Consider the following 56676-nt stretch of genomic DNA (forward strand, 5'->3'; position numbering starts at 1 on the left):
CCATCAACTGGTTGTCCTCGACGCTGACATCGAGGTCTGCGCGGGCGAAACCGGCTACGGCAATGGAGATCAGGAACCTTTCGGCTCCGTCGTCGCCGCTCGAGCGCTCGATGTTGTAAGGAGGATAGCCTTCCGCCGACCGCGCCAAGCGATCGATACGCTCTTCGAAGCTATCGAAACCCAGCAGGAAGGGCGCGGAAAACACGGAAATGCGCGACATCGTCTTCATCGTCCTTGATCATCAAGCAACGTCAGGCAGGAGACCCAATTCTGTGGCATCCACCGCCTGACGCAGATATGGGTCAGGAGCCGAGCAGGTTCAAGCCATCAGGTGCCCCATGTCCCAGACTGTCGCGATCATCACCCCCGCCTACAAGGCACAGGGCACACTGGCGGCCACCGTCCGCAGCGTTCTTGAGCAGACCCATGCCGACTGGCAGCACTGGATCATCGCCGACGACGGCTTCGATTATGAAGGGTTCCTCGAGGAACTGGGATTGAGAGACAGCAGACAGGTGTTTCTCGGAAGCGGCGGCATCGGCCGTGGGGCGTCGGTGACGCGAAACGTGGCGCTCGACAGGATCGATACGCCTTATGCAGCGATCCTGGATGCTGACGACCGCCTAAAACCGTCAAAGCTCGAAAAGGCGGTGGCAGCGCTGGGCGAGCACGGCATCGTGACCACGGCCCTCGACGTGATGACGGAGGATTTTCGGCATTTGCGGTTGGTGGGCGCGGGAGCGGACCGAGTGCTGAGCCCCGGCGAGCACAAATGGGTGAGCATCTCGATGGATGCGATGGTGGTCTGGGATCGAAACCGGGGCGATGGCCGGTTCGACCCTCACATGAGCAACATGACCGATCTTGAGTTTCTTCTTCAGCTCTACCGGACCATTCCCAATAGCTACCACTCAGGCAAGCCGCTCCACGATTACATCAAGCGTGACGGATCCATGAGCAATGGCAAGGATGTCGCGGCGGGCATGATCGCCTCCAAGCGGGAAATCCTGCGACGTCTCGAAACCGGGCATTATCAACTGGCGGCATCAGATGTGGCCGGGCTGCGCGACTTCCTGCGGGTTTCGATCGAAGCTGAAGCGGCTTATGGCTCGGCACTGGCGGCCCGCCCCGGACTACTGTTCGAAGACCATCTCGAGCCCATGCTGGCAGCGGCTGGCGCCTGATCAGTCCAGGAGGATCGCCTGAATGTCGTCGTGGATGGCCTTCCAGTCCTCGGCGCTGATGGGATGAAAATCAAAACCCCGCAGCAGCATGGCGCCTTCACAGGCCAGCAGCGCCAGCCGGGCCTTGCGCCCGGATAGCGTCGTGAGATCAAGCCTGCCCAGAATGCCAGCATAATATTCGCGGGCGCCTTTGCGATATTCGGGAGACCGCATAAAATTGGCGATCAGCGCCACGCTGCGCTCTGTGATCAGCGTTTCTGCGTCACGGCTGGCCAGCACATGGGCTTTGGCCCAGTTCTCACCGCTGTCGCCCATGCGAGCAATGAATTCTTCGGCGATGGCGTCCATCGAGGCGAAGACCCGGCTGAACAGGGCGTCGATCAACGCATCCTTGCTCGGGAAGGCGTAGAGTACGCCGCCTTTGCTGACCCCTGCCTCGGCAGCCACGGCCTCCATGGTCAGTTGGCCGGCCCCTTCACGCAGCACGACGCGCTCGGCTGCATCGAGCAAAGCACCCCGGTCGATCGTCTGCTTGCGCCCCATCATTTCCTCTTTTCAATCCGTCCGGACGGATATATATGCCTCAGCCTTGGCATTTCAAATGAAATTGTCGCTGAAGCAAAGAGGTATTCCCATGTCTGCCCATCGCAACCGCTGGCTGGTTCTGATCGCGGTGATGCTCGCATTCACCCCGATCGTCATCGACATGACCATCCTGCACATTGCGGTGCCGTCGCTGACTATGGCGCTGAATGCCAGCGGTACGGAAATCCTCTGGATCATCGATATCTATCCGCTGATCATGGCGGGATTGCTGGTGCCGATGGGTACCCTGGCCGACCGGATCGGCAACCGGCGCATGTTGCTGACGGGCCTCGCGGTTTTTCTTGTTGCATCGGTCATTGCCGCATCTGCGCCGTCTGCGACTACCCTCATTGGCGCCCGCATCCTGCTTGCCGTCGGCGCTTCCATGGTCATACCCAATGTCCTGGCTCTCATTCGCCTCAGCTTCGAAAACCCCAGGGAGCGCGGCATTGCGCTCGGGTTCTGGGGCACGGTGGGTGCTGCGGGCTCGGCATTCGGCCCGCTTGTCGGTGGCTTTCTGCTCGAACATTTCTGGTGGGGCTCGGTATTCCTGATCAATGTTCCGGTGATGCTTCTCGTCTGGCCATTCGCCTTCGCCGTCCTGCCCCGGACCAAGCCTGCGGAAACGGGGCCTTGGAGCATAGGCCAGGCGCTGCTGCTGATCGCCGGCCTCATCGCCACGGTGTATGCGGCCAAGTCAGGGTTCAAGCCAGGGGCGTCCCTGCCCTTGACGATGGCAGCATTAGTGGCTGGATTGGCGCTCATCGTCATCTTCGTGCGCAAACAATTGCACGCGCACCAGCCCATGCTCGACATCGCGCTGTTCTCGCGGCCGGCCATCACCGTTGGGGTGATCATGGCACTGGCAGTAACTGGTGCGTTGGCCGGAGCCGAGCTCACAATCGCCCAGGAATTGCAGTTCGTCGTGGGCAGGACGCCGCTCGAGGCGGGGCTGTTCATGATGCCGCTGGTGATCGCCTCGGCGATCGGCGGACCGCTTGCCGGTTACGCGGTGAGCCTTGTGGGCCTGCGCATCGTGGCATCGAGCGCGCTTCTCGTGGCGGCGGCCAGTCTTGCCGGACTCGGCCTCAGCAATTTCCACGAACCCGGAGTGGGTGTGGTTGCCATGATGGCCGCGTTGGGATTGGCGCTCAGCATCGGGCTCACGGCGTCCTCGATCGCCATTATGTCGAGCGCCCCTGCGGATAAGGCCGGCGCCGCCGGGTCGCTCGAAGGGACTGGCTATGAGCTTGGGGCCGGGCTCGGCATCACCTTTTTCGGGGTGCTGCTCTCAGCCAGTTACGGGGGCGCTTTGCGTGTTCCCGCCGATCTCGCTGCAGAGGTGCCCGATGCGGCATCCCATTCCATAGGTGAAACCATGCTGGCTGCACGCGACCTCGGCGCGGCAGGAGACAGCCTGGCGGATGCGGCACGCCATGCCTTCACCGCAGCGCATTCCACCGTGCTGCTCAGTGCTGCGGCGCTGATAGCAGTAATGGCCGTCGCCGTGCTGGTGGCGCTGCGGCACTACCGCGATGCGGAAGCAGTGGCGGCGCACTAGCTATCAATGTCGTAAGCCGCCTCTCGATAGCACGCACCACCCGGCCAAGCTGGGTGGTCACGGTTGCGAAGGGGATAGTGCTCGGTGGATTGACCGGCCGGATTCAACCCTTGCCTCTGCCGACAATTCCCCCTATAGAGCCGCATCTCCGGATCGCCCGGCCAAAAGGCATGCCGTGGCGGTCTTTGAAAGCGAAGGCTCGCAAGAGCTGGATCAAGACCAATAAGGACCCGCAAAATGCCCAAGATGAAGACCAAGTCCGGCGCCAAGAAGCGTTTCAGCTTCACTGCCACCGGCAAGGTGAAGGCCGGCGTTGCCGGCAAGCGCCACCGCCTGATCAGCCACAACGCCAAGTACATCCGCACCAACCGCGGCACCAAGATCCTGTCGAAGGGCGACGAGGGTCTGGTGAAGTGGTACATGCCGTACAACCGCTAAGCTGGAAGGACACTAACACATGGCACGCGTAAAACGTGGCGTAACCGCCCACGCTCGTCACAAGAAGGTCTTGAAGGCCGCCGAGGGCTATTATGGCCGTCGCAAGTCCACGATCCGTATCGCCAAGCAGGCCGTCGAAAAGGCCGGCCAGTACGCGTATCGCGATCGTCGCGTCAAGAAGCGCAATTTCCGCGCTCTCTGGATCCAGCGCATCAATGCTGCTGTCCGTGACCACGGCCTGACCTACAACCGATTTATCGACGGCCTCAGCAAGGCTGAGGTTGCCGTCGACCGCAAGGTGCTGTCCGATCTCGCGATCACCCAGCCCGAAGCGTTTGCGGCACTGGTCGTCAAGGCCAAGGCAGCACTGGCGTATCTCGCCGACGTGGACTCCGTTACCCACGCTCGCGTTACCGCCTAAGCTCACCCCTCCTCGCTGAGGTCAAAAATCGCGCCTTGCGCCGCCCGAAAGGGCTGGCGCGGGGCGTTTTGTTTTGGTCTAACACCGCCCGCAGCCGTCCGAATTCGAGAGCTTTCATGTCCCTAGACACCCAGATCGAAACATTGCGCACCGAGCTTTCCGCTGCAATTGCCGCGGCTGACACCGAAGCCGCGCTCGATGCTGTCCGCGTTGCGGCGCTGGGCAAGAAGGGCAGCGTTTCCGCCCTGCTCGCGACCCTTGGCGCGATGGCTCCGGAAGATCGCAAATCGGCCGGCCCGGCCATCAACGGTCTCAAGAGCGACATTGCCGCCCTGATCGAAACGCGTGGCCAGGCGCTCAAGGGTGCGGCGCTCGAAGCCCGGCTCAAGGACGAGACCGTTGACGTGACCCTCCCGCTGCGCCCGGCGCCGACGGCACGGGGTCGCATTCACCCGATTTCGCAGACGATCGACGAAATCACCGCGATCTTCTCGGATATGGGTTTTTCCATCGCCGAAGGGCCCGATATCGAGACCGACTATTTCAACTTCACTGCGCTGAACTTTCCCGAAGGCCATCCCGCGCGTGAAATGCACGATACCTTCTTCATGAAGCCAGGCCCGGACGGTGTGAAGAAGGTGCTGCGCACCCACACTTCGCCCGTGCAAGTGCGGGTCATGCAGAAGACCAACGAGAAGCCGGCTGCCGGCTACATGACCCCTGCAATGGATCCGCCGATCCGCGTGGTCATGCCCGGCCGCACCTATCGCAATGACTCGGACCAGACGCACACGCCGATGTTCCATCAGGTGGAGGGCCTTGTCATCGACAAGTCGAGCCACATCGGACAGTTGCGCTGGGTGCTGGAAGAATTCCTCAAGGCCTTCTTCGAAGTGCCAAGTGTCACCCTGCGCTTCCGTCCGAGCTTTTTCCCCTTCACCGAGCCGTCAATGGAAGTGGACGTCCAGTGCGACCGCTCCGGCTCCGAGGTGAAGATCGGCGAGGGCAATGACTGGCTCGAGATTCTGGGCTGCGGCATGGTGCATCCCAACGTCATCCGTAATGCGGGCCTTGACCCCGATGTCTACCAGGGTTTTGCCTGGGGCATCGGCATCGACCGCATTGCCATGCTGAAATATGGCATGCCTGATCTGCGCGCCTTCTTCGACGCCGACCAGCGCTGGATCGAGCATTACGGCTTCAGGCCTTTGGACCTGCCGACGCTGTTCGGGGGGCTTTCGAGCTAACCCGCTATGTCCGACGCCACGAGCAGCGACAAGCAGATTCGCTTCAGCTTCGGAGATTCTCCGGAGCTGGCCGATCGTCTGCTCGCGCTGGTGCTGGCGGGGAAGAAGACCGCGACCTGCGGGGCGTTGCGCGATCATAGCAATGGCGGGGACCCGATGCCCGAGGTGGGGCGCCGGGACATCGTGCTCAACGGCGCAGGCGAACAGGCCTGCGTAATCGAGACGCTGTCTGTCGAGACGCGGCGCTTTGACGACATCGGAGCCAATTTCACCGATCGCGAGGGCGAAGGCCCCTATGCCGAATGGCGCGCGGGGCACGAGGCTTACTTCGCCCGCAACGGCGGCTTCGCACCGGACATGGAGATCGTCTGCGAAACGTTCCGGCTCGTGTCGGTGCTGCCTGCGGGCCGTGAGGTCTATGATCGCGTCGCCACCCCGATCTTCATTGTCACCGACATCGAGTCGGACGGACCGACGCCGCTCCATAATTCCATGCTGAGCTTTGCCTCCGTCGCCATAGAAGCCGACGGGACGCGACATGGCGAATTCGAAGCCGTGCTGACGCAGCGCCCGGACCGCACGACCAATGAGACCACAATGGCGTGGTGGGCGACCCAGCCCGATGCCTGGAAGGCCGCGAACGAGGGCGCCGAGGATCCGGCGGTGGTCATGCCGCGTTTTGCAGACTGGGTTGAAAGCCTGCCCGGCCCAAAAGTCTTTGTGGCCGCGCCGATGATCTTCGATGGTCTCTGGATGGACCATTATCTCGACGCCTATGCCGGCACGCGCGCCCTTTCCGGGCCGTTCAAGGGTCGCCAGATCTTCCGGGGTGGCGGCATTTGCCTCTACACCATGGCCGGAACATTGCGCGGCGCATCCTATCTGGACTGGGGCATGAGCAAGCTGCCGGCCGAGTTCTATGGCCATATCGCCCACACCCATCGCGCCATCGACGACGCTCGCGGCTTCGCAAATGTGCTCGTCGAACTGTTCAAAATATCATCTGCGCTGCCGCCGATTACAGGCAGCAAGAGCGACTTCCGCTAAGGACCAAAGACATGAAATTCACCCTCGACTGGCTCAAGGAGCACCTCGACACATCCGCTTCGGTCGATGAGATCGGCAAGGCGCTGACCATGATCGGTCTCGAAGTCGAAGGCATCGAGTCGCAGGGTAAGGCGCTGGAAAAGTTCGTGGTTGCCCATGTGGTCTCGGCGACGCCGCATCCCAATTCAGACCATCTCAATGTCTGCAAGGTCGACGCCGGTACCGGCGAGATGATCGATGTGGTCTGTGGCGCTCCCAACTGCCGGACCGGGTTGAAATCGGTGTTCGCGTTCCCCGGCACCTATATTCCGGGCAAGGATTTCGAGCTCAAGGCCGGGGTCGTCATTCGCGGCACGCCCTCAAATGGCATGCTCTGCTCGGCGGCCGAACTGGAACTTTCCGAAGACCATGACGGCATCATCGAACTGCCTGCGGATGCGCCGGTGGGCGAAAAATATGTCGATTATGCCGGGATAAACGGCGTCGTTTTCGATATCTCAATCACCCCGAATCGCGGCGATGCGACCGGCGTCTATGGCGTCGCGCGTGACCTTGCAGCGTTTGGTCTCGGCACCCTGAAGACGACAGATTTTTCATCGGTACCGTCAGTCGGCCCGAGCCCGATCGCGCCGCTGCCGCAGCAGTTCGCGGCCGGTGAGCCCAAGGCAGTGCGCAAGTTTGCCGGACGCTATCTCCGCGGCATCAAGAACGGTCCGTCCCCCGATTGGCTGCAGACGCGTCTGCGCGCCGTGGGCCTGCGTCCGATCAATACCGTCGTCGACATCACCAATCTCGTCTCGCTCGGCTGGGGCCGGCCGCTGCATGCCTATGACGCCGACAAGGTCGAAGGCACGATCCATCTCCGCAATGCGCGCGGCGAAAGCTTCGACGCGCTCGACAACAAGATCTATACGCTCGACGAAACCATGACCGTCATAGCGGACGACAGAGGTCCGCTCTGCCTCGGTGGCATTATGGGCGGCATCCGCACGGGCGTGACCGACGAGACGACCAATGTGTTCATGGAATGCGCGAGCTGGGATCCCGATCTCATCGCCCAGACCGGTCGCAAGACCGGCATCGTCTCGGATGCCCGCTATCGGCTGGAGCGCAATGTCGACCCTGCGCTGACCGAACCAGGCATGGAGCTGGCCACACGCCTCGTGTTGGAATTGTGTGGCGGCGAGGCGATGGAGCCGGCCATTTCGGGCGAGGACGTGTTCCCTAATACCGTCGTCGAATTCCCGCTCTCGGAGGTCAAGCGCCTGACCGGCCTGACTGTCGAAGCTGCCGAAATCGCAACCATCCTCTCCCGCCTCGGCTTCGTGGTCGACGGCAGCGGCGAGGTCCGTAGCGTCAAGGTGCCGAGCTGGCGCCCCGACGTGACGCAGAAGGCCGACCTCGTTGAGGAAGTGATGCGCATGGTCGGCGTCGACAACGTTCCAGTCGAGCCGCTGGTACGGCTCAACCATGTTGCCCCGCAGATGCTGACGACGATCCAGAACCGCCGGCGCATCGTTCGTCGGGCGCTGGCGGCGCGCGGCCTTGACGAGGCGGTGACCTGGAGCTTCATCTCCAATGCCGACGCCACCCGCTTCGGCGGCGGCACGGAAGACCGCCAGCTGGCCAATGCCATCGCCTCCGACATGACCGACATGCGTCCCTCGCTCCTGCCGGGTCTGCTGGCCGGTTCGCGCCGCAACGCCAATCGCGGCTTTGACGATGTGGCCCTGTTCGAAGTGGGGCAGATCTTCCTCTCCGACAAGCCAGAGGGCCAGCACACCTATGCGTCGGGCGTCCGCACCGGCACGGCAGGAATAGAGGGCGCCGGCCGCCATTGGTCGAGCAAGGCAGATGCGGTCTCGGTATGGGATGCAAAGGCAGATATCGCAGCGGCGCTGGACGCGCTGGGGGTCGATATCGACAAGGTACAGGTCCTGCCAGAGGCCGCTGCCTGGAGCCATCCCGGGCGTGGTGGGCGCATCGCACTGGGCCCCAAGGTGACGCTGGGCTGGTTTGGCGAGTTGCATCCGGCACTGGCCGCCGAGCTCGACATTGAGGGACCTGTCGCGGCCTTCGAAATCGACCTCGACGCGCTGCCCGAGCCCCGCAAGAAGGCCACCAAGACAAAGCCGGCCATTTCCCTCTCACCCCTGCAGCCAGTTTCGCGCGACTTCGCCTTCATCATGGATCGCGCGGTCTCTGCCGCCTCCATCCTCAAGGCCGCCCGCGGCGCCGACAAGACGCTGATTGCCGACGTCGGTATTTTCGACGTGTTCGAGGGTGCTCATGTTGGAGAGGGCAAGAAGAGTGTCGCCATCGAGGTGACGTTGCAGCCCAAGGACAAGACGCTGACCGACGAGGAGATCGAAAAGATCTCGGCAGCCGTGGTCGCGGCAGTCACCAAGACCACGGGCGGCGAGCTGCGGAAATAAGGCACGCCTTCTGTCCTTCGTCATTGCCGGGCTTGTCCCGGCAATCCATCTCGCCCCAGGCATGGACCACCGGGACAAGCCCGGTGGTGACGCTGTACTGTTAGCGGTATGAGCCGCCCTTCGGAGACCAAAAGTGTCCCGCACCGACGCCATTCTTGCCCGGCTTTCGCAGCTGCACCCCAAGCTGATCGACCTCAGCCTCGATCGAATGCTTCCGCTGCTCGACAAATTTGGCAATCCGCAGGATCGGCTGCCGCCGACCATCCATGTCGCGGGCACCAATGCGAAGGGTTCCACCATTGCTTACCTGCGCGCCTTCCTGGAGGCGGCCGGCAAGAGGGTTCACGTCTACAATTCGCCCCATCTTGTGCGCTTCAACGAGCGCATTCGTCTGGCAGGCACGCTGGTCGACACGCCCCGGCTCGACGCGGCGCTGGAAGAAACAGAGGCGGTCAATGACGGCGCCGGCATCACCTTCTTCGAGGTGACGACGGTCACGGCATTCAAGCTCTTTGCGGACACGCCAGCGGATTACCTTCTGCTCGAAACCGGCATGGGCGGCACCTACGACACGACAAACGTCGTCAAGCAGCCGCTGGGCACGATCATCACACCGGTTGACTACGATCATCAGGGTTTTCTGGGCAACACGCTGGCCGAAATCGCGTCCAACAAGGCCGGGATCCTGAAGCGCGGTTCAAAGGCCGTCATGGGGCTGCAACGCGATGAGGCGCGCGCCGTGCTCGACCGCGCCGCGCGACGGCTGGGTATCGCGCCGCTCTGGCAGGGCGAGGACTTCCATGGCTCGGACGAGGACGGACGCCTGGTGTTCCAGGACAGCGACGGCCTTCTCGACCTGCCGCCGCCCGCCCTTCCAGGCCCGCATCAGTTTGACAATGCCGCGCTCGCCATCGCTGCATCGCGGCATTTCGGCCTGCCGGTGGATGAGCCGAGCTTCGCCGACGGCCTTCGTCGCGTCAGTTGGCCGGCCCGCATGCAACCGATCCGCGAGGGGACGCTGCGCGCCCTGCTGCCCGAAAGCCATGAACTCTGGCTCGATGGCGGCCACAACCCCCATGGCGCGGCGGCCCTGGCACGCACCATCGCGTCGATGCAGCCGAAGCCACTGGTTCTGATCATGGGCATGATGAACACGCGTGCCCCGGAAGATTTCCTGGCGCCGTTCCGCGACCTCCATCCGACGCAGATCCTTGCCCTCACCATTCCGGGTGAACAGAACGCCCACAATGCCGAAGAGATTGCGGTGCGCGCCCGTGCCATGGGATTGCCGGCCAAGGCCACAACATCGATCGAGACGGCGCTGGAAACGGCGTCCGGCATAGCCAATGCCCGCGTCCTGATCTGTGGTTCGCTTTATCTGGCGGGCGATGTTCTGGCGAGGAACGGGACCGTGCCGGACTAGGCCCTGTTCCGCACACCACCACGGCGCCGTGCTCGGGCTCAACCCGAGGACCACTCGCAACATCTCCGGCTCGGCGACAGGCCCTCGGATCAAGTCCGAGCGCGGCTCCGCGGAGTTGAGAGTGAGCCTGTCTAGTACTTCGCCTGATCACTGCCGCAGAACGCGTCTACCGGGCTCTTGCCCTCGAAGGGCTTGCGGCCCATCAGGCATTCGACCACGGCCGCCTGCATGTCCTCGTTGGAGCCATAGGCGTTGACATAGGTGGGCACCCGCGGCGCGTCGTGCAGGTAATAGGGATAGCCCAGCGACACTATTAGGGTCGGCACATCGTGCCAGTAGCGCTTCATGGCGCCAAAGACCGAGCCGGTCAGCGCCTTCCAGTTGAGGAAGATGCGCTGACGGGTCAGCAAGGTTTCTTCGGCCAGAAGGTAAAGGACGAGATCGTAGTCCTTCGCGCTTACATCGAGATCGGCAGTGTATTCGGTGATCTCAAAACCTTCCTGACGGAGCAGGTCAGGCAGCGACAAGGGCAGCGGCACAGGCGCAAAGGGCTGGATGGCCCCGGTCGAGAAGATCAGCACGCGCTTGTGGCGGGAGGGGGAGAGCGGCAGGAGATTGGCGACGTCCTTGACAAGGGTTGGGACGCGCGCAGTGACCGAGGCGGATGTCAGCTTGCTTTCGGACCGGGCCATGATGACTTCGGCCGTCATCTGCACCGGTTCGGGCCGATCGGCCTTGTGAAGACCGAGCGCGGCCTTGAGGGCGAGCACGCGCGTGACGGCTTCGTCGACGCGGTCCTGGCTGAGACGGCCGTCGGCGACGGCCTTGACCAGATACATGAGGTCGGCGGTCGGATCGTCCGAGAAGAGGATGACATCGCAACCCGACACGATGGTCTGCGGCACCGTATCCTCGCGGCGCCCCCAATCACCGAAGCCGGCCATGGGCGTAGCATCGGAAACGATGAGGCCGTTGAAACCCAGCCTCTCGCGCAGCAGCGTCTGGTTGAGGACAGCACTCTGGGTGGCCGGTCTATAGGCCTCCGCGCCGGCATCGGGATCGAGTTCGCGGACGAAGGCCGGGAAGGCAATGTGGGCCGACATGACGCTCATGACGCCGGCATCGATGGCCGAGCGATAGAGCCGGCCGAATGTCTTTTCCCATTCGGCAAGCGTCAGCGGGTTTACGGTGGTCACCAGGTGCTGGTCACGGTCGTCATAGCCCTCGCCGGGCCAGTGCTTGACCGTGGCGGCAACACCATGGGTCTGGAAAGCACGAATCTGCGCCAGCGCATGCCGTTCGATCCGCTCGACGTCATCGCCATAGGAACGCGTGCCGACAATGGCGCTCTGGAACGCCTTGTTGATGTCTATGACCGGTGTAAAGCTCCAGTTGAGCCCGACTGCGCGCGCTTCCTGAGCCATCAGCGTGGAAATGGCTGTGGTCGCCTCGACATCGTCGACCGCTGCAAGGCCCAGCGGGTTGGGCACTTCGGTGCCGAAAGGCAGGCTCATGCGGCTGCCTTCGAGGTCGGCGCTGACCGTCATCGGTACAGGGCCGACCGTGTCGATCTGACGCATCAGGGCAATTTCTGCCGCCAGGTCTGGGGTGTAGATGCGGGTTATGCCGCCCGGCTTGAAACTGCGGATGGCGTCCATAGCGTCTTCCGGCGCCTCGCGCGACAGCAGCACGAATAGTTGGGCCAGCTTGTCGCGCGGCGTGAGCTTGTCGCGCGTTTCATGCACCCAGGCCACCGCATCGTCATCGAGATTGAAAGGGGCGGCAGAAAGATCGATGGCAGCCAAGGACGGGCTCCCCACAGTGTTCTCGTTATCGTTGCCCTGGCATAGCAGACCGCTTGGCCGCCAACCAGAATGAACACCGCCGAAATGCTTCGGCGGTGTGGCAAAACTGAGGATGATCCCAGGTCGTCAGGCGGCGTGCTGTTCGAGCCACTTGATCAGTTGCACGCGGCTCTGGCCGGCGCCGACCTTGAGATCGACCGGTTGCCCGTTCTTGAAGATGATGAGCGTAGGCATGGCGCGGACGTTATATTGAACCGTAATGCCGGGATTGGCGTCGACATCGAGTTTGACGATCTTGACGCTGTCGGAGAGCTCATCGGCCAAGGCTTCGATCGTGGGCGACATCGCCTTGCAGGGCGGGCACCACTCGGCCCAGAAATCCACCAGCACGGGCTTGTCGGCGCCCAGCACCTCATCGGCAAAATTCGCGTCCGTCACGTTGAGCGCCACAGCATCCTCCATCGGCATCAGGCGATGAAGTTAGGCCGAGTCGCGGGCGGGTGGAAAGAGATGGATTTGCCCCGGAGCACGCATGGAAAACAAAAACACCGCCGCAGAGCTCCGGCGGTGTTGGTAACCTCGAAGATGTGCAACAGGCTCAGGCAGCGTGGCCTTCGAGCCACTTGGTGAGACCCGCCTTGGGCGTACCGGCACCGATCTTCATGTCGGCAGCGGCGCCACCCTTGAACAGGATCATCGTCGGGATCGAGCGCACGCCGTACTGGGCGGCAATGCCCGGGTTCTCATCGACGTTGAGCTTGACGATCTTCACCTTGCCCTGGAGTTCGGTGGAGAGTTCGTCGAGCACCGGCGCGATCGCGCGGCACGGGCCACACCACTCGGCCCAGAAATCTACCAGGACGGGTTCGTTGGAATTGAGAACTTCCTGGCCGAACGTGGCTTCGGAAACGGCTTTGGTCATGGTTTTCATGCCTTTTTTGACTGTTGCGCCGATGTAAGGCCCCTCGGCCTCAGGCATACGGCACGACCGAAAATTCCAGAATCCGCTGCGAGCCGAAGCGCGCAGGGAAAACGGCGGTTTCTTTGCTCCCAAAGCTGGTGAGAGTCCAGCCTCGCGACAAGTCCGATCACCGCAGGGTGAAATCCGAACGCGCTGCCTCGAGCAGATCGTCCGGCAGAATCATCAATGATTCCAACTCTGTCCAGAGAATCGCGGCCCTTACGGACCGCCCCGGGAAAAGCTGGTGTGCAACCAGTGCATATAATCCAAGCTGGGTCAGGTAGTTCCGCGCCACCGCTTCGGGCGCTGCCGGTACCGCTGCGTCGGATTTGTAGTCGACCACCAGCACACCTGAGTCGTCAACCACGACCCTGTCCATGCGCCCGCTGACCCAAACCAGTTCCTGCTGCTGCTTGAGAGGAACCCGGAAACCGAGTTCGGCCCGGCTGCCGGTGTCGAAAAGCGCGGTCAGTTCGGGCCGCGACAGGATGGATATGGCCTTGGTAGCGAGGCGACCATGGAGGTCGGCATGCTCTGGCAGCAGCGCCTCAAGCGCCCTTGGGGCCACGCGCTCCCAGTCCTCGCGCGGTACGCGGCCCAGATGCTGCAGCAGAGCATGAAGAGCGATGCCCTCACGACGCGCCGAATCGGCGTCGCGCACGGCTTCAGCGCGGGTCTGCAGGGCCGGCGGCCGCGCCGCGCCCTTGCCTGCGTGGGAGGGATTTACGAACTTTGGCCGTTGCGGTGCAACCACGCCACCGAATGCCCAGTCGTCACGCTCGACGGTCCGTGCGGCCGGCTCCGGCAGAAACCGGGACGCGGTAAGCGCGGGATAGACGAGGCCGACTTCCGCGCCTTCCGCATTGACCAGCGGCTGCGCGGCATCACGCAGTCCGGCTTCTATGGCCTCATACCATGTCGACGCCAGCTGGGTTTCCGGCTTTTGGCCAGCGCCGAGCGGGCCGGTGACATAGAGCTCGTCCTCGGCCCGGGTCATGGCTACGTAGAGGCGTCGCCAGTATTCCTCGGCGAGCACGGCGTCGATGCCCTGGCGCAACTGAGCTGTCGCCTGGACGTGCTGGCTCTTCGAGGCAGCATGGATCAGCAACGGGCCGACTGGCTCCTCGATGGCATAGACCGCCTTCCCGGTCTGGCGTCCGGACGGCTTGGCGGTGGCATCGGCGAGAATGACGATGGGCGCCTCGAGACCCTTGGCGCCGTGGACCGTCATGACGCGGACGCCACCGCCGGTCTCGGCCAGTTCGCGCTTGATGGTGACGGCCCGGCGGCGCATCTCCGCGGCAAAACCCTGGAGCGACGGCTGCGGGCGATTTTCGTGATCGAGCGCCAGGTCCAGCAGTTCGGACAGCACCTCGTCGACTTCAAGCCCGAGCCGGGCATGAAACCGCTGCAGACCGCCGGACGCATAGAGCACGCCTGCCAAAAACTCGAACGGGCGCTCCATATCGAGCTCGGACCGCCAGCGGCCCAGTTTCGTGGCCGCATCATGGGCAACGGGGATGGATGACGCGAACAGGGCCGACCACAGGGATTGCCCGCGCGCGCGCGGCTGGGCGAGCGCGTAAAGGTCGTCTTCGCCCAATTCGAAAAGCGGAGAGCGCAACAGCGCCGCCAATTGCAGATCATCGGCGGGGTTGAGCAGCACGTCGATGAGCGCCAGCAGATCGAGCACCGCGATATGGCCGGTCACGGCCAGCCGGTCTGCGCCCGGCGTCGGCAGCCCTTCGCTGCGCAAAGCGCGAATGATCTCCTGGAAAAGCGGACCGCGTTTCTGGACGAGGATCAACACGTCATCGGCGCGTACCGCGCGATTGCGCTCGCCCAGGACGCGGCCCTCACTGACCCAGCCGCGAATTTCACGGGCGATGCGCAGCGCCACCTGACGATTGGCGCTCTGCTCGGCTTCCACCACGGTGACCGGCCAGGCGGAGATGTCACGCTCCACCTTTTCTTCCTGCACCGGAGTCCATAGGTTTACCGAACCGCCCGGATGCACGCGGGCGGGCTGGTGGATAACTTTGTCCTCGGCCAGCAGGGCCTTCTGGATATCGGGACGGTCACAAACGCGATCCACAGCGTCGAGAATGCCCTTGAGCGTGCGGAAACTGGTGTGGAGGCGCACATTCTCGAACGGCTTTTCGGCTTGAGCGGCCTTGCGCGCCATTTCCCGGCCGGTCACACCGAACAGCACGGGCTGCGCACCCTGGAACGAATAGATGGACTGCTTCTGATCGCCCACGGCAAAGACCGATCGTGGCCGCGACACGGCGCCGGCCCCGCTGAAGAATTCTTCGGCAAGGGCATTCACCACACGCCACTGCTGGGCGTTGGTGTCCTGACTCTCGTCAACCAGGATATGGTCGATGCCGGCATCGAGCTTGTACTGCACCCAGGGACCAAGCGAGCGATCGGCGAGGAGGTTACCGAGCTTTTCGATGAGGTCGTCGAAATCGAGCAGGGCATGGCGACGCTTCTCATCGTCATAGTGCCGGACGATTGCCGCCACCACGTCGAGCAAAGCCTCGCTGCGCGCCACCAGCATGGCGCCAGCCAGCTGCGCCTCGAGCGCGAAGATGCGATCGCGTTCCTCTTCGAGTAATGGCTGAAGTTCCACCCGCGCCTTGCGCTGTTCGGCATTGAGAAGGTTGGCACGCGGTCGCTTCTCGCCATCTTTTTCGGTGAGAAACAGATCGCAGAGCTGGTCGGCCGTCAGCCGGTCCGGATTGAGTCGGGCGACAAGATCTATGAAACGCGCGCCCTTCGTCCTTGCAGGATCGGCATCGAAACTCGAGACGATGTCTTCCCACACCGCACGGGTCAGCGCCGTCTGCTCGACAATGGCGGTTGTTATGTCGGCCTGGTCACCGGGCGCCCCGACAAGCCTGCGCAACCGGGCCTTGGCGGCGGACAGGTCGGAGAGAACGGACTTGAGACGCGCACCCTCGCTCAGCGCAGCGGTGATGGCATCGGAAATGGCGTGATCGCTGAGGAGGCCGAAGAGAATTTCGACTGCCCCGGCGTTCTCACCGCCGCGCAGTCCCTCGGCGAGCACGCTCTCGCGCGCCATCAACAGCATGTTAGCCTGCCGATCCTCCTCGATGACGGCGAAATCGAAGGGAACCCCGGCCTCAATGGGAAAACGGTGCAGCACCGCCTCGCAGAAGGCATGGATGGTGAGGATGCGCAGGCCGCCGGGCGTTTCGAGCGCGCGGGCGAAGAGAATGCGTGCCGCGTCGAGCTGCGCAGGCAGGGGATCGCGTCCGGTCAGCGCTCGCAGCTTATCGCGCAGGACTTCTGCCTCGTCGACTGCCCATTCCGCCAGTCGAGCACCCACGCGCTTGCGCATCTCTGCGGCAGCGGCCTTGGTATATGTGAGGCAGAGGATGGATTGCGGCTTCACCCCCGAAAGCAGCAGGCGCAACACCCGGTTGGTCAGAACGAAAGTCTTGCCCGAGCCGGCATTGGCTTCCACCCAGATCGAGTAATCCGGATCGCTGGCCCGGGCCTGGCTGGCGCTGGTGTCGGAGGGTGGCAGAACGGGACCGCGATCGCTCATGCCTCGTCTTCTCCGTCGACCGCGGTCCATTCCGCGGTGCGGGCCAGGTGGTCGTAGGCACCGGCAAAGCGCTGTCCCTTGATGGGAAGGAGGCGCGATGGCATCGGGGTATCGCGCAAGAGGAAATGTTCGATCTGGCGCTGCATGCGAAGCCAGACCTCGTCGGCGAGTTCCATGACGCTCATGCCCTCGGGCAGCACGAAACCGCTGGGCTTGAAGGCCTCGGGACCGAGGCCGATCTTGACATAGGTGAGAGCGCTGGTTTGTGCCGGCGCCATCGCCTTGAACCCGCCATTGTGCGCGATCAGTGCCTCGACCGGCAATTGCGGCGCCTCGAAACCGCGCATCGCGCCCGAGCTGGGCGGCGAGCCGGTCTTGAAGTCGAGGATTTCAAGCGTTCCATCGCGCAGGACATCGGCGCGGTCGGCACTGCCGGTGATCCTGAAGGGCTCCGCGAGCTTGAGGGGCCATTCGCCACGGACTTCGGCGTGCCGCTCGCGAACCGTGTGGGCTCGACCTTTTTCGAAGTCGAGAAACTGGCCGGCAGCGGTGGCAAAGCGCCGCAACCAGATGTCGCGGCGCTCGCCGATGGCGTCGAGCCCGGCGAATTCTTCGGACGCAATCTGCATCAGCCGGTCAAAGGCGAGCGGATCCGCGGGGTCGATGCCCTCCTCGACGAAGCGCGCGAAAATGGCGTGGATGATGGTACCGCGCTCACGGGCGTCGGGGTCTTCGCCAAGCGTATCGAGGGGCCGGAGGCGCAGCACATGCTTGGCGTAAAGATCATAGGGCGAGCGCATCAGCGTCTCGATCTCGGTCACTGAGAGCTGGCGCGGCCGGACCGCGGCTGGCGGATTGGGTTGCGGCCGAATGGCGGGGGAGACCTGGGCGACGGCGTCGATCCCCCGCGCCTGGTCGATCCATATGGCGCCACGCTGGCGAAGCATTTCTGCAGCTGGGGCGCCGATGAATGCGTCGAGGCGCTGCAAGAGGCGCGAGGGCAGGGACGGGCTGGCGCCGACACGATCGGCATAGCAGAGGATGACCTCGGCATTTCCCAGCGCCTGGGCGAAGTCATGCGCGGCAAGACCATGCTGCCGCTCGGGCGGCTCAAGGCCGGCGGCGAGGCGCATGCCACGGCTCAGCCAGGGTCCAGGGTCGGCAGTACCCGGCCACTTGTCCTCATTGAGAGCGCCCAGGATCAGGATATCCGGGCTCATGAGGCGGGCTTCGAGCTGACCCCAGATGGCGATATCGGTGCGGCGGTCTTCGGGGATGCGGTGGCGCACTTCGACGCCAGCCATCAATGCCGACAACACATCCTCAAGACCATGGGGCGCAAAGCGGTGCCCCTTGCCTGATAGCGCGGCCACGCTGTCGATCCAGGCCAGGAATTCCTCGCGGCCGGGCAAGGGCGCATCGGGACTGATGGCGAGCACTGCCGACCCAAGCGCCGCAGCAAGCGCGGAGGCCGGCAGCTCCTTTTCCGACGTCAGCGACACGAGCGGCGCCGTCGCCAGTTCGAGGCGGTCCAGAAGGTCAGCCATGACGACAGCGTCGTCGGGCGAGATGGGCCTGCGCCGCTCGTCCGCGTCGCTGGCCATGCGCGCTGCCAGAAGCGCGCGCAGGCCCGCAAAACCAGGGCTGGGTCGCTGGCCTCGAAGCAGCAGCAGATCGATCCGGTTCACGGTTTCCGCCAACGCGACGCGGTCGGTGCCCAGTGTGGTGGCGCGATTGCGCAGCAGCGCCATGAGGTCGACCGGGGTCACCCTGTTGACCACAAGGGCCAGAACCTGCCGGGCCAGGCGTCCGGCCGAAGACAGAAACAGGGGCGTGCCTGCGGCATCGTCAACCACGATATCAAAGCGCCGCAGTTCGGCGGCGATCCTGCGGGCCAGATTGCGGTCCGGCGTGATGATGCCAACGCTCTTGCCTGCTTCCAGCGCCGCGCGGCCGGCCAGCGCCATGGCGCGCGCTTCCTCGTCTTCGTTGCGGGCGCGGACGACGGAAACGCCGTGAAGCGCCTCGGCCAGCGACGCGTCGTCGAAGCGCTGGTCGGACCAGAGCGCGGTAGCCGCGGTGGGTGCCAATGCCAGGTTCACCAGCGGCGTCCGCAGGTGCTCGGCATGGCAAAGTTCGGTCACCTCACCAGCGCTGGATCCGAAGCGGCGCAGCAGATGGGCGAGGCCATACTGGGGATGGCCATGCGGATTGGTCGCGGGATCGAGCAGCGCCTCGTGCATCGCCGGGGTCATGGCCATGTCGAGACCGGGCAGCACAACGGCGCCGCGAGGCAGACCTGCGATGGTGTGCAGCAGCCGCGCCGTAGCAGGGATCGAGCCGGTGGAGCCAGCCGCGATCACTGGCCGATGATCGTAGAGAAATCCGGCGGCATTGGCCTGTCGATCGAGCCGCAGCCGGCGCAGGTAAGCCCGATCGGCGCGCTTTGCGTCCTCGAGCCAGGCTGGCCATGCCTCGAGCGCGATATTGAGAAACCTCAGCGTCTGCTGCCAGTAGTCGCCCAGTTCGAGAGCCATATCGGCGCCTAGAGACGCGATGGCCGCCGGACTGCGCTCCTCGATCGCGAGGTCGTCGATCAGCACGCCCAGCGACTCGGCCATGGAGAAAATCTCGGCGGCCGTCGGTGGCGTCGAAAAGGCCTCGCGACCTTCCACCGTATGCGCCCAGGCGGCAACCAGGCTGGAGAGCTGCAACCGGCGCTCGAGGCTGCCAGCCAATTGCGGCAAGGGTCCGGTATCGAAAGGCGGGAGAAACGGCTCCTCGTCGTCGACCTCGCCACCAAAGGTCCGCAGGTCAGGCAGGAGGCCCCGGAAATCGCGATGGGCCGCGAATGCCTCGGCCAGACTGTCCTGCGCGCGTCGCGTCGGCAGGATGATGGTCACGTCAGACAACCAGAACGGCCCCGACTGGTCCCATCCACCCAGCAGGCGTCCGTCCATCACCGCGTCAACGAGACAGGGCAGGAATGGCGTGTGCGGGGCGATGGAGAAGAGGCTCATGCCGGGCGAGCCCCCTGGGCTGCGGCGAGGGCTTTTTCCGTCTCAGCCAGGGCTTCTGGATCGCCGACATGGAACCACGGGGCATCCAGGACTATGCCCTTGAGGCTTTCCCGCTCCAAGGCTGTCTCGAACAGACGATTGAGGGAAAAAGTACCATCGGGGGTATCGGCAAACACCGTTTTGCCGATCAGCGCTACCCCGGCATAGATCACCGGCGCTCCGTAATCGAGCGTGATGCGTCCCATTGGATCGAAACAGAAATCGTGGCTGCGGCCGAAACCGGTTGCCCGGTGCGGCTGCACGCAAAGCAGTACGATGTCTTCGGGAGCAGCATAACGCGCGATCATGCGCTCAAGCGGCGCATCGGTGCCCTCGGGCCAGAACGCGTCCGTGTTCATGACGAAGAAAGGGTCGGAATGCAGCATCGGCAGTGCGGCCTTGACGCCACCGCCGGTGCCCAGCAGCTCAGCTTCCCTGTTGACCTTCAAGAGGCCGCCGAAATGGGCCAGAAGCTGGTCGGCACGATAGTGCGCATTGGCAACGAAGCGCTTGGCGCCCTCGGCACGCCCATTGGCCATGATGCGCTCGATCAGCGGAATGCCTGCGACCGGCACGAGGGGCTTGGGCAGGGTGTCCGTGAGCGGCCGCAGCCGCGTTCCGAGGCCGGCGGCGAGCAACATGACGTCGGGGAATCGGGCTGACTTTTCCATGCCCGGATAGAACAGTTGCGGTGCGGACCTGTCCAGTCCGCAACGCGTCAGTGCTTATTCGGCGTGGGCTGCCGCGGCTGGCGGATCCACGTCGTCGTCGCCCTCGGCGGCAACCGCTGCGTCGCGCAGGCTGGCCTGAGCGGTGATGGCCTTGGTGCTGCTGACGGTGATCGCGTCATTGGGCGGCGCATTGGTCAGGATGGCCGCGAGCGAACCGATGGTCGAGCGCAGGTTGTGGCGATGCACGACCATGTCGACCATGCCGTGGCTGTAGAGATATTCCGAGCGCTGGAAGCCCTTGGGCAGCTTTTCGCGGATGGTCTGCTCGATCACGCGCTGGCCGGCAAAGCCGATCAAGGCGCCCGGCTCGGCCAGGTGGACGTCGCCGATCATGGCATAGGACGCTGTGACGCCGCCCGTGGTCGGGTTGGTCAGCACCACGAAGAAGGGCAGGCCGGCTTCGCGCAAGCGGAGCACGGCAACCGTGGTGCGGGGCATCTGCATGAGGCCGAGAACGCCTTCCTGCATGCGCGCGCCGCCGGAGGCCACGAACAGCACAAACGGCGTCTTGAGACGCACTGCGGTCTCGAGGCCGGTGATGATCCCCTGCCCCGCAGCCATGCCGAGCGATCCGGCCAGGAAATCGAAATCCTGCACGGCCACCGTCACGGCACGCTCATAGAGCTTGCCTGTCGCCACCAGAACGGCATCGTCGTAGCCGGTCTTGGCGCGGTTTTCCTTGAGCTGGTCGACATAGCGCTTCTGGGCGCGGAATTTTAGCGGATCCTGTGGAGCGGAAGGCACCGGGACGATGTCGTATTTGCCATCGTCGAGGAAGGTCGCGAGACGATCCACCGGCTTGATCTTCATATGGTAGCCCGAATTGGGCACGACCCACTGGTTCGCTTCGAGATCGCGATAGAACACCATCTCGCCCGATTCCGGATCCTTCACCCAAAGGTTTTCCGGCGTTTCCCGCTTGGGATTGAGAATGGAGCGGATCTTGGGGCGGACGAAATTGTCGATCCAGTTCATGGCGCGGCCTTTCGCGTGGAACCTGTTGCGGTTCCCGTAGTCATCAATTGTGGCAATTCTTATCAGGGGATGGACGCGAGGGCAAAGAGGCGCCCCCACAATCCACACTCCCAGTGAGCGTCACCATCCGGCTAGAAATGGAGACCTATGCTCTTGCCCGCTTTACGCCCGCCGCCAGATCGGCCACGAGGTCACGGACTGCTCCGACCGTCTTTTCCGTCGCCTTTCCATCGACCAGCGACTTGGCAACGGCATCGACCAGGACGGTGCCCACGACCACGCCATCGGAGTGCTTGCCGATTTCGGCGGCGTCCTCGGCGGTCTTGATACCAAAGCCAACGGCAACGGGAAGGCTCGTGTGGCTCTTGATGCGTTCGACGGCCTCGCCCACAGCGGCACGCGACTTGATCGCCGCCCCGGTCACCCCGGTCATGGAAACGTAGTAGACGAAGCCCGACGTGTTTTCGAGCACAACGGGCAGGCGCCGATCATCGGTGGTCGGGGTGGTGAGGCGAATGAAATTGAGGCCCGCCTTGAGCGCGGGAATGCAGAGTTCGTCATCCTCCTCCGCCGGCAGGTCGACGATGATGAGGCCATCGACACCCGCCTGCCTGGCGGCCGCGATGAAGCGCTCGACGCCGAAGGAATAGATCGGATTGTAGTAACCCATGATGACGATGGGCGTGGCATCATCCTTGCGGCGGAACTCCTCGACCATGCCGAGAACGCCGAGAAGTGTCTGGCCTTGCGCCAGCGCACGCTGGGCCGCCATCTGGATGACGACGCCGTCGGCCATCGGGTCGGAGAAGGGCAGGCCAAGCTCGATCACGTCGGCGCCTGCCTGCGGGAGCGCATTGAGAATGGCCTGGCTGGTGGCGAGGTCCGGATCGCCACCCATGACATAGGTGACGAGGGCAGGCCGGTTGTCGGCTTTGCAGGCCGCGAAGCGGGCGTCGATACGCGAAGTCATTATTTCAGCAGCCCCAGATATTTGCCGACGCTTTCCACGTCCTTGTCGCCGCGCCCCGAGAGGCACAGCACGACCGACTGATCCTTGCTCATGGTTGGCGCGAGCTTGATGACCTGCGCCAGGCCATGCGCCGATTCCAGCGCCGGAATGATGCCCTCGGTGCGGGTCAGCAGCTGGAAGGCGTCGAGCGCTTCCTGGTCGGTGATCGGCACATAGGTGACGCGCTTGGTGTCGTGCAGCCAGGAATGCTCGGGGCCGACGCCGGGATAGTCGAGGCCCGCCGAGATCGAGTGACCCTCCAGAATCTGACCGTCGGCATCCTGGAGCAGATAGGTGCGGTTGCCATGCAGCACGCCGGGACGGCCGCCGGTCATCGAGGCGGCATGGCCGTTTTCCACGTCGATGCCGTGGCCGCCGGCCTCGGCGCCGTAGATCGCCACTTCAGGGTCGTCGAGAAAGGCGTGGAAGGTGCCGATGGCATTGGAGCCACCGCCGACACAGGCAACGACGGCGTCGGGCAGCTTGCCCTCGGCCTCGTGGAACTGCGCCTTGAGTTCGGTGCCGATGACCGACTGGAAGTCGCGCACCATTTCCGGATAGGGATGCGGGCCGGCCGCCGTGCCGATCAGGTAGTAGGTCGAATCGACATTGGTGACCCAGTCGCGCAGGGCCTCGTTCATGGCGTCCTTGAGCGTACCGGCGCCGGCCGTCACCGGCCGCACTTCGGCACCCAGCATCTTCATGCGCAGCACATTGGGCATCTGCCGCTCGACATCGGTCGCGCCCATGAAGATGGTGCAGGGCAAGTCGAACTTGGCACATACAGTGGCCGTGGCCACGCCATGCTGGCCGGCGCCGGTTTCGGCGATGACGCGGGTCTTGCCCATGCGCTTGGCGAGCAGGATCTGCCCAAGGCAATTGTTGATCTTGTGCGAGCCGGTGTGGTTGAGCTCCTCGCGCTTGAGCCAGACCTTCGCACCACCCAGATGCCCGGTCAGCCGCTCGGCGAAATACAGCGGGCTCGGACGGCCGGTATAGTGGACGGCGAGGTCCTCGAGCTCAGCCTTGTAGGCCGGATCATCCTTGGCGGCGCGGTATTCGCGCTCGAGATCGAGGATGAGAGGCATCAGGGTTTCGGCGACGAACCGGCCGCCATAGATGCCGAAACGCCCATGCTCATCGGGGCCGTTGCGCAGGGAATTGGTGTTTTGCATGCTCAATCCGAAATCCTCCCACGAAGTCCGGGAGGACCCCTGGCCTATGATTTGACCGTCAGACAGCGGCTCTGGCGTTGCGGATGAACGCCTCGATCAGCCGCTTGTCCTTGACGCCGGGCGCCCGTTCCACGCCTGAGGACACATCCACACCCAAGGGCTTCACGCGGTTTATGGCCTCGGCGACGTTGTCGGGCGTCAGGCCCCCGGAAAGCATGAAGGGCAGGGATGGGTCAAGGGCATCGAGCAGCGACCAGTCGAAGCTTTCACCCAATCCGCCGGGCCGGTCGGCCCCCTTCGGAGGCTTGGCATCGAGCAGCACCCGGTCGGCTACTTCGCTGAACTCGGCCACCCTGGCGACGTCCTCTGCCCCGCCGATCGGCAGGGCTTTCATGATTTCGACCCCGGCCTCGGCACGGATGGCTTCGACCCGGTGGGGCGTTTCAGGCCCGTGCAGCTGGATCCAGTCCGGCCCGAGCGCCGCGACTTCGGCAACGCAGCTGTTGTCCGGGTTGACCAAGACTACGCAGCTTTCGATGCGGCCGCGCGCAGCCGATATCAGGCCACCAAGGTCATCGATGGAAACATGTCGCGGGGAGCGCTGGAAATGCATGAAGCCCACCATGTCGGCGCCTGCCGCAATGGCGACGTCGAGCATGTCATAGGTCTTGATGCCGCAGATTTTGACGATCAAGGGATCGGCCATAGTCAGTTTGGGCTCAACGGAACGGGGAGAATGAGGCTAGCTGCACTGCGCCGTCCACTATCGCAGTTCGAGCAGATCATCGACTTCGGCCTGCTGGCCCGAGCCGGCCTGGCTGCTGCGCCGCTGGCTTTCGAGCTCATGGGACAGCACCTGGGCTTCACGACGCCAATGGCGTTCGCTGCGGCGATGCGCTCCCTGCGCGAACCAGCTCGCGACACCACCGAGCAGCACGCCGACCAGCAGCACGACATAGAGAACCACGAAGAGCGGGATGCCGTATCCGGCAGTATCACCCTCAACGGGTTGAACGAATGGATTGACGTTGATGCTGACCAGCTGCCGATTGGCCAGGGCGAAGGCGATCAAAAGCGCGCAAAGCGGCACCAGAACCAGCCAGCCGACGATTTTGTTGACCATGCACTTGTCCAATGAGGCCCTGGCGGCCCCGGTCCCTATGCTGTCGGCGCGGATCAGGAGCGGTTGAGGCGCTCGCGGATTTCCTTGCCGGCCTTGAATTGCGGCACATATTTTTCACCGACATCGACCTGTTCGCCGGTGCGCGGGTTGCGGCCAACACGGGCCGGGCGATTCTTGACTGAGAACGCCCCGAAGCCACGCAGTTCCACCCGGTCGCCCCGCGCCATGGCATCCCCGATCTCATCGAGGATCGCATTGACGATATTCTCGATGTCCCGCTGGAACAGGTGCGGGTTTTCCGCGGCGAGCTTCTCGACGAGTTCGGACTTGATCATCAAAGGCTCCGGTGTCGACCCTGGCTCATGTCAGGGCGTGCCTGCAACCTGCCAAAGCGAGACCAAACCGTCAAGCATCACAACGCTTTCGGCCGGCAGGCCGATGGCGCTGCGCATAGACGTGCCGAGGAGGTTGCCGACCCAGCCGAAGTCGTTTCCCTGAGGCGGCCACACGGTAACAATTCTCGTATCCTTGTCGACACCGCGTTCGCTCTCGAGCCAGGCCAGCGCCTCGAACTCACCACCGGTCGCATCGATGAGCCCGGTCTCGACGCCGGCCCGGCCCGTCATGATGCGTCCATCGGCCAAAGCCAGTGTTTGCGGGCGCGTCAGGCCCCTGCGTTCGGCCACGATATCGACGAACCAGGCAAAACTGTCCTCGACCAGTTCGGTGATGGACTGCCGCGGCGCGCCTTCGAGAGGCTCGTTGAAATCGGGCTCTGCCTTGAGCGGGCCGGAGGCGACCTTGTCGAGATCGACGCCGATCGTGTCGAGCAGCTTGCCGGCATTGACGTGCTGATACAGCACGCCGATGGAGCCTACGATCGAGAGCCGACGGGCGAAAATGTGATCGGTCGCGATCGCCGTCATGTAGGCGGCCGAGGCGCCGAGCTCGTCGATGGTGGAAACAACCGGCTTGGCAGCCGAGAGGCGCCGCAGGTCATCGTAGAGCTCCTCACCACCGGCCGTGGTGCCGCCTGGTGAGTTGATCGCGACGATGACGGCCTTGATCGCGTCGTCCTCGATCAGCTCGCTGATGACCTTGGACCTCGCCGCATCGGTCATGATCGTGCCCGAAACGACGATGCGCGCGATGCGATCCCCGCCCACCTGATCGGGAAGCGCGAAGCGTCCGACCAGCGCGAGGATAGCGATGACGGCTGCAACGAGCGCCAGGATGCGCCAGAGCCCGCGCGAGCGGCGGTAGCGATCGGCAGCGAGAATGTCGTGGTGCATCTGGTTGGTCACAGGTCCGGCTCCTTGGCTGATCAGGAGCTAGCCGGACCGACACCGGTTTGGCAACTCGCCTAGGTCAGCGGTTTGACCATGTAACGTGCGGCATCTTCGTAGGCGGCCAGTTTGCCGGCGAGATCGGGGCGATCCTCGCATGCAAATCCCCGCTTCTCCCAGAACCCGACCGAGCCGTTGACGGCAACGAGGCTCATCGTGGGGAAGCCCATGGCGATGGCGTGCTTGGTCAGGGCATCAACGATCTTTCCGGCCGCGCCGACGCCACGGGTCAGCGGCAGCAGGGCAAGGTCGTGGATATAGTAGGTGTCGGCCGGTTCGGGCAGCGAGCCCAGCATGGTGTCGAGCGCCGGCAGTGAGCCGGAGGTCCAGGGATGGCTCAGCACGTAGCCCGCGGGCTTTTCGGAGACTTCCAGCAGATAGCAGCCATTGCGATAGAGCGTGTATTTTTCCTCGAGCACCGGTTGGGACTCGAAGAAGCCCGGATGCACGCGGTTGGCGATGTCGGACACCGCGCCGATGTCGTAGCCGCTCATGGCGCGCCAGGCGACGTCACGAAACTGGATCATGGATCAGACTATTCCATAAGCAACGACCCGCACCGAAGGCGCGGGTCGCATGGATCTATGAAAAGACCAGACGATTACTTCTCGTCGCGGCCCTTGAGGGCAGCGCCCAGGATGTCGCCGAGCGAAGCACCCGAGTCGGACGAACCGAAGTTGGCCACGGCTTCGCGCTCTTCGGCGATTTCGAGCGCCTTGATCGAGAGCTGGATGCGGCCGGTCTTGCGGTCGTACTGGGTGACGCGCGCGTCGACCTTCTCGCCCTTGGAGAAACGCTCCGGACGCTGGTCGTTGCGGTCGCGGCTGAGGTCGGCGCGACGGATGAACGCGGTGACGTCGCTGTCGGCGATGCGCACTTCGATGCCACCGTCGTTGACTTCAACGACTTCGGTGGTGACGACTGCGTTCTTGCGCAGGCCCGAACCATCCGAAGAGCCCGTATCGGCCAGGTCGTCGGCAGCGAGCTGCTTGATACCGAGCGAGATTCGTTCCTTCTCGACGTCGACGTCGAGAACCTTGGCCTTGACCATGTCGCCACGGTTGTAGTCGTCGAGAGCGACTTCACCGGACTTCTGCCAGTCGAGGTCGGAGAGGTGAACCATGCCGTCCACATCGCCTTCGAGGCCGATGAACAGACCGAATTCGGTCTTGTTCTTGACTTCGCCTTCGATGGTGGAGCCAACCGGGTTCTTCTCGGCGAAAGCTTCCCACGGGTTCTGCAGGGTCTGCTTGAGACCGAGCGAGATGCGGCGCTTGTCCGGATCGACTTCGAGCACGACGACGTCGACTTCCTGCGAAGTCGAGACGATCTTGCCAGGATGGACGTTCTTCTTGGTCCAGCTCATTTCCGAGACGTGGATCAGGCCTTCGATGCCCGGCTCGAGCTCGACGAACGCACCGTAGTCGGTGATGTTGGTCACGCGACCAGTGAACTTGGCGTTGATCGGGTACTTCGCCTCGATGCCTTCCCACGGATCGGACTGGAGCTGCTTCATGCCCAGGCTGATGCGGTGCGACTCGTGGTTGATGCGGACGATCTGGACCTTGATGGTCTCGCCGATCGTGAGCACTTCGGACGGGTGGTTGACGCGACGCCATGCGATGTCGGTGACGTGCAGCAGGCCGTCGATGCCGCCGAGGTCAACGAACGCACCGTAGTCGGTGATGTTCTTGACCACGCCGTCGACAACCTGGCCTTCTTCGAGCTGCTGGACGATTTCCGAACGCTGCTCGGCGCGCGATTCTTCAAGGATAGCGCGACGCGAAACGACGATATTGCCGCGACGCTTGTCCATCTTGAGGATCTGGAACGGCTGCGGCACGTTCATGAGCGGAGCGATATCGCGGATCGGACGGATGTCGACCTGCGAACGCGGCAGGAAGGCCACGGCGCCTTCGAGGTCGACGGTGAAGCCACCCTTGACCTGGTTGAAGATCGTACCTTCGACGCGCTCGTTGGCGTTGTACTTCTCTTCGAGCTTGACCCAGCTCTCTTCGCGGCGAGCCTTCTCGCGCGACAGGACAGCCTCGCCGGCAGCGTTCTCGACGCGGTCGACATAGACTTCCACTTCCGAGCCGACGGTGATGGTGCCGTCGCGGCCGGCCTGGCCGAATTCCTTCAGCGGCACGCGGCCTTCAGTCTTGAGACCCACGTCGATGATCGCGAGGTCTTTTTCGATCGCTACGACGCGGCCCTTGACGACATTGCCTTCAGCGGCATCGTTGTCGACAAAGCTGTCGAGGAGCATCGATTCAAAATCGTCTTTCGTCACAGTCTGCTGTGCCAAACTTTTTCTCCATTGCGCCGGTCGTTGAGGGTTGCTGATCCTGTCTCGTCACGGGTCCGCTTCAGCAAAAGCCAAAGCCGGCGCACGGAGCACCGCTCTTCGAATAACAGGATGATCTTTGGTCCGGGCCAGCGAATGGTCCGATTGACGCGAAGGCCAGTCCCAAGGAGGAAATTAGGAGGCGTCAGCCCCCTGCCTTGAGCGCCATGACCCGATCGACAATCTCGATGGCAGCGCGGAGTGCGGCCTCTATACTCATTTGCGTAGTATCGAGCAAGTGCGCGTCTCGCGCTTTGTAGAAGCCGCCATTGGGATTGAGCATGTCGCGCGCGTCGCGCTCCTCGATCTGGTGGAACAGCGCGTAGCGATCGACGGCGACGCCGCGCGCCTCGAGCTGGCGCGCCCGCCGCTCCATGCGCGCCTTGCTGTCCGCCTGGATGAAGAGCTTCACATCCGCGTCCGGGCAGATCTTGGTGCCGATGTCGCGACCATCGAGCACGGCGCCGCGCGGCTGTAGGGCGAAGTCGCGCTGGAAATCGAACAGTGCCGTACGCACCTGGGCAATCACGGCCACCTTGGACGCAAGCACGCCCGTTTCGGCCGCCGTCAGCGCATCGAGATCGGTCAACTGCGTAGCATCAAGCGCCTGCGCCGCGGCAATGGCGGCGGCCTCGAACTCCGGCCTATCCACGGTTTCGGCCGCTGCCAGGCCCACGGCGCGATACAGCAGGCCGGTGTCGAGGTGCGGCAGGCCATAGTGACGGGCAAGGCCGGTGGCCAGAGTGCCCTTGCCCGATGCGGCTGGTCCGTCGACGGCGATGATCATGGCGCCTCTCGTGTGATGGTTCGTCATGGCGATAGCGGGCCGGACGGATTGGGGCAAGGGGCCGCACCTGCCGTGCAGCAGGCTCGCGTGGCGGAAGGAGAAGCCCTTGGACGCATTTTGCGTTTGACAGGGCCGGGCTTTGCCCATAACCGGACTGACCGAAGCGGGCGCTCGCGGCACATTGCGCCCCACAATTCCCTTTTCGAGAAGGCATGAGACATGGCCAACGAACGCGGTACCAAGCGGACCGATCCCGATACCGGCAAGAAGTTCTACGACCTCAACATGGACCCGATCGTCTCGCCCTATACCGGCAAGAGCTATCCGCGGTCCTTCTTCGAGCAGCTTACCGGTAAGGCCAGCCCCGCCACGGCGCGCAAGCTGGATGACGAGGACGAGCAGGAAGAAGAAGACGAGATCGAGGAAACCGCAGGTCCTGAGATCGTCAGCCTCGAGGAGGCCGACGCCGAAGAGAGCGGCGACGAGGTTCCCGATGACGTCGAGGATGTCGAGGTCGACGAAGAGCTTGGCGAGGACGAAGATGACGTCTTCCTCGAGGAAGACGAAGACGAGGACGACAGTCTCGGCTTTGACGTCGGCGACGACGAAGATCGTTGATTTGACTTGAGTTTTCCTGCCGGGGGCGGTTTTTCCCCGGCGGGACAAAAAAGTGTCATTTAGGCACTTGCGCCCGGCGAAATCATCCAATAGGTTCCGCCTCGCTTCGGACGGGCACCGTCCCCGACGAACCCAAAACACCATGCAAGGATGGCGTTTCGCACCTTGTCCGGATGGGGCCATAGCTCAGCTGGGAGAGCGCTTGCATGGCATGCAAGAGGTCAGCGGTTCGATCCCGCTTGGCTCCACCAAATCCTTCCGAACCTTCCCGAGACTGCGTCAATTCGGCAATCATTCGAGATTGTGCGGGCGACTGCCTTTGCCTAGTTGATCGGGCATGACCATTCATCCTGCCCGCAGTACTGATCTCGCCATCGATCCCGACATTCTCGGCCGCTGGTCTTCGCGCTCCTTTACCGGGGAAGCGCTGCCCATATCGGATCTGATGATCATGATCGAGGCGGCCCGCTGGGCGCCTTCCGCCTTCAATGCCCAGCCCTGGCATTTCATCCATGCGCGGCGCGGCTCGCCATCCTGGGACGGTCTGGTCGCGCTCATCAATCCGTTCAACCGCAGTTGGGCCCAGCATGCTGCGGCGCTGATTTTCGTGGCCTCGAAGACCACGCGCACCACCTCGACCGGAACCGTTCTGGCCAGCCGGTCGCACTCATTCGACGCCGGTGCGGCCTGGGCGCTGCTCGCAATGCAGGCGACTAAAATGGGCTGGGCCGTGCACCCGATGCAGGGTTTCGACCAGGAGCAGGCGCCTCAAGTGCTCGGATTACCGGATGGATGGAAGCTCGAAATCGCCATTGCCGTGGGTCGGCGCGGCGATGGGACGGGCCTTTCCGAGGATCTCAAGGCCCGCGAAAAGCCGAGCCAGCGCAAGCCGATCACCGACATATCGAGCGAAGGTCGCTTCCCTCCTGCCCTGATTTGACACCCGCTCCTGATCTGACAAGGTCGTCAGACCTCAGGAATCACCCGTGTCCCGCAAACCTCTTGTCATCACCACTGCCCAGGCCCGCGCCATCTGGATGCGGGCGCAGCGTCTCGATGAGGCTCAGCCCTTCGGTGCCGGGCCGGCGGCAGCACAGGCGGCGATCGAGCAATTGGGCTATGTGCAGATCGACACGATCAACGTGATCGAGCGCTGCCACCACCATATTCTGTTTTCGCGCATTCCCGGCTACCGGCGCGCGGATCTTGCCGCATTGCAATCGGCCGAGAAGTCGATCTTCGAATACTGGACGCATGCGCTGAGCTACGTCCCGACCTCAGATCTCAACCTGTTCATGCCGGCGATGAGAGCCTACCGCGACCAACCCAGCGCCTGGTTCGGCTCGGTGACGAAGGCGGAGGTCAGCGCCATGGTCAAGCGGCTCAAAGCCGACGGGCCGCTGTCGATCCGCGATATCGACGATGACGAACTCGTGGACAAGACCCATCCGTGGGCGAGCCGGAAGCCGTCCAAGCGCGTGCTGCAGCTGATGTTCTACCAGGGCCTTGTCGCCATTTCGGCGCGCGAGGGCATGGTCAAGACCTATGACTTGATCGAGCGTCACTTCGGCTGGGACAAGGCCCCACGACCCGCCACCGAACGGCAGGTGACGGCCTACCTGCTCGAGCGGGCGCTGCGATCCCAGGGCGTGGTCAGCATGGATTCCATCTGCCATCTCAACGCCCCGGCCAAGAAGGCCGTGGCCGAGCTGATCGCGGCACGGGTCAAGGCTCGCAAGCTCGTGCCTGTGACGATCGAAGGCGCCGAAAAGGTGCCGCACTGGACGACGCCCGCGGCGCTGGACCAGACCGCGGCGACGCCAGCCAACCGCGTCCATATCCTGTCCCCCTTCGATCCGCTGATCATCCAGCGCAAGCGTCTGAAGCTGATGTTCGGCTACGACCACATCTTTGAAGCCTACGTTCCGGCGGCCAAACGCCGATACGGCTATTTCGCCCTGCCCGTGCTGGTCGACGACCGCGTCGTCGCCGCGGCGGACTTGAAGACCGACCGGCAGGCCGGAAAGTTGCTGGTGCAGAAATGGATCTGGCTCGATGAGCCAGGCGCCGAGGCGAAGGCGGCCATCGATGTCGAACTGGGGCGGTTCGAGAGGTTTCAGCTTCAAGCCGAGGCTTAGTCAATCTCTGCTGTCTCCCCAGCCACGGTTCCGCCCTCGGGCCTGACCCGAGGGCCACTCGCCCTTGCTGTGGCTTGGGAAAGTGGGCCTTGGATCAAGTCCGAGGACGGCACCGGGTGTTTATGGATCCCAGTGTCACGCCCCACCGAATCCATACACCCGCCGCCATTCGCGCTGAGCGCTCACGGCCTTCTCGCCAAAATCGCTCCGCCGGAGCGAATTTACCTCCGGCACGGCTCGACGCTTTCCTTCTCGCATTGCTCCGCGCTACAAAGCCCGTCGCGCTTTGGGGACTTACATGGCTACCTATACCGATATCGCCCGGCGGGTTTACAACCACACGTTCAAGCTCGATCCCATCGTGCGCAGCCTGCTCGATACCGATTTCTACAAGCTGCTCATGCTGCAGATGATCTGGGGGCTCTATCCCAAAGTCGAGGCCACGTTCAGCCTGATCAACCGTACGACTTCGGTGCGTCTCGCCGACGAGATCGACATCGACGAATTGCGGGCTCAGCTCGACCATTGCCGCACGCTGCGCTTTTCCAAGAAGGAAATGATCTGGCTGGCCGGTAATACCTTCTACGGCTCCAAGCAGATCTTTCAGCCTGGTTTCCTGCGCTGGCTCGAGAATTTCCAGCTTCCCGACTACAGGATCGAAAAGCGCGACGGGCAATTCGTCCTCGATTTTCCCGGGCTCTGGGTCGAAACGACCATGTGGGAAATCCCAGCCCTCGCCATCATTAATGAGCTGCGCTCGCGCGCTGCGATGAAGCACTACGGCCCGTTCACGCTCGACGTGCTCTACGCCCGCGCCAAGGCCAAGATGTGGGAAAAGGTCGAGCGGCTGCAAAAGCTGCCGGACCTCAAGATTTCCGACTTCGGCACCAGGCGGCGTCATTCCTTTCTCTGGCAACGCTGGTGCGTCGAAGCGCTCAAGGAGGGCATCGGCGCCAACATGACCGGCACGTCCAACGTGAAACTGGCCATGGACAACGACCTCGAGGCGCTGGGCACCAACGCCCACGAATTGCCGATGGTGCTTGCCGCGCTGGCGCGATCCGATCAGGAGCTTATGGAGGCGCCCTATCGGGTGCTCCAGGACTGGAAGAGCTATTATAACGGCAACCTGCTGATCGTGCTGCCCGACGCCTTCGGCACGGACGCCTTCCTGCGGGATGCGCCGGACTGGGTCGCCGACTGGACCGGCTTCCGGCCCGACAGCGCCCCGGCCATCGAGGGCGGTGAGAAGATCATCGATTTCTGGAAGGCTCGCGGCCGTGACCCGAAGGAAAAGCTCCTGATCTTCTCGGACGGGCTCGACGTCGACATGATCGAGGAAGCGTACCTGCATTTCGATGGCAAGGTGCGGATGAGCTTTGGCTGGGGTACCAATCTCACCAACGACTTCGAGGATTGCGCCCCCGCGCCCAATCCCGGGCTCAAGCCCATCTCCATTGTCGCCAAGGTCAGCGAAGCCAATGGGAGGCCGGCGGTAAAGCTTTCGGACAATCCCGCCAAGGCGACAGGTGACCGAGCGGAAATCGAGCGATATATCAGGGTCTTCGGGGACGCCGGCCGCGTGGAGCACGCTGTCCGCGTCTAGGCTGGTCCGGGTGTTCAGGGCCTCGAGGAACCGCCTCGCTACAGGCAAGGCCCCTTGTCGAATCCACTAGGGAATTATCCCAATCATGTGGAGAAACCGTTCCTGCCATCACGCGTTAGTGACATGTGAACCATCGGCGGCCACATTGCTGCCGGGGGCTCTCCGGAGCCATTTATGAGTCTTGAATTGATCGATATCGCCCTGGCCGAACGCCAGCCACACCCCAAACTTGCCGAACGAATGACTGGAAAGGTCCGCGCCGTCCTGACCGAAACCATTGGCGGACAGGAAATTCGTCACGAGATCATGGTCCCGGTGTGGATGGATATACAGACCGGGATGAGCGAGGAAGACATCGAGCTGGGCTTGATGGTGAAGGCCGCCGACATCGTCGGTCGTCTTAAGCAGCATATGGGAACGCCCGCGGACTAACGCTGGCGTTGCCGACGCATTTCTTCGAGAAATTTCCGCTGGATATCGGTCAGGTCGCGTTCGGCGGCCTGAGGCGAGACACGACGGATCGGCGCGGGCTGGTGCCGCCAGGCGGGAGCGGTCGCATAGGCTCTGGCGCGTTCGTTGAGCTTTTCGAACCGCAGGCGTCGCTCGTCCCGGATGAACCAGACAACGGTTGCCGCCACGATGATCCAAATTGCAGCCAATTCCCAAAGCATGACGATCTCCGCACGAATGCGGGGCAGTCATAGCTAACGAGACCTTAACGGGGAAACGGGATCGCCTGTTAGGCTTAACCGCTAAACTTGTGCCGAGTCGCCGCCGACAGGCAGCTTGCCGCCGCGATTGAGCGCCACCAGCGTTGCCCGCACTTGCCCCTCCGCGACCTTGCTGACGGCCTTTCGATCGCTGCTTTCATTGAGGGGCATCGGCGTACCGAAGGCCACCGTCACGTCCTTGACGGGACCGGACAGGATCTCGACGACGTTCTGCTTGACCGACTTGGACTTGATCCAGGCGATCAGCGAGCGCTCGTTGCGGCTGACTGGCAGGCCCTGCAGCCTCGTATAGGCGATGGTAAGGGGCTGGATCACCACCTCCTTGGCGCCTGCGTCGATCATGGCATGCTGGGCAGCGCCGATCAGCGCCGAGCGGAATGGCAGCACGTGGGTGCCGATATCGGACTGTCCTTCGGCGAAAAGCAGGACGGCGTTGTTGCCTGCCATGCGCTGGCCCATCGCCTGGGCCGTGCGGCCGGCATCGGAACGACGGGTGCGGTCGACGTAGATGGTGCGCTGCAGGTCGGCCATCATGCCGACAAAGGGCCATTTGCCCACTTCGCGCTTGGCCACGAAGGTAACGTCGGCGACAGAGCCGATGGCGACGATGTCGGTCCAGGATACGTGGTTGGAGACGAGAAGCGTCGGCCGTCCGGTCGATGGCTGGCCTACGACGGTGACGCGCAGCCCGAGAAAGATGCAGCCGACCCTGTGAAACATCCGGGGCAGCACGCTCCAGCCTGGCAGGCGCAGCAGCAGAACCAGCGCCTGAAGCGGGATGACGACGATCATGAAAGGCACGAAGACGACCAGGAAAAAGACAATCCTGAAGATCATTTGGTCGGCACGTCCTTGTTCGCCTTGTCGCTGAGCGGCACCGCATAAAGCTCGAGCCGGTGATCCACAAGCTTGTAACCCAGGCGCTTGGCGATCACCTCCTGTATCGCCTCGATTTCCTCGTTGCGAAACTCGATGACGGTGCCGGAGCGGATGTCGATCAGGTGGTCGTGATGCTCGTCGGGGATGAGCTCGAAGCGGGCGCGGCCGTCCTTGAAATCATGCTTGGTGACCAGTCCGGCTTCTTCGAAAAGGTTGACCGTTCGATAGACCGTCGAGAGCGAGATACGCGGATCGAGTGCGGAAGCGCGACGGTAGAGCTCTTCGACATCGGGATGATCGGAGGAATCCTCGATGACCCGCGCGATCGTGCGCCGCTGGTCGGTCATGCGCATGCCGCGCGCCACGCAGGCTTCTTCCAGCGTGGGTTCGGAAGCTGTCCTGTTCATGTCAAACGCTCCTTCCCGTGACCGTCTTCGGGCACGGGTTATCCAAGATCACGGGCCATGACAAGCGCGGTGGCAGCAGTGCCATCGGGCCGCGCATAGTAGCCCTTGCGCGCCGAAATCGTCTCGAAACCCAGCTTCTGGTAGAGCCGAATGGCAGGCTGGTTCTGCTCGTCGACTTCGAGGAACATGCGCCGGGCGGGCGACATCATCAGGTCCGCGAAGACGGCATCCATCAAGGCACGCCCCAGGCCCTTGCCGCGCCAGCGCGGCTCCACGGCGATGGTCAGGAGCTCGGCTTCGTCGGCGACGGTGCGGATCAGCGCAAAGCCGGCTATGCGCCGCTTCGCGTCGCCGGCGATATAGGTCGGGGTGTTGCGGTCCTCGAGAAAGCTCGCGAAGTCGGTCGTCGGCCAGCCCCGATAGAAGCTTTGTCCATGAATGCGTGCGAGATCCTTGGCATCACCGGTTTCGGCCGGCTCGATGTGAAGTCCGCCCGGGGCCATCCAGAATTTCATCATGAAACGCGTCTCGGGATGCGCGCGGCATCCTGTGGCTTGGCGTCGGCATCGCGCACATAACTGGCGTGCGGTGGGTAGTCCCGGGGGTCAGCGACAGACGCGAAGCGCGCAACCGCCCCAATATCGACGAAGGGCGACTCGATGAGTGTGGCATCGGTCGGAACGGCCGCCCGTGCGGCAGCCATCGACAGGAGACGCGGACCACCTTGCGTGCGGCCGGGTGCGGTGAAAAGTTCCAGGTATGCTTCGTCGCGGCGGGCATCGATCAGAACGACCGACGGCCCTTGCGGCGCCGCCAGTGAGATGGCCAACAGGCTCGGTATGCCCAGCACCGGAACTTTGCGCGCGACGCCGAGGCCGCGGGCGGCCGATAGTCCGATACGCAGCCCGGTGAACGACCCCGGACCTGTCGTCACCGCGACGCGCTCGATCGCATCATAGCCCAGGCCGTTGCGCGCCAGCAGCGTGGCGAGGCGGTCAAAGAAAATTTCGGCATGGCCCTTGGCGATATCCTCCACCAGGCAATCGACGGTCCCATCGGCGCGCAGGAGCGCCAGTTGCAGCCGGGGCGCGGCGGTGTCGATGGCAAGGGTTATCGGTTGGGTCATGGTGTCCTTCGCCATCCGAGCATAGCTCTCCTAGCCATCTCACTTCAAATCGCTCCGCCGTCGCGATTGGCCGCCGTGGCAGATCCCCGGTCTCCCGATCGTCGGGCAACTTGTTGTCCGGAGCCAGAGGGCAAGCTTCACGCCAACCGCTCCGCGCGTCCCCCAGACACTACAAGGCCGGGCGGCTGAGGGGTGTCCGACGCTTCACGGCACTCCTAGCCCCCGTCCGGCGCCAAGTCTACCGCCAAACCACTGCCTTGACGCCCCGGCGGGGCGCGACCACCTTGCGGCAATGTCTGATGATTCGCTCGCGCATCGCCGATGACCTGGATGGCTGAAACCGCCATGCTGAGCCATGGCTGGCGCCGATTCCTGCTGCTGCTGGTGGCCGGCGCCATTGCAGGCCTTTCGGTGCCCCCATTCTTCCTGTTCCCGGCCCTGTTCCTGGCCATGCCCATCTGGGTCTGGGCGCTCGACGGGGCCGAGCGGCCCAAGGGGTGGCGACGGCTGTTCGGGCCGGCCTTCACCATCGGTTTTGCCTTCGGGCTGGGCTATTTTGTCGTCGCATTCCACTGGCTGGGAGCGGCATTTTTCGTCGATGGCGGTTGGGTAGTTGCGGCCATGCCGCCGGCAATCCTGGCGCTTTCGGCGCTGATCGCGCTGTTCTGGGGTCTGGCCAGCGCGATGGCGCATCTGACCTGGAGCCACGGCTGGGTGCGCATCCTCAACCTTGCCGCCTGGCTGGCCGTTGCCGAGTTCGCGCGCGGGCACCTGTTTACCGGTTTTCCCTTCGACCTCTTGGGCTACAGCCTGACCGGCACCGACGAGATGATGCAGTTGGCCGCGGTCATCGGCGTCTACGGCCTGACCTTTCTCGCGCCGCTCCTTGCCATGACGCCCGCGCTGGTGTGGCCGGCCGACGATCGCCCGCTGACGCAGCGCCTCGCTCCGGTCTTCCTCGCGCTTTTCGTGATCGCGGCGCAGCTGGGTTATGGCTGGAACCGGCTCTCCACCCAGGCCACCGAGCGGCAGGACATCGCCATGCGTCTGGTGCAGCCGCTGGTACTGGAACACGCCGACTTCGGCAATGTCGACCCCGTGGCGCTGATCGACCGCCTGCTGATGCTCTCGGACATGCGCATGAACCCCAATGACCAGGGGCTGGCTGACATAACCCATCTGGTCTGGCCCGAATCGAGCCTGCCATTTTTCCTCGAATCCTATCCCGAGGCATTGGCGCGCACTGCACGCCTGCTGCCGGACCAGACGACGCTGCTGGCCGGCGTGCCGCGACGGCCCTATGAAATGGGCAGCGCCGCGACCAGCGAGCCGCCCTACAATTCAGTCGTGGCCATCGATACCGATGGCGAGATCGTGGCCAGCTATGACAAGGCGCATCTTGTTCCCTTCGGCGAATACCTGCCGTTTGCCGGGTTCTTTTCGCAATTGGGCATCAAGCAGTTCGTGCCAGGGTCTGACGGCTGGTCGGAAGGCGACGCGCGGCGGCGCCTGATGAGCCTGCCGGCAGCCCCTGCCCCGCTCGTTCTCATCTGCTATGAAATCCTGTTTTCGGGAGATCTTGGCGACACCGCCGGGGCGCAATTCCTCCTCAATGTCACCAACGACGCTTGGTTCGACGGCTCCATCGGCCCCGCCCAGCATGCCCACCATGCACGGTTGCGGGCCGTCGAGGAAGGCATGAGCCTGATCCGTGCCGCCAATACCGGGCTGACCTTTGCCACCGACCCCCTGGGGCGGATCACGGCACAGCTGGCTCCGGGCGAAATGGCGGCACTCGATGTGCGGCCGCATCAGAGGCTCGAAGCCACGGTGTTCCAGAGCGTGCGGCACTGGCCCTTCCTGATCGCGGTGCTGGCAGGCGTGCTATCGGGGTTCGTCGCTTCGCGGCGGGTCCGCAGACGGGCCATCCACTAGGCGGGAAAAACGCGAAATGGCACGTCTCAAGGACATCGTCATCGACGCCGATCACCCGGCTGGCCTGGCTCGCTTCTGGGAGCGCGGGCGAAAGCTACGTGGTCATGAACGATCCCGAAGGCAATAATTTCTGCGTCTGCAAAGGGTAAGGCGCGATCTGCGCCCATTTTTGAAAGCCGCTTGGGAGCCCAGGCGGTTGACATCAACACAATACCAGCCCCAAGATGACAACGTTGTCAGACGGCCCTTAGCTGGCCGGAACACCCGCTGAAAAAACATCCTCACAAGACCTCGGCGGGTTCATTTTGGAGGAAAATCTATGTTCGTTCGCTTTGCGGCGGCGACGCTTTTGGCGTCCGCCAGCCTCGTTTCCCTTTCCATTGCCCAGGAAACCGGTTCACTCGAAGTCGGCGCGGCGCGCGTCGATGTGTCACCGACGCCAGAACAACTGCCCGCGCTGATGACGGGCATTCACGACCCGCTTTATGCCCGCGCCATCGTTGTGCGCAGCGGTGGAGAAACAGCCGCGCTAATCGGCGTGGATGCCGGCAGCGTTTCCAACGAACTCTGGCAGGCCGTGACGGATGCCCTCGAAACGGAGCACGGAATTTCGCCCGACAATGTGCTGATTTCGGCCTCGCACACCCATTCGGCTCCGCGCGGCGATCGCGAAGGCTATGCCGAAAGGATCGTGCAGTCGGTGTCCGACGCTCTAGCCGACATGCAGCCGGCACAGATGGGTTTTGGCACGGGCGTGTCGCATCTGAACGTCAACCGCAATCTCATCGACCCGCAGACCAACCGGTGGTGGGAAGGACCAAACTATGACGGTGTCTCGGACAAGACCGTCGCAGTGGTGTCGTTCCAGACGCTCGAGGGCGAGCCCATCGGCGTCTATTACAACTACGCCATGCATGCCGTCCTTACCGGCCAGCTCGACATGGTCAGCGCAGACTATCCCGGTGCTGCGTCGACCTATCTCGAGGAGACGATGGGCGACGGCACCGTCGCGGTGTTCTCAAGTGGCGCCGCCGGGGATCAGAACCCGGTATTCTTTAATCAGACCTATGAGTTGCGCGAGATCCGCATAGACGAATATGCCAGCCGCGGCATCGACATCGCCAATGCCATGCCGCCGGGTGGGGAAGGCCTCGTTCGCGAGGACCCCAAGGTCAAGCTGCTGATGGACCAGCAGGTGCAGATGAGCGAATCCTTCGGCCAGCTGCTGGCGGAGGAAGTGCTCCACGTCACCCGCAACATCAAGTGGTGGGACGAGGCGCCGACGATCTCGGGCGCGCATATGGATGCCACCTGTCCTGGCCGTTCGCGGACGGATCAGGGTCGCGCGGGCTTTCAGGGAACTTATGAGGATGCCGACGATGTCTCCATGCGCCTCGGCCTGCTGCGTCTGGGCGACGTCTATCTCGGCGCGGTCGATGGCGAGGTCTACAATGCCATCGGCCAGCGCTTCAAAAACGAATCGCCGTTCAAGAACACGGTCATGTCCACGCTCACCAATGGCCGGGCCAATACCGGCTACATCTATAGCGACGCGGCCTCGGGTTATCTCACCTTCGAGGTGATCTCCTCTTCGCTGAAGCCCGGATGCGCCGAATCCGCGATCGTCAACGGACTGCTCGATCTGGTGAGCCAGGCGCGCAACTGAGCTGGCTCTCCGGCAAGGCAGTGCCCCCTCACTGCCGGCTGCTCCACCGGACGCCCTTTCGACGGAAGAGGCACTTCCTCCCGCCTTGCCGCCGTGCGGCCGGACCGCCCCCAAACGCGGTCCGGCCGGCTTGCTGGCGGGGAGGGATTGCATTACCCCTCAATCAAAGGGGACATAATGGCGACCATCATAGACGTGGCAAAACGGGCCTCCGTGTCGCTCAAGACCGTCAGCCGGGTGATCAACGGCGAGGGCCATGTCAGCGACGCCACCCGTTCGGCCGTGATGGCGGCTATCGAGGCCCTCGGTTATGTTCCCTCCAATGCGGCCCGCTCCATGCGCTCGCAGCGCAGCCGCCTCATCGGCATTATCACCGGCGCCATCAGCCACGCGCAGCCGACGGGCTCGGTCGGCCTTCCAGACATTTTCGTGGTCAAGGGGGCCCAGGCCGAGCTGGAGCGCCAGGGCATCATTCCCCTGATTGCCGATACCGGTTCGGATCCGACCAGAACAGCCAGGATCTTTCGCACCCTGCTCGAGCATCGCGTCGATGGAATCATCTATGTGGCCGAGTACCACCAGAAGGTGACGTTGCCGGTGCTGATCGCCGATACGCCGCTGGTCCTCGCCAATTGCTTCGATGACGCGGGACACCATGCCATCGTACCGGACGACGAGGCGGGTGAGCGCGCGCTGGTCGAGGGCCTGATTGTGCGCGGGCACCGGCGTATCGCCATGCTGACCCTGCCGGCAAGCGTTGTCGCCCAGCCCCTGCGGTTGAGTGGCTATCGTGCGGCGCTGGCAGGGGCGGGTATTGCGTTCGATCCAGCCCTTGTGGCCGTGGCAACAGGTACGGACCGCGAGCGTGAATTTTCTCAACTGCCGAGTGCCCTGGCTCAGGTGCTGGCGCTGCCGGAACCGCCGACCGCGCTTTGCTGCGCCAATGACAAGATGGCCATGCGCGTCTATGCCCTCCTCGCCGAGCGGGGGATCTCCATTCCCGGTGGTATCTCGGTGGTCGGCTTTGACGATTACAGGGTCATCTGCGAGCAGTTGCAGCCTTCGCTCAGCAGCGCATCGCTGGCTTACGAGATGATCGGCGCAAAGGCCGCCGAGGTGATCCTCAAGATGCCGAGAAACAATCCGCCCCAGGGCGTGGTGGACCGCCTGATCGGGCCGGTGGTGTGGCGCGAGTCCGTTCGAGCGCTGAACTAGGTCAAAGCCCGCGCACAGCCCCAAAAGCAAAACCCCGACTGCATTGCTGCAATCGGGGTTTTGAGAAATTGGTGCCCAGAAAAGGACTCGAACCTTCACGCCTTGCGGCACACGGACCTGAACCGTGCGCGTCTACCAATTCCGCCATCTGGGCGACGGGCGAGTAACTAGGGCCCGGCCGGTGTGTTGTCAACGCCCTTTCATGCACAAAGTCAGAAGTTTGCACCGTCCCAGTGCTTGATGGTGTTGCGGTCGACAGGCGGTGGCTGGTCGAAGCAATTGACGTTGACCATCACCATCTCGTTGCCCTTGCCGTCGCTGCCGCGCGCGAAGGATTCAATGCCGCAGGTCTTGCAGAACAGATGGTCGATGTTCTCGGTGTTGAAATGATAGAGCGTCAGGTTGTCCTCGCCCGAATGCAGTTTGAACTGGCTCGCGGGCACGGACTGCATGATCCAACCCAGACGACGACAGCGCGAGCAGTTGCAGTCGGCGAGGCCCGACAAATCCGTGGTCGCCGTGAAGCGCACGGCTCCGCAATGGCACTGGCCCGTATAGTCACGCATTTGGCTCATCGGTAAATCTCCTCAGTCATTGAGAACAAAATGCGAACATTTGGAGACAAGAGTCAAGCCTGGGCCGATCATTTCTGCGCTAGGCGAGGCTCGACAGGCGCCGCCAGCCTGCGCTAGAAGCGGTCACCATCGTCTTGCCTGGTCTCGGAGCCCCACCATGGATCGCAATGCCACCAAACTCGTCACTGTCTTCGGCGGTTCGGGATTTGTCGGCAACCACCTGGTGCAATTGCTGGCCCGCAAAGGCTACCGCATCCGGGTCGCCGTCCGCCGCCCTGATCTGGCTGGCGAGGTGCGCATGTTCGGCGGCGTCGGACAGATCGTGCCGGTGCAGGCGAACCTTCGAAACATGGAGTCGGTGCAGCGCGCTGTCGCCGGCTCGGACATCGTGATCAATCTGGTCGGCATTGGCCACCAGAGTGGCAAGCAGACCTTCAATGCCGTGCATGTGGATGGCGCAGCCGCGGTAGCCCGTGCTGCCAAGGCGGCCGGCGCCAGCGCGCTGGTTCACATGTCGGCACTCGGCGTCGACAAGGCCGCCGATGTCAGCGACTACGCTGCCTCCAAGTTCGCCGGCGAAAATGCCGTGCTCGAGGCTTTCCCCAGTGCGGTCATCGTGCGCCCGTCGCTGATGTTCGGCCAGGGCGACGGGTTCTTTAATCTCATGGGCACGCTGGCCCGCATCTTCCCGATCATGCCGCTGATCGGCGGCAAGACACTTTTTCAGCCGGTGTTTGTTGGCGACGTAGCAGAAGCGATCGTTCTGGCCGCAGAAGGCGCGGTCAAGACCGGTCGCATCTATGAACTGGGCGGACCCGACGTCGAGACCCACAAGGTGCTGATGGAGCGTATCCTGCGCGAGGCAGGCCGCAAGCGTCCGCTCCTGCCGGTTCCGGCAGGCCTCATGAAGCTTGGCGCAGGTCTGCTCGGCATCCTGCCCTTCAAGCCGCTGATCACGGGCGACCAGGTGGAATTGCTGGGCGTGGACAATGTCGTTTCCGAGGATGCACGGAAGGACAAGCGCACGCTTGCCGCTTTCGGCATTACCCCGACCAGCATGAACGACATCCTCCCCACCTATATGTGGCGCTTCCGTCGGCATGGCGAATTCGACCGCGACGGCGATGCGCCGGCCTACCCAGTCTGATCGCCGGTTTGGTTTCATCGAAAACCCCGGGCCTCGTGGCCCGGGGTTTCTTCTTGCCTGATCGACAGGCCAACGAATCTGAAGATATATCTTGAAACGGACCTGAGCCCTTCCGATCTCCTTGTCACGGGCTTCAAGATATATCTGGAGATACACAATGAGCTATTGGAAGAACGGTGAGCCGGACTGGCGACAGTTTGAGCGCATGGCGCGTCGCGGCTGGGGCCGCATGCAGCGCATGGCCGACAGCGAATTCGGGAATTGGGGCGGCAACATGCGCGTCGGACGCATGCTGGCTTCGGGCGATCTGCGCCTCGTGGCGCTTTACTTCATCGAACAACAGCCGCGCCACGGCTATGATCTGATCAAGGCGGTCGAAGAGCGCTCGAACAGCGTCTATTCGCCCAGCCCCGGCATCGTTTATCCGGCCCTGACCTATCTCGAGGAAGCGGGCTTCGTGACGTCGGCGCCGGATGGCAACAAGAAGCTCTACACCATCACCGACGAGGGCCGTCGGCATCTCGAGGAAAACCGCGAGGCCGTCGCGTCCACCCTGGATTTCCTGGGCAGGACGGGCGAGCAGATGAGCCGCTTCCGCGAATTCGTGAAGGCAGACTGGCCGTTCGGCGGCGAACCGCAGGCCGAAGACGGAAACGTACCGCCCCATTGGGGTGAGCGGGGTCCCGGCCGTGGCCCACGGCACGAGCATGAGCACGACCGGCCGATGCACGACGCCGTGCCGGAGCTCGAAGCCTCGCGCAAGGTGCTCAAGGACGCGATCAAGAAGGCCCGCCGCGGCACTGAAGACCAGCAGCGACGAGCTGCCGAAATCCTTCGCCGCGCCGCCGCCGAGGTGAATGGCCTGGGCGATGACGAGGTGGATATCTAGATCTTCGCCTCAAGACTCACCGGCCGCCCTCAGGTCGAGCCCGGGGGCGGCTCCGTAGCTGAGAGATGTTCGTAAGCGCCCTATAGGCCCGGCTTGGTCCGCAGAAAATCCAGCACCATCTGCACGGCATGGGCTTCGCGTTCCTGCACCATGGCGACGCTCGACAGATCGCGCTCGAAGATCACCGACAGTGTGGCGGTGTTGGAAACGTAAAAAAAGCCCAGCGCCGCCACCGAAATATAGAGCTGGACCGGATCGACATCGCGCCGGAAAACACCCGAGGCCGCGCCGCGCTCGATGATGGCGGCGATCTGCCCGACCAGCGGGGAATGCAGCGCCTTGATATCGGGCAACGTCTTCAGGAACCGGGCATTCTCGATATTTTCCGTGCCGAGCAGGCGCGGAAACCAGGGATTGGCCAGGAAGTGCCGGAAGGTGAAGCGCACCAGCCGGTCCATGGCCTGCACGGGATCGTACTGGTCAAGACTCAGCGCCCGCTCGCCGCTGCGGATTTCCTGATAGGCATCGAGAAGCACCGCCCGGTAGAGATCCTCCTTGTTGCCGAAATAGTGGTAGAGCAGGCGCTTGTTGGCGCCGGCCCGCTCGGCAATCGCATCGACGCGCGCGCCTTCGAATCCCCGATCGGCAAACTCGATCCGCGCTGCGGCGAGGATCGACGCCTTGGTCTTGGCCGAATTGCGCGGGCGCTTGGCCGCCTCAGCTTTGCGCCGGGGCGTTTCCGCGACCACGGTTGAAGAGGGATCGGACACGGGACGACACCGCCGGGATGGACAACAGGATGGTGAGAACGATGATGATGCAGATAACAGCGCTGATGGGCCGGGTAAAGAACGGCGTCGGATCGCCATTGGTCAGCGCCAGCCCGCGCCGCAGGTTGAGATCGAGCAGGTCGCCAAGCACGATGCCGAGCACCAGCGGCGCCATGGGATACTTCATCTCGCGCAGGATGAAGCCGACGACGCCGAAGATCAGCATGACATAGACGTCGAACATGCGCTGGGTGATGGCGAAACTTCCCACGACGCACAGCACGTAGATGACGGCCATCAGCCGCTCGCGCGGCACCGAGAGCACCTTGATGAACACCCGGGTCAGCGACAGCCCGAAAATCAGGTTGGCGAGCGTTGCCAGGAGCAGCATGCCCACGACCTGATAAAGGAAGGGCGCATTCTCGATCATCAGCATCGGGCCGGGCCGAATGCCGTGGATCATCATGGCCGCGATCAGCACTGCCGCGGCTGCCGAGCCCGGCAATGCCAGGGTCAGGGTCGGGATCATGGAGGCAGAAACCACCGCATTGTCGCCGGTCTCGGCGGCAATCAGGCCTTCCTGGCTGCCATTGCCGAACATTTCGGGGTTTTTCGAGCGCTTCTTGGCGGCTGCATAGGAACTCCAGGCGCCCACGTCCTCGCCAACGCCGGGAATGATCCCCACAAAAGTGCCGATGATGCCTGAGCGGATGATGGTCTTCCAGTATTGGAAGATCTCCCTGAGGCGCGGCACGACCCGGTCGTTGACCGGCGCGATGTGGGCGACGGCCGTGCGCTTCATGGTGGAGAGGATTTCAGCCAGGCCGAACGCCCCGACCATGGCCGGGATGAGGTCGACGCCGCCGCCCAGCGCCGGGATGCCGAAGGTAAAGCGCTGATAGGCATGCAGCGTCTCCATGCCGATCATGGCGACCATAAGGCCCAGTATGCCTGCGATATAGCCCTTGAGCGGGGTGTCCGAACCGGTCATCTGGCCCGATATCACCACACCGAACAAAGCCAGCCAGAAGAATTCATACGACCCGAATTTGAGGGCCGCCTCGGCCAGAAGCGGCGCGATGATGGCCAGAAAGAAGATGCCGACCAGCGTGCCCAGGGTCGACGATGTCGTCGCGAGGCCCATGGCAAGGCCCGCCTTGCCCTGCAGCGCCAGCGGGTGGCCGTCGAGCGTCGCCGCGGCATTGGCGGGGGTGCCGGGAATGTTGAGCAGGATGGCCGTTCGGCTGCCGCCATAGATGGCGCCGAGATAGACGCACATCAGCGTCAGGATGGCCTGGTCGGGCGCCATCTTGTAGGTCAGCGTCACGAGGAGCGCGACACCCATCGTGGCCGTGAGGCCGGGTAAAATGCCGATGGCAAGGCCCAGCAGCGTGGCCCAGATGACGTTGAAGAGGCCGTGCGGCGTCAGGAAATGGGCGACGCCCTGGCCCAGCAATATGAGACCGTCGAACATGGATGAGCGCTCCTAGGGCAGGCGCACGAGAAAGATTTCGCCGAAAACGTAGTGAATGCCGATGCCGGCGCCGAGCGCCACGAGGCCGGCCCATACAAGCGTGCGCACCAGCGATTGCGGCCTGTCGGCAAGGACGGTCTCGAACAGCGTGATGAAGCTGAAGATGAAGATCGCCGAGGCCAGCCAGAAGGGCATGCGTCCCACGAGGCCGAGCGTGAAGATCAGCGCCAGGCCCATCACGACGGCTATGCGCACGCCCTGCCAGGAAACCAGCAAGCGCACGAGGGAAGCGCCGCCGCCCCGCATGTCGAGCCGCGCCGAGCGAATGGCCAGCAGCGATCCGCAGATGGTCAGGGCCACACCCAGGATGATCGGGACCAGCCCCGGAATGGTGGAGGGATGGATGCGCCGCACTTCAAGCCGGTCCATGGTCCAGGAAAAATAGGTCACGACCAGCCCCAGGCCGATCAGCACGATGGCCGTGATGAGGTCGGCACGGATGCGGGCGGGATCGGTGGCGTCGTCGGGAGTAGAGGCGGGCGCTTCGGTGCTCATATCAGTCTCGCAGGGGATTAGGGAGCCGATCGCTCCATCGCCACCCTCCCCTCGAGGGGAGGGACCGTGGGCGGGGGTCCATCGCGTAGTGCAGACCGACCCCCTCCCCAGCTCGGCTAAGGCCCGATGGGCCTCGCGACGCCACCCTCCCCTCGTGGGGAAGGGTGAGCAGGTACCGGCAACCCGGTACCTTTGAACGTTTACTGCGCGGCCGTTTCGGTCCGGGTGGCGCAGTCGATGCCGATGGTCGAGGGATCGTTGACCGCTTCGCCGCGATCAACGGCGTCGCAGGCTTCGAGGATCACCACAGGCATAGCCAGCGCGCGCGCTTCGGCGCCATAGGACGGAGCAAAGACCGCGCCGAAGGTTTCGGCATAGGTCTTGATCGCCTCGGAATTGGCCACCTTGTCGGCCCAGATCTTGTCCATGGTGGCGACAACTTCGTCGGGCACGCCGGTGGGGATAAAGATGCCGAAATAATCGGGCGCCAGTTCCATTTCGGGCAGCCAATTGGTGATCGGCGGGATCGGCTCCACGCCCTCGAGGGTCAGCGGCTGATCCGACAGCACGGCGAGGGCTTTGAGACGGCCACCGCGGATCAGTTCCGTCTGTTCCACCGCCAGCTGGGTGGTCACCATCGCTTCTCCGGCTGCGGTGGCGATGGCGGCCGGACCACCCCCGTCATAGGTGATCATGTTGTAGTCGAAGCCATCAGCAGCGCCCGAAAGTGCCGCGATCGCGGTGCCGCCCGAGGACGTCACGCCGGCAGTTGCCACCGTCACCTGGGCACCGCGGGTTTTGAGCGCTTCGAGCAATTCGCCGAAATCGTCGAATTCACTGTTGGCCGGGACGGAAACGACCGGGACATTGGCCACCGAAAGGTAGATGTGCCAGTCGTCGATATCGGTATCCGGCAGCAGGCCGGACACATGGTAGGTCGCGTTGTTGGCAATGGCGTTCGCCGTCCAGGTGTAGCCATCGCGCGCGGCGTTCAGCACTTCCTGGGTCCCGATGGCGCCCGATGCGCCCGGCTGGTTGACGACCACAACTTCCACGCCCAGCGCTTCGGCCAGGATCGGGGCGGTGACGCGGGTGACCTGGTCGGTCGAGCCGCCGGCACCCCACGGCACGATCAGGTTGATCGGCCGGTCCGGCTTCCATTCCTGTGCGAAGGCACTTGCCGTTCCCAGCGCCAAAAGGGCACAGCCCGACGCCAGAACGATCTGCAGAGTCTGCTTCATCGTGTTTTCCTCCCTCATGTCGCGGTCCCGATTTTTCGGTGACCACGGGTGGAGCTTGCGGTGGTTCAAATCGCGAGTCAACTCACATGTAACCATCTGGTGATCTCAATCGATTGCGATGACCCCCGATAAAGGCCGTTGCGACAAGAGCTTCGCCAAGACATGATGAGCGTTACGACGACATGGGAACCGGATCGTGCAGATGTTGGACTTCGAGCCGGTAAGCGTGGCGATCATGGTGGCAGCGCTGGGCGCCGGTGCCGTGGTCAAGGGTGCGACCGGCATGGGCCTGCCGCTCGTCGCCCTGCCTGTTCTGGCGACATTCTTCGGCCTGCAGCACGCCATCTGCATCATGGCCGTCACGCAGGTACTGACCAACAGCGTCCAGATCTGGCAATTCCGCGACGAGGCGCGCAACCCGCAGATGCGCTTCCTGCCCTGGTTCCTGGCCGCGGGCGGCGTGGGTGTCATTCTGGGCACATGGCTTCTGAGCAACCTGCCCGAACGCGTCCTCGTCGTCTCGCTCGGCGCCCTGCTTCTGGGCTATTTCGTCCTCAAGCTGACGAGGCCTCACATCACCATCGGCCCGCGAGCCGCCCGTATGTTCGGCCCGCTGGCGGGTTTCGGCAGCGGTACGCTGCAGGGCGCGACCGGGATCTCCGCACCCATCGGGGTTACTTTCATCCACGCCATGGGCATGGAACGCCGGGCCCATGTCTATGCCGTTTCGGCCATGTTCCTCGTTCTGGGCCTGGTGCAGCTGCCCGCCCTTTTCATTGCCGGCATCATGCAGCCGCATTGGGTGCTCCAGGCTATTCTCGCCATGATCCCGATCCTCGTCTTCATGCCTGTGGGACAGGCGCTGGCGGGTCGACTGAGCCGGCAGGCCTTCGACCGGATGATCCTCATCTTCCTCGGTCTCATCGGCCTCAAGATGGTACTCGGCCTCTAGTCCTTTGGTCTATCCGGGCAACCGCCTGCCATCGGCTGCTTGACGGCACACTGCTCACTCATATAGGTAAGTAACTAATCAGTTACACTGGCATGCTGCGCTTTGGGAGGAATTCGATATGGCAGAGCAACGGCTTGGCATCATCATGCATGGCGTCACGGGGCGCATGGGCTACAACCAGCATCTGGTGCGCTCCATTCTCGCCATTCGCGACCAGGGCGGCATCACGCTCAAGAACGGCGATCGTCTCGTCGTCGATCCGATCATCGTCGGCCGTGACCGCGACAAGATCGAGCGCCTCGCCAAGAAGCACAATATCGCGCGCTGGGGCACCGATCTCGATGCGGCCCTCGCCAACCCCGATGACACGATCTTCTTCGATGCCGGCACGACGCTGATGCGCGCCGGCCTCCTCGAAAAGGCCCTTGCCGCCGGCAAGAATGTCTATTGCGAAAAGCCGACCTCCGACGATCTCGACATCGCCGTGAACCTTGCAAAGACCGCTCGCGCCTCGGGTCTCAAGCATGGCGTCGTGCAGGACAAGCTCTTCCTGCCGGGCCTGATGAAGATCAAGATGCTCAAGGATTCCGGTTTCTTCGGCGATATCCTCTCGGTACGCGGCGAGTTCGGCTATTGGGTTTTCGAAGGCGACTGGCAGAAGGCGCAGCGCCCGAGCTGGAACTATCGCAAGGCCGATGGCGGCGGCATCATCCTCGATATGCTCTGCCACTGGCGCTATGTGCTCGACAATCTCTTCGGCGAAGTCCAGGCCGTCTCCTGCCTCGGGGCCACCCACATTCCGAGCCGCGTCGATGAAAACGGCCAGCGCTACACCGCCGACACCGATGACGCCGCTTACGCGACCTTCGAACTCGAAGGCGGCGTGATCGCCCAGATCAATTCGAGCTGGACCACCCGCGTCCGCCGCGACGATCTCGTCACCTTCCATGTCGACGGCACACATGGTTCGGCCGTTGCCGGTCTCCACAAGTGCTGGACCCAGCACCGCGTCAACACGCCAAAACCCGTCTGGAACCCCGACCAGCCCCAGACCATGAACTTCTTCAACGATTGGGAAGAAGCCCCGGACAACTGGCCGGCCGACAATGGCTTCAAGGTGCAGTGGGAAATGTTCCTCCGCCACGTCGCCGAAGACGCGCCATGGGAATATGGCCTCGAAGCCGGCGCCAAGGGCGTACAGCTCGCCGAACTCGGCCTCAAGAGTTGGGCCGAACGCCGCTGGCTGGATGTTCCGAAGCTGGAATTTTGAGCCCTAGATAAAGAGCCCCCTCACCCGCCCTTCGGGCACCCTCTCCCACGAGGGGAGAGGGGGACACCGAGTTTTTGTCGCGCACAGCGCTCCCTTCTCCCCTTGTGGGAGAAGGTGGCGCGTAGCGCCGGATGAGGGGTACCCTTCCATGACCATCAACCTGCCCAATCCCGACCGCTCTATCAGCCCCTACACCCTGACCGGCGATCCGATCCCCTTCGTCAAATTCAAGGCGACCGATTTTCCGCGCGTGGCCTATTCGGCCGCCCACGTCGTCGCCGATCCCCTCGCGATCCACGATCCGTGGCTGACCCCGGCGATCGATTGGGACACGACCCTCCAATTCCGCCACCGCATGTGGGATCTTGGCCTTGGCGTTGCCGAAGCCATGGATACGGCCCAGCGCGGCATGGGCCTCACCTGGACCGAGGCGCAGGAACTGATCCGCCGCTCACAGGCCGAAGCCCGCACGCGCGATGATTCCCTCATCGCCTATGGCGCCGGCACCGATCATCTGGCCCCCGGCCCGGATGTGACGATCGACGACATTTTGCGCGCCTATGACGAACAGGTCGGCTTCGTCGAGGGCCAGGGCGGCCGCGTCATTCTCATGGCCAGCCGCGCCCTCGCTGCCGCAGCAAAATCGCCTGACGATTACGCCCGCGTCTACGGCCACGTCCTTTCAAGTGTCAAACAGCCCGTTATCATGCATTGGCTGGGCGAAATGTTCGATCCCGCCCTCCAGGGCTATTGGGGCGATATCGATCACGACAAGGCCATGGACGTCTGCCTCGATGTCATCGCCGCCAATGCCGACAAGGTCGACGGCATCAAGATTTCCCTCCTTTCTGCCGAGAAGGAAATCAACATGCGCCGCCGCCTGCCTGCCAACGTAAAGATGTATACCGGCGACGATTTCAACTACGCCGAACTCATCGCCGGTGACGACCAGGGCTATTCTCACGCCCTGCTCGGCATTTTCGACGCCATAGCTCCCGCCGCCTCGGCCGGTCTTGCTGCTCTGGGCGAGGGTAACACCAAAAAGTTCTTCGATATTCTCGAACCCACCGTGCCGCTCAGCCGCCACATCTTCGCGGCCCCGACGCGGTTCTACAAAACCGGCGTCGTCTTCCTGGCCTATCTCAATGGCCTGCAGGATCATTTCCAGATGATCGGCGGCCAGCAATCGACCCGCTCGGTGCAGCACCTTGCCGAACTCTTCCGCCTTGCCGACAAGGCCCGCGTGTTGGCCGATCCGGACCTTGCTACCGCGCGCATGAGGGCGGTGCTGCAGGTCAACGGAGTGCCGGCATGACGATCCGCAAAATCTCGCTCAATCTCGCCACCACCCGCCAGCAATGGGGCTTTGCCGAAGCCGTCGACGGCTGCCTCCGCGCCGGCATCACCGCCATCTCCCCCTGGCGCGACCAGATTGCCGCCATCGGCCTTGATGAAGCCGCTCGCATCGTCAAAGCCAACAATCTCCAGGTCACCGGCGTTTGTCGCGGCGGCATGTTCCCGGCGGAAACAGCCGAGGGCCGGCAAAAGCAGATCGACGATAATCTGCGCGCCATCGACGAAGCCGCCTCGCTCAATGCAGATTGCCTCGTTCTTGTCGTTGGTGGCCTGCCCGGATCCTCGAAGGACCTGCCCGGCGCGCGACAGATGGTCAGCGACGGCATTGCCGCCATGCTGCCCCATGCTCGCGCTTCGGGCGTAAAAATCGCCATCGAGCCGCTGCACCCGATGTATGCCGCCGACCGCGCCTGCGTGAACACGATCGACCAGGCCCTCGACATCTGTGAAGACCTCGGCGAAACCGTTGGTGTTGCGATCGACGTCTACCACGTCTGGTGGGACCCGAATCTGGCTCAGGCGATTGCCCGCGCCGGCCGCATGAAGCGCATCTTTGCCCACCACATCTGCGATTGGCTGGTGCCGACCAAAGACATGCTGCTCGATCGGGGCATGATGGGCGATGGCGTTATCGATCTCCCCGCAATCCGCAAGATGATCGAGGATGCGGGCTTCTTCGGGCCGCAGGAAGTGGAGATCTTTTCCCAGGACAACTGGTGGAAGCGTCCCGGCGACGAGGTGCTATCCGTCATCAAGGAGCGCGTCGCGACGGTCTGCTAGAAAAGAAAAAGCCCCGGATCGTGTCCGGGGCTTTTCGTCAGCTGGGTCGCTTACGACACGCGCTGATAGTCGATGCTCGAGCACAGGACCTGGCAGCCCGTGATCTTGAGCGTGTCGGGACCGGTCAGTTCGACGATCGCCTTGGCGCCACCGCCATTGAGGGCAATCTGGCCTTCCCACTTGTTGGGAGCGGTCTGTTCGCCCTGCACGACCTGCTGGTCGACATAGGCAAGGTTTTCCTCGGTGCGGCTATCGCCCTGGATGTCGTTCAGGGTGCCGCAAAGCTGGGTGCCGTCACCGCACAGCTGGAATGTGAAGGTGGTGCCCCACTGGTCCTTCCACACGCCATCGGGATTGGCAGCCTGCTGTGCGGCAGTCGGAACAATGAGAGCGGCAGCAACGGCCGCGGCGGCAACAAAAGACTTCAGCATCATGATAATGCTCCATTATATGTCGTCACGCCCGGCAGCCGCCGTGCGCGAATGTTTAAAATTAAGCCCTGCCCGACAAACGCAGCGTTCTGCGATGGGTTGCGCAAATGTTACCGGCGGAACGTGGCAGCCACTTCGATGTGATTGGACCAGGCGAACTGATCCACTGCGATTAGCTTCTCCAGCCTGAACCCGGCCTGAACGAGATGTTCAGCGTCGCGCGCAAAGGTCTTCGGGTCGCAGGCGACCATGACCACGTGGCGGCATTTGGAAAGGGCAATTTCCTTGATTTGGGCCTGGGCTCCGGCGCGCGGCGGATCGAGGACGAGTGTCTCGAAGGTCAGCTCGAACCGCGTCAGCGGATCGCGGAAGAGGTCACGGGTCTTGGCCGTCACCGTCTTGAGGCCCCTTGTGTGCCGCACCGCCTTGTCAAGCGCGACAATGCCCGCCCGGTCGCTGTCGGCCGCATAGACCGGGGCCACCTGAGCCAGCCGCAGGGCAAAAGGTCCGATACCGCAAAAAAGGTCGGCGACGGATTTGGGCCTTCCGACCGCCTCCAGCACGTAGTCGGCGAGCACCGTCTCGGCCTCGGCCGTCGCCTGGAGGAAGCTGCCGATCGGCAGGTCGACTTCGGAATTGCCCATGGTGACGCTGGGCTGTTGGCGGAGCAGGATCATTTCGCGATCCACGGCCAGCCGCGCCAGGCCCAGCGTATTGGCCAGAGGCACCAGCTTTTCGGCGCGCAGGCCCTTGGGGGCATTGCGGATGGCGACATCGATGCCGGTATTGGTGGCGGTGAAGCTGACGTCGCATTCGCCGATGGCCGCGCCCAGCGCGCGGGCGATGTCGGGCGTGCGCTTGAGCGCCGGAACCAGGATGGGGCAGGTCGCGATATCGAGAAGATCGTGGCTCCTGATGCGCATATAGCCGGCCGCGTCTTTCCGCGCATGCAGCGTCGCGCGGCGGCGCCCTGCCCCGTGTGCGAGCACGAAGCGCTCGACCTTTGCGTCGATGCCCAGCTGGCGCAAAGGCGTCTCGACCAGCCCGGTCTTGAACTGGGCGTAGCTTGCCGCATCCATATGCTGCAATTGGCAACCGCCGCAGCTGCCGAAATAGGGACAGAACGGCTCGGCGCGGTGGGGCGAGACAGTTGAGAGGCTCGTCATCCGCCCCCGCTCGCCGTCGACATCGAGCGTTCCGGTTTCACCGGGCAATGCGAAGGGCACGAAGACCTTGCGGCCCTCCAGCGTGACGATGCCCTCGCCTTTCTGGCCCAGCGATTCGATGGTTGCGGTGATGGTCATGGCGCCCCCTCATAGACAGGAGCCCGATGATTGCTCATCGGGCTCCCGGCTTGCTGCGTAACGTGTTCGTGGTCGCGATCAGACCTGCTGGACGGCTTCGACGCCCGGCACGAAATGGCGAAGCAGGTTCTCGATGCCGTTCTTGAGCGTCGCGGTCGAGGATGGGCAGCCCGAGCAGGCCCCCTGCATGTGGAGGAAGACGGTGCCTTCCTTGAACCCCTTGAAGATGATGTCGCCGCCATCCATGGCCACGGCCGGACGGACGCGGGTGGCCAGCAGCTCCTTGATGACCTCGACCATTTCCTTGTCTTCTTCCTCGAAGAACTCGTCGGTCTCGGTGAAGTCGACATGGGCGGCGCCCGCATCGGCGATCACCGGCTTGCCGGACAGGAAGTGGTCCATGATCACGCCCAGAATGGCGGGCTTGATATGGGCCCAGTTGGTGTCGTCCTTGGTCACCGAGATGAAATCGGAGCCGAGGAACACACCGGTAACGCCGGAAATGGCGAACAGACCCGTGGCGAGCGGCGAGGCCGCGGCGGCATCGATGGAGCGGAAATCGCGCGGCTCGCCCGTCAGCACTTCGCGCCCCGGCAGGAATTTCAGGGTCGCCGGATTGGGCGTGGCTTCGGTCTGGATGAACATGCGATCGTTCCGCGGGTACGATTAGAATGCTTCTAAAATAGACTTTTGCACTCAGGATGCAAGGGAGAAGTGGGCCTGCATGGCTGGTAGACCTCTTGGCCCCAAACCTCTTTCTCGTCACTGTCTTGCCGTGGTCACTAAACCCTCGGCACGCTCAGCAGATGGCGATGACTTCCTCGTCGGTCATGCGGCCCGGCACGATGGTCAGCGGAATGGGCAAAACATTGGCGCGCGCGGCGAAGTGAGTCACCAGCGGTCCCGGGCCATCGGGGGATTTGGAGGCTGCCAGCACGAGAATGGCGATGTCGTGGTCCTGGTCGATGACCTTTTCGATCTGTTCGGGGCCGTTGCCCTCGCGGATCACCGACTCGGCACGGACATCGCCGATCTCTCGGATACGGGCCAGGCGCGCATCGAGATTGCGCTCGGCCTCCTCGACCGCCTCGGCGCGCAGCACGTCCTCCACTCCCAGGCCGATGAACTCGGGCTGCGGGATGATGGTGATCAGCACCACCGTGCCGCCGGTGCGCTTGACGCGCCAGGCGGCAAAGGTCAGGGCCCGCTCGCATTCCTCGGTCTCGTCGATGACGACGAGGAACTTGCGCTTGTATTCGTCCTGCGAAACCATGGACTTCCCTCGTGTCTAGCGGACGAAGCCGACGATGTTGCGCACATCGGCCATGATGGGCTGGGCGATGGCGCGGGCGCGTTCGGCGCCATCGCGCAGGATCGTATCCATCTCGCCGCGATCGGCCACCAGCCGCTTCATTTCCTCGGCAATGGGTGCCAGCTTTGTCACCGCAAGCTCGGCGAGGGCCGGCTTGAACACCCCCCAGCCCTGCCCGCCGAATTCGCCCAGCACATCCTCAACCGTGCGGTTGGACAGCGCGGCGAAAATGCCCACGAGGTTTTCCGCCTCGAGGCGTCCTTCCAGGCCCGCTGCCTCGCTCGGCAGCGCGTCGGCGTCGGTCGTGGCGCGCTTGATCTTCTTGGCGATCAGATCGGCATCGTCCATCATGTAGATGGTCGAGAGATCCGACGCATCGGACTTGCTCATCTTCTTGGAGCCGTCCTTGAGCGACTTCACGCGCATGGCGGGGCCGGTGGCGAGAGTCTCGGTAATGGGGAAGAAGTCGCCCTTCACGCCCAGCGCCTTGATCTGCTTCTTGAAGTCGTGGTTGAACTTCTTGGCAATGTCGCGCGTCAGCTCCAGATGCTGCTTCTGGTCGTCGCCCACGGGCACACCGGTGGCCTTGTAAAGAAGGATGTCGGCAGCCATAAGCGAGGGATAGGCAAACAGGCCCAGCGACACCTGTTCGCTGTTCTCGCCGGCCTTGTCCTTGAACTGGGTCATGCGGGCCATCCAGCCCATGCGCGCCACGCAGTTGAAGATCCAGCTCAACTCGGCGTGCTCGACCACCTGGCTCTGGTTGAAGATGATCGAGCGCTTGGGATCGACGCCGGCCGCGATGTAGGCGGCCGCGATTTCATAAGTCCAGCGCTTGAGGTCTTCCGGGTCCTGCCAGACGGTGATCGCATGCATGTCGACCACGCAGTAAATGGTCTCGTGCGTGTCCTGGAGCGGCACGAAGCGCCTGATGGCGCCGAGATAGTTGCCGAGATGCAGGTCGCCGGATGGCTTGATGCCGGAAAAGACGCGGGGGCTGAAAGACATTATGTAGGCCTGTGTCGTTGCAGACGAACACTTATCTCCGATCCTACCCGATGTC

The 56676-nt window shown here is 63.3% G+C and carries 55 protein-coding genes and 2 tRNA genes (1 of these 57 running past the window's edge); 23 read left to right on the forward strand and 34 right to left on the reverse strand.

Going from position 1 to position 56676, the window contains the following annotated elements; translation table 11 throughout:
- Positions 1-220: the 5' portion of an Hsp20 family protein gene (locus tag CCK88_RS15395; RefSeq protein WP_086471996.1), read on the reverse strand. It extends 200 nt beyond the left edge of the window; the window shows 220 of its 420 coding nt (coding positions 1-220); it begins with the start codon at positions 218-220; the stop codon falls past the left edge of the window.
- A gap of 118 nt (positions 221-338) precedes the next feature.
- On the opposite strand from CCK88_RS15395, the gene CCK88_RS15400 reads away from it, so the two are divergent.
- Complete coding sequence (locus CCK88_RS15400) at positions 339-1184, forward strand: glycosyltransferase family 2 protein (RefSeq protein ID WP_086471464.1); 846 nt, start codon at positions 339-341, stop codon at positions 1182-1184.
- Here CCK88_RS15400 and CCK88_RS18795 read toward each other — a convergent pair whose 3' ends face one another.
- Entirely contained in the window at positions 1185-1727 is a 543-nt protein-coding gene (locus CCK88_RS18795; protein WP_140049013.1) for a TetR/AcrR family transcriptional regulator, read from the reverse strand.
- Positions 1728-1818: 91 nt separating this feature from the next.
- Here CCK88_RS18795 and CCK88_RS15410 point away from each other — a divergent pair, with 91 nt between their 5' ends.
- The 7 genes from CCK88_RS15410 (at position 1819) to CCK88_RS15440 (ending at position 10341) form a co-directional block, all read left to right on the forward strand.
- The gene (locus CCK88_RS15410; RefSeq protein ID WP_086471466.1) at positions 1819-3330 is read left to right on the forward strand and encodes an MFS transporter; all 1512 of its coding nucleotides are present in this window, start codon (positions 1819-1821) and stop codon (positions 3328-3330) included.
- Positions 3331-3567: 237 nt separating this feature from the next.
- Positions 3568-3768 carry a 50S ribosomal protein L35 gene (gene rpmI / locus CCK88_RS15415; RefSeq protein WP_046105910.1) on the forward strand — a complete coding sequence of 67 codons (201 nt, stop codon included), beginning with the start codon at positions 3568-3570 and terminating at the stop codon, positions 3766-3768.
- 19 nt (positions 3769-3787) lie between these two features.
- Positions 3788-4189 carry a 50S ribosomal protein L20 gene (rplT, locus tag CCK88_RS15420; RefSeq protein ID WP_086471467.1) on the forward strand — a complete coding sequence of 134 codons (402 nt, stop codon included), beginning with the start codon at positions 3788-3790 and terminating at the stop codon, positions 4187-4189.
- A 116-nt stretch (positions 4190-4305) separates the two neighbouring features.
- The gene (pheS, locus tag CCK88_RS15425; protein WP_086471468.1) at positions 4306-5436 is read left to right on the forward strand and encodes a phenylalanine--tRNA ligase subunit alpha; all 1131 of its coding nucleotides are present in this window, start codon (positions 4306-4308) and stop codon (positions 5434-5436) included.
- 6 nt (positions 5437-5442) lie between these two features.
- The gene (locus tag CCK88_RS18835) at positions 5443-6483 is read left to right on the forward strand and encodes an ASCH domain-containing protein (protein WP_086471469.1); all 1041 of its coding nucleotides are present in this window, start codon (positions 5443-5445) and stop codon (positions 6481-6483) included.
- An 11-nt stretch (positions 6484-6494) separates the two neighbouring features.
- Positions 6495-8918: a phenylalanine--tRNA ligase subunit beta gene (pheT, locus tag CCK88_RS15435; RefSeq protein WP_086471470.1), complete on the forward strand. Its 2424-nt coding sequence runs from the start codon at positions 6495-6497 to the stop codon at positions 8916-8918.
- Positions 8919-9051: 133 nt separating this feature from the next.
- Positions 9052-10341, forward strand: coding sequence for a bifunctional folylpolyglutamate synthase/dihydrofolate synthase (locus tag CCK88_RS15440; protein ID WP_210189956.1), 1290 nt, complete (start codon positions 9052-9054; stop codon positions 10339-10341).
- 131 nt (positions 10342-10472) lie between these two features.
- On the opposite strand, the gene CCK88_RS15445 is transcribed toward CCK88_RS15440, so the two are convergent.
- From CCK88_RS15445 to CCK88_RS15520, 16 genes are all read right to left on the reverse strand, one after another.
- Positions 10473-12146 carry a glycoside hydrolase family 3 protein gene (locus CCK88_RS15445; RefSeq protein WP_210189957.1) on the reverse strand — a complete coding sequence of 558 codons (1674 nt, stop codon included), beginning with the start codon at positions 12144-12146 and terminating at the stop codon, positions 10473-10475.
- Positions 12147-12272: 126 nt separating this feature from the next.
- Positions 12273-12596, reverse strand: a complete 324-nt coding sequence (gene trxA / locus CCK88_RS15450; RefSeq protein WP_086471998.1) for a thioredoxin — start codon at positions 12594-12596, stop codon at positions 12273-12275.
- Between the two features lie 148 nt (positions 12597-12744).
- Positions 12745-13068, reverse strand: a complete 324-nt coding sequence (gene trxA / locus CCK88_RS15455; RefSeq protein WP_086471999.1) for a thioredoxin — start codon at positions 13066-13068, stop codon at positions 12745-12747.
- A 166-nt stretch (positions 13069-13234) separates the two neighbouring features.
- The gene (gene addA, locus CCK88_RS15460) at positions 13235-16684 is read right to left on the reverse strand and encodes a double-strand break repair helicase AddA (RefSeq protein WP_170926520.1); all 3450 of its coding nucleotides are present in this window, start codon (positions 16682-16684) and stop codon (positions 13235-13237) included.
- On the reverse strand, positions 16681-19704 hold the full coding sequence (addB, locus tag CCK88_RS15465) for a double-strand break repair protein AddB (RefSeq protein WP_086471473.1): 3024 nt from the start codon (positions 19702-19704) through the stop codon (positions 16681-16683). The genes addA and addB overlap by 4 nt, the downstream gene beginning before the upstream one ends.
- The gene (locus CCK88_RS15470) at positions 19701-20414 is read right to left on the reverse strand and encodes a nucleotidyltransferase family protein (protein WP_086471474.1); all 714 of its coding nucleotides are present in this window, start codon (positions 20412-20414) and stop codon (positions 19701-19703) included. The genes addB and CCK88_RS15470 overlap by 4 nt, the downstream gene beginning before the upstream one ends.
- Before the next feature lie 54 nt (positions 20415-20468).
- Positions 20469-21449 carry an acetyl-CoA carboxylase carboxyltransferase subunit beta gene (locus CCK88_RS15475; protein WP_086471475.1) on the reverse strand — a complete coding sequence of 327 codons (981 nt, stop codon included), beginning with the start codon at positions 21447-21449 and terminating at the stop codon, positions 20469-20471.
- A 145-nt stretch (positions 21450-21594) separates the two neighbouring features.
- Entirely contained in the window at positions 21595-22419 is an 825-nt protein-coding gene (gene trpA / locus CCK88_RS15480) for a tryptophan synthase subunit alpha (RefSeq protein ID WP_086471476.1), read from the reverse strand.
- Entirely contained in the window at positions 22419-23633 is a 1215-nt protein-coding gene (trpB, locus tag CCK88_RS15485) for a tryptophan synthase subunit beta (protein ID WP_086471477.1), read from the reverse strand. The genes trpA and trpB overlap by 1 nt, the downstream gene beginning before the upstream one ends.
- Before the next feature lie 58 nt (positions 23634-23691).
- Positions 23692-24339 carry a phosphoribosylanthranilate isomerase gene (locus CCK88_RS15490; protein WP_086471478.1) on the reverse strand — a complete coding sequence of 216 codons (648 nt, stop codon included), beginning with the start codon at positions 24337-24339 and terminating at the stop codon, positions 23692-23694.
- A 57-nt stretch (positions 24340-24396) separates the two neighbouring features.
- Positions 24397-24756 (reverse strand): lipopolysaccharide assembly protein LapA domain-containing protein, encoded by a 360-nt coding sequence (locus CCK88_RS15495; RefSeq protein WP_086471479.1) that lies wholly within the window; start codon positions 24754-24756, stop codon positions 24397-24399.
- A gap of 53 nt (positions 24757-24809) precedes the next feature.
- Positions 24810-25091 carry an integration host factor subunit beta gene (locus tag CCK88_RS15500; protein WP_035099264.1) on the reverse strand — a complete coding sequence of 94 codons (282 nt, stop codon included), beginning with the start codon at positions 25089-25091 and terminating at the stop codon, positions 24810-24812.
- Positions 25092-25121: 30 nt separating this feature from the next.
- A complete protein-coding gene (gene sppA, locus CCK88_RS15505; protein ID WP_086471480.1) occupies positions 25122-26060 on the reverse strand; it encodes a signal peptide peptidase SppA in 939 nt (312 codons plus the stop codon).
- Positions 26061-26119: 59 nt separating this feature from the next.
- Positions 26120-26629: a GNAT family N-acetyltransferase gene (locus CCK88_RS15510; RefSeq protein ID WP_086471481.1), complete on the reverse strand. Its 510-nt coding sequence runs from the start codon at positions 26627-26629 to the stop codon at positions 26120-26122.
- Positions 26630-26703: 74 nt separating this feature from the next.
- Positions 26704-28449: a 30S ribosomal protein S1 gene (gene rpsA / locus CCK88_RS15515; RefSeq protein WP_280173835.1), complete on the reverse strand. Its 1746-nt coding sequence runs from the start codon at positions 28447-28449 to the stop codon at positions 26704-26706.
- Between the two features lie 145 nt (positions 28450-28594).
- Positions 28595-29236, reverse strand: coding sequence for a (d)CMP kinase (locus CCK88_RS15520; RefSeq protein ID WP_086471483.1), 642 nt, complete (start codon positions 29234-29236; stop codon positions 28595-28597).
- 219 nt (positions 29237-29455) lie between these two features.
- On the opposite strand from CCK88_RS15520, the gene CCK88_RS15525 reads away from it, so the two are divergent.
- From CCK88_RS15525 to CCK88_RS15550, 6 genes are all read left to right on the forward strand, one after another.
- Positions 29456-29854, forward strand: coding sequence for a TIGR02300 family protein (locus CCK88_RS15525; protein ID WP_086471484.1), 399 nt, complete (start codon positions 29456-29458; stop codon positions 29852-29854).
- Between the two features lie 175 nt (positions 29855-30029).
- Positions 30030-30105 (forward strand) — tRNA-Ala (locus CCK88_RS15530).
- 86 nt (positions 30106-30191) lie between these two features.
- Positions 30192-30794 carry a nitroreductase family protein gene (locus CCK88_RS15535; protein WP_086471485.1) on the forward strand — a complete coding sequence of 201 codons (603 nt, stop codon included), beginning with the start codon at positions 30192-30194 and terminating at the stop codon, positions 30792-30794.
- A gap of 46 nt (positions 30795-30840) precedes the next feature.
- Positions 30841-31992: a winged helix-turn-helix domain-containing protein gene (locus CCK88_RS15540; protein WP_086471486.1), complete on the forward strand. Its 1152-nt coding sequence runs from the start codon at positions 30841-30843 to the stop codon at positions 31990-31992.
- A gap of 298 nt (positions 31993-32290) precedes the next feature.
- Positions 32291-33598 (forward strand): nicotinate phosphoribosyltransferase, encoded by a 1308-nt coding sequence (pncB, locus tag CCK88_RS15545; RefSeq protein ID WP_086471487.1) that lies wholly within the window; start codon positions 32291-32293, stop codon positions 33596-33598.
- Positions 33599-33784: 186 nt separating this feature from the next.
- Positions 33785-34030 carry a hypothetical protein gene (locus CCK88_RS15550; RefSeq protein WP_140049014.1) on the forward strand — a complete coding sequence of 82 codons (246 nt, stop codon included), beginning with the start codon at positions 33785-33787 and terminating at the stop codon, positions 34028-34030.
- Here the strand turns inward: CCK88_RS15550 and CCK88_RS15555 are convergent.
- The 5 genes from CCK88_RS15555 to tsaB form a co-directional block, all read right to left on the reverse strand.
- Positions 34027-34269, reverse strand: coding sequence for a hypothetical protein (locus tag CCK88_RS15555; protein ID WP_086471489.1), 243 nt, complete (start codon positions 34267-34269; stop codon positions 34027-34029). The two genes, CCK88_RS15550 and CCK88_RS15555, sit on opposite strands and share 4 nt — an antisense overlap.
- Positions 34270-34350: 81 nt before the next feature.
- Entirely contained in the window at positions 34351-35166 is an 816-nt protein-coding gene (locus tag CCK88_RS15560) for a lysophospholipid acyltransferase family protein (RefSeq protein WP_086471490.1), read from the reverse strand.
- Positions 35163-35615, reverse strand: a complete 453-nt coding sequence (locus tag CCK88_RS15565; protein ID WP_086471491.1) for a Fur family transcriptional regulator — start codon at positions 35613-35615, stop codon at positions 35163-35165. Before CCK88_RS15565 ends, CCK88_RS15560 begins: the two co-directional genes overlap by 4 nt.
- Before the next feature lie 38 nt (positions 35616-35653).
- Positions 35654-36133, reverse strand: a complete 480-nt coding sequence (rimI, locus tag CCK88_RS15570) for a ribosomal protein S18-alanine N-acetyltransferase (RefSeq protein ID WP_086471492.1) — start codon at positions 36131-36133, stop codon at positions 35654-35656.
- Entirely contained in the window at positions 36130-36756 is a 627-nt protein-coding gene (gene tsaB / locus CCK88_RS15575) for a tRNA (adenosine(37)-N6)-threonylcarbamoyltransferase complex dimerization subunit type 1 TsaB (RefSeq protein ID WP_086471493.1), read from the reverse strand. The genes rimI and tsaB overlap by 4 nt, the downstream gene beginning before the upstream one ends.
- A 315-nt stretch (positions 36757-37071) precedes the next feature.
- On the opposite strand from tsaB, the gene lnt reads away from it, so the two are divergent.
- The 3 genes from lnt to CCK88_RS15590 all read left to right on the forward strand — a co-directional run bounded on the left by lnt (position 37072) and on the right by CCK88_RS15590 (position 41557).
- Positions 37072-38676 (forward strand): apolipoprotein N-acyltransferase, encoded by a 1605-nt coding sequence (lnt, locus tag CCK88_RS15580; RefSeq protein WP_244557558.1) that lies wholly within the window; start codon positions 37072-37074, stop codon positions 38674-38676.
- Positions 38677-38995: 319 nt separating this feature from the next.
- Positions 38996-40342 carry a neutral/alkaline non-lysosomal ceramidase N-terminal domain-containing protein gene (locus CCK88_RS15585; protein WP_086471495.1) on the forward strand — a complete coding sequence of 449 codons (1347 nt, stop codon included), beginning with the start codon at positions 38996-38998 and terminating at the stop codon, positions 40340-40342.
- A gap of 177 nt (positions 40343-40519) precedes the next feature.
- On the forward strand, positions 40520-41557 hold the full coding sequence (locus CCK88_RS15590) for a LacI family DNA-binding transcriptional regulator (protein WP_086471496.1): 1038 nt from the start codon (positions 40520-40522) through the stop codon (positions 41555-41557).
- A gap of 69 nt (positions 41558-41626) precedes the next feature.
- Here CCK88_RS15590 and CCK88_RS15595 read toward each other — a convergent pair.
- A tRNA-Leu gene (locus CCK88_RS15595) sits at positions 41627-41711 on the reverse strand.
- A 58-nt stretch (positions 41712-41769) separates the two neighbouring features.
- Positions 41770-42132: a GFA family protein gene (locus CCK88_RS15600; RefSeq protein ID WP_244557559.1), complete on the reverse strand. Its 363-nt coding sequence runs from the start codon at positions 42130-42132 to the stop codon at positions 41770-41772.
- Positions 42133-42289: 157 nt separating this feature from the next.
- Between CCK88_RS15600 and CCK88_RS15605 the strand changes: the two genes are divergently transcribed.
- Both CCK88_RS15605 and CCK88_RS15610 read left to right on the forward strand, forming a co-directional pair.
- Positions 42290-43279 (forward strand): complex I NDUFA9 subunit family protein, encoded by a 990-nt coding sequence (locus CCK88_RS15605; protein WP_086471497.1) that lies wholly within the window; start codon positions 42290-42292, stop codon positions 43277-43279.
- A gap of 157 nt (positions 43280-43436) precedes the next feature.
- Entirely contained in the window at positions 43437-44168 is a 732-nt protein-coding gene (locus CCK88_RS15610; RefSeq protein ID WP_086471498.1) for a PadR family transcriptional regulator, read from the forward strand.
- 80 nt (positions 44169-44248) lie between these two features.
- Here the strand turns inward: CCK88_RS15610 and CCK88_RS15615 are convergent, their stop codons facing one another.
- From CCK88_RS15615 to CCK88_RS15630, 4 genes are all read right to left on the reverse strand, one after another.
- A complete protein-coding gene (locus tag CCK88_RS15615; RefSeq protein WP_244557560.1) occupies positions 44249-44938 on the reverse strand; it encodes a TetR/AcrR family transcriptional regulator in 690 nt (229 codons plus the stop codon).
- Complete coding sequence (locus CCK88_RS15620; RefSeq protein ID WP_086471500.1) at positions 44886-46412, reverse strand: tripartite tricarboxylate transporter permease; 1527 nt, start codon at positions 46410-46412, stop codon at positions 44886-44888. The genes CCK88_RS15615 and CCK88_RS15620 overlap by 53 nt, the downstream gene beginning before the upstream one ends.
- Positions 46413-46424: 12 nt before the next feature.
- Positions 46425-46967, reverse strand: a complete 543-nt coding sequence (locus CCK88_RS15625) for a tripartite tricarboxylate transporter TctB family protein (RefSeq protein WP_086471501.1) — start codon at positions 46965-46967, stop codon at positions 46425-46427.
- 200 nt (positions 46968-47167) lie between these two features.
- Positions 47168-48208 (reverse strand): Bug family tripartite tricarboxylate transporter substrate binding protein, encoded by a 1041-nt coding sequence (locus CCK88_RS15630; protein WP_086471502.1) that lies wholly within the window; start codon positions 48206-48208, stop codon positions 47168-47170.
- A gap of 202 nt (positions 48209-48410) precedes the next feature.
- Here CCK88_RS15630 and CCK88_RS15635 point away from each other — a divergent pair, with 202 nt between their 5' ends.
- The 4 genes from CCK88_RS15635 to CCK88_RS15650 all read left to right on the forward strand — a co-directional run bounded on the left by CCK88_RS15635 (position 48411) and on the right by CCK88_RS15650 (position 52566).
- Positions 48411-49160 (forward strand): sulfite exporter TauE/SafE family protein, encoded by a 750-nt coding sequence (locus CCK88_RS15635; protein WP_086471503.1) that lies wholly within the window; start codon positions 48411-48413, stop codon positions 49158-49160.
- A gap of 118 nt (positions 49161-49278) precedes the next feature.
- A complete protein-coding gene (locus tag CCK88_RS15640; RefSeq protein ID WP_086471504.1) occupies positions 49279-50430 on the forward strand; it encodes a Gfo/Idh/MocA family protein in 1152 nt (383 codons plus the stop codon).
- Positions 50431-50578: 148 nt separating this feature from the next.
- Positions 50579-51745, forward strand: coding sequence for a dihydrodipicolinate synthase family protein (locus CCK88_RS15645; RefSeq protein WP_086471505.1), 1167 nt, complete (start codon positions 50579-50581; stop codon positions 51743-51745).
- Complete coding sequence (locus tag CCK88_RS15650) at positions 51742-52566, forward strand: sugar phosphate isomerase/epimerase family protein (protein WP_086471506.1); 825 nt, start codon at positions 51742-51744, stop codon at positions 52564-52566. Before CCK88_RS15645 ends, CCK88_RS15650 begins: the two co-directional genes overlap by 4 nt.
- 50 nt (positions 52567-52616) lie before the next feature.
- On the opposite strand, the gene CCK88_RS15655 is transcribed toward CCK88_RS15650, so the two are convergent.
- From CCK88_RS15655 to trpS, 5 genes are all read right to left on the reverse strand, one after another.
- The gene (locus CCK88_RS15655) at positions 52617-53000 is read right to left on the reverse strand and encodes a DUF2147 domain-containing protein (RefSeq protein WP_086471507.1); all 384 of its coding nucleotides are present in this window, start codon (positions 52998-53000) and stop codon (positions 52617-52619) included.
- Between the two features lie 107 nt (positions 53001-53107).
- Positions 53108-54301, reverse strand: coding sequence for a class I SAM-dependent RNA methyltransferase (locus CCK88_RS15660; RefSeq protein WP_086471508.1), 1194 nt, complete (start codon positions 54299-54301; stop codon positions 53108-53110).
- A gap of 78 nt (positions 54302-54379) precedes the next feature.
- A complete protein-coding gene (locus CCK88_RS15665; protein ID WP_086471509.1) occupies positions 54380-54946 on the reverse strand; it encodes a NifU family protein in 567 nt (188 codons plus the stop codon).
- Positions 54947-55100: 154 nt separating this feature from the next.
- Positions 55101-55574, reverse strand: a complete 474-nt coding sequence (locus CCK88_RS15670) for a universal stress protein (RefSeq protein ID WP_086471510.1) — start codon at positions 55572-55574, stop codon at positions 55101-55103.
- A 15-nt stretch (positions 55575-55589) separates the two neighbouring features.
- Positions 55590-56624, reverse strand: a complete 1035-nt coding sequence (gene trpS, locus CCK88_RS15675) for a tryptophan--tRNA ligase (RefSeq protein ID WP_170926556.1) — start codon at positions 56622-56624, stop codon at positions 55590-55592.
- Positions 56625-56676 lie beyond the last annotated feature (52 nt).

The organism is Devosia lucknowensis, assembly GCF_900177655.1.
GTDB classification, from domain to species: domain Bacteria; phylum Pseudomonadota; class Alphaproteobacteria; order Rhizobiales; family Devosiaceae; genus Devosia; species Devosia lucknowensis.

Coding starts and splice junctions, on each gene's coding strand:
- CCK88_RS15400 (WP_086471464.1), top strand. CDS start 339: ATGTCCCAGACTGTCGCGATCATCACCCCCGCCTACAAGGCACAGGGC.
- CCK88_RS18795 (WP_140049013.1), bottom strand. CDS start 1,727: ATGGGGCGCAAGCAGACGATCGACCGGGGTGCTTTGCTCGATGCAGCC.
- CCK88_RS15410 (WP_086471466.1), top strand. CDS start 1,819: ATGTCTGCCCATCGCAACCGCTGGCTGGTTCTGATCGCGGTGATGCTC.
- rpmI (WP_046105910.1), top strand. CDS start 3,568: ATGCCCAAGATGAAGACCAAGTCCGGCGCCAAGAAGCGTTTCAGCTTC.
- rplT (WP_086471467.1), top strand. CDS start 3,788: ATGGCACGCGTAAAACGTGGCGTAACCGCCCACGCTCGTCACAAGAAG.
- pheS (WP_086471468.1), top strand. CDS start 4,306: ATGTCCCTAGACACCCAGATCGAAACATTGCGCACCGAGCTTTCCGCT.
- CCK88_RS18835 (WP_086471469.1), top strand. CDS start 5,443: ATGTCCGACGCCACGAGCAGCGACAAGCAGATTCGCTTCAGCTTCGGA.
- pheT (WP_086471470.1), top strand. CDS start 6,495: ATGAAATTCACCCTCGACTGGCTCAAGGAGCACCTCGACACATCCGCT.
- trxA (WP_086471999.1), bottom strand. CDS start 13,068: ATGACCAAAGCCGTTTCCGAAGCCACGTTCGGCCAGGAAGTTCTCAAT.
- addA (WP_170926520.1), bottom strand. CDS start 16,684: ATGAGCGATCGCGGTCCCGTTCTGCCACCCTCCGACACCAGCGCCAGC.
- addB (WP_086471473.1), bottom strand. CDS start 19,704: ATGAGCCTCTTCTCCATCGCCCCGCACACGCCATTCCTGCCCTGTCTC.
- CCK88_RS15470 (WP_086471474.1), bottom strand. CDS start 20,414: ATGGAAAAGTCAGCCCGATTCCCCGACGTCATGTTGCTCGCCGCCGGC.
- CCK88_RS15475 (WP_086471475.1), bottom strand. CDS start 21,449: ATGAACTGGATCGACAATTTCGTCCGCCCCAAGATCCGCTCCATTCTC.
- trpA (WP_086471476.1), bottom strand. CDS start 22,419: ATGACTTCGCGTATCGACGCCCGCTTCGCGGCCTGCAAAGCCGACAAC.
- trpB (WP_086471477.1), bottom strand. CDS start 23,633: ATGCAAAACACCAATTCCCTGCGCAACGGCCCCGATGAGCATGGGCGT.
- CCK88_RS15490 (WP_086471478.1), bottom strand. CDS start 24,339: ATGGCCGATCCCTTGATCGTCAAAATCTGCGGCATCAAGACCTATGAC.
- CCK88_RS15495 (WP_086471479.1), bottom strand. CDS start 24,756: ATGGTCAACAAAATCGTCGGCTGGCTGGTTCTGGTGCCGCTTTGCGCG.
- CCK88_RS15500 (WP_035099264.1), bottom strand. CDS start 25,091: ATGATCAAGTCCGAACTCGTCGAGAAGCTCGCCGCGGAAAACCCGCAC.
- CCK88_RS15510 (WP_086471481.1), bottom strand. CDS start 26,629: ATGATCCAGTTTCGTGACGTCGCCTGGCGCGCCATGAGCGGCTACGAC.
- CCK88_RS15520 (WP_086471483.1), bottom strand. CDS start 29,236: ATGATCATCGCCGTCGACGGACCAGCCGCATCGGGCAAGGGCACTCTG.
- CCK88_RS15525 (WP_086471484.1), top strand. CDS start 29,456: ATGGCCAACGAACGCGGTACCAAGCGGACCGATCCCGATACCGGCAAG.
- CCK88_RS15535 (WP_086471485.1), top strand. CDS start 30,192: ATGACCATTCATCCTGCCCGCAGTACTGATCTCGCCATCGATCCCGAC.
- pncB (WP_086471487.1), top strand. CDS start 32,291: ATGGCTACCTATACCGATATCGCCCGGCGGGTTTACAACCACACGTTC.
- CCK88_RS15555 (WP_086471489.1), bottom strand. CDS start 34,269: ATGCTTTGGGAATTGGCTGCAATTTGGATCATCGTGGCGGCAACCGTT.
- CCK88_RS15560 (WP_086471490.1), bottom strand. CDS start 35,166: ATGATCTTCAGGATTGTCTTTTTCCTGGTCGTCTTCGTGCCTTTCATG.
- CCK88_RS15565 (WP_086471491.1), bottom strand. CDS start 35,615: ATGAACAGGACAGCTTCCGAACCCACGCTGGAAGAAGCCTGCGTGGCG.
- rimI (WP_086471492.1), bottom strand. CDS start 36,133: ATGATGAAATTCTGGATGGCCCCGGGCGGACTTCACATCGAGCCGGCC.
- tsaB (WP_086471493.1), bottom strand. CDS start 36,756: ATGGCGAAGGACACCATGACCCAACCGATAACCCTTGCCATCGACACC.
- lnt (WP_244557558.1), top strand. CDS start 37,072: ATGGCTGAAACCGCCATGCTGAGCCATGGCTGGCGCCGATTCCTGCTG.
- CCK88_RS15585 (WP_086471495.1), top strand. CDS start 38,996: ATGTTCGTTCGCTTTGCGGCGGCGACGCTTTTGGCGTCCGCCAGCCTC.
- CCK88_RS15590 (WP_086471496.1), top strand. CDS start 40,520: ATGGCGACCATCATAGACGTGGCAAAACGGGCCTCCGTGTCGCTCAAG.
- CCK88_RS15600 (WP_244557559.1), bottom strand. CDS start 42,132: ATGAGCCAAATGCGTGACTATACGGGCCAGTGCCATTGCGGAGCCGTG.
- CCK88_RS15605 (WP_086471497.1), top strand. CDS start 42,290: ATGGATCGCAATGCCACCAAACTCGTCACTGTCTTCGGCGGTTCGGGA.
- CCK88_RS15610 (WP_086471498.1), top strand. CDS start 43,437: ATGAGCTATTGGAAGAACGGTGAGCCGGACTGGCGACAGTTTGAGCGC.
- CCK88_RS15620 (WP_086471500.1), bottom strand. CDS start 46,412: ATGTTCGACGGTCTCATATTGCTGGGCCAGGGCGTCGCCCATTTCCTG.
- CCK88_RS15625 (WP_086471501.1), bottom strand. CDS start 46,967: ATGAGCACCGAAGCGCCCGCCTCTACTCCCGACGACGCCACCGATCCC.
- CCK88_RS15630 (WP_086471502.1), bottom strand. CDS start 48,208: ATGAAGCAGACTCTGCAGATCGTTCTGGCGTCGGGCTGTGCCCTTTTG.
- CCK88_RS15635 (WP_086471503.1), top strand. CDS start 48,411: ATGTTGGACTTCGAGCCGGTAAGCGTGGCGATCATGGTGGCAGCGCTG.
- CCK88_RS15640 (WP_086471504.1), top strand. CDS start 49,279: ATGGCAGAGCAACGGCTTGGCATCATCATGCATGGCGTCACGGGGCGC.
- CCK88_RS15645 (WP_086471505.1), top strand. CDS start 50,579: ATGACCATCAACCTGCCCAATCCCGACCGCTCTATCAGCCCCTACACC.
- CCK88_RS15650 (WP_086471506.1), top strand. CDS start 51,742: ATGACGATCCGCAAAATCTCGCTCAATCTCGCCACCACCCGCCAGCAA.
- CCK88_RS15655 (WP_086471507.1), bottom strand. CDS start 53,000: ATGATGCTGAAGTCTTTTGTTGCCGCCGCGGCCGTTGCTGCCGCTCTC.
- CCK88_RS15660 (WP_086471508.1), bottom strand. CDS start 54,301: ATGACCATCACCGCAACCATCGAATCGCTGGGCCAGAAAGGCGAGGGC.
- CCK88_RS15665 (WP_086471509.1), bottom strand. CDS start 54,946: ATGTTCATCCAGACCGAAGCCACGCCCAATCCGGCGACCCTGAAATTC.
- CCK88_RS15670 (WP_086471510.1), bottom strand. CDS start 55,574: ATGGTTTCGCAGGACGAATACAAGCGCAAGTTCCTCGTCGTCATCGAC.